The organism is Gluconobacter sp. P5H9_a, assembly GCF_018812085.1.
Taxonomy (GTDB): domain Bacteria; phylum Pseudomonadota; class Alphaproteobacteria; order Acetobacterales; family Acetobacteraceae; genus Gluconobacter.
In genome coordinates this window covers 173,015-230,685 of record NZ_JACRVW010000001.1, presented here as the reverse complement: position 1 = coordinate 230,685, position 57,671 = coordinate 173,015, and the positions used below count along the sequence as shown (strand labels likewise).

Here is a 57,671-nt window from a genome sequence, read left to right as displayed (position 1 = left end):
CCTGTGCCATGAAGCCTTCGATCACACGGTGGAACTTCACACCGTCGTAAAAACCTTCGCTCGCCAGAAGCTTCAGACGCTCCACAGCCAGCGGCGCCAGATCAGGGCGCAGCTCAATGACGACCTTGCCGTTCTTGAGTTCGAAAACCAGCTTGTTGCCGTCGGGTACTGCGGTCTCAGACATCTTGGAACCTTCCAGAAATCAATGAAGGTTCCTATGTCGCCCTTCGACCCAGTTTCGACAAGACGAGACTTGCAACATCTTCGCTGACAAAGGAGGAAATATCGCCATCAAGACGAGCAATTTCCTTCACAATCCGACTGGCCGTCGTGCGATGCCCTTCGGAAGACAGCAGAAAGACCGTCTCAATTTCCGGCGCCAAACGACGCAACGCCCCAGAGAGCTGACTCTCAAAGTCAAAATCCCCCGCAGAGCGAAGGCCGCGCACAACCGTCCCGGCGCCAGCCTTGCGTACGGCATCGACCAATAGAGTATCAAACCCCAGAACCCTGATCCGGTCAGCATGAGGCAATTTCGAAACCTCTTGCCGCATCATCTCCAGACGCTCTTCCAGCGTCAAAAGCGGCTGCTTCCCTTCATTGACCGCCACACCAACCAGCAGGCGGTCAAAAAGAGTGGACGCACGGTCGATAATATCGAGATGACCGAACGTTACCGGATCAAACGTGCCGGGATAAAACCCGACACGCGGATCAGTCTGCCACTCAGGCATCAGGGGCTGCGTCACCCACAGAAGCCTCACCGTCCGTCACAGTGCCATCAACAGGCGCTGTACCGTCCGGCGTTGCCACGACATCCCCTTCGATCAGGTCGCCCTCTTCCCCATCATCTTCCACAACCGGGAAGACACAGATCACGGTCTCACTGTCGTTCAAGCGGAACAGCGTCACACCACTGGCCTGACGTGCCATGACACGCACCTGAGACACCGGCAGACGGATCAGACGACCCGTATCCGTCACGAGCATGACATCTGTGCCATCCAGCGTTGGAAGCGTTCCAACCACTTCCTTGCCACGACGATTGGCCGAGAAGGTCATGTTCGTAATGCCCTGACCGCCACGGCCAGACACACGATAATCATAGGCAGAGGAACGACGGCCAAACCCGCCATCCGTCACGGTCAGAAGTATTTCTTCCTGCTGTTCCAGCTCCTCAAAGCGCTCCTGCGTCAGATCGCCAGCGATCTCCACAGTGTCTTCGTCACCGGACACCACCTCTTCTTCAGCACCTTCTGCCAACGCAGCATTCTCGGCACGACGTTTTGCATTGGCCATCCGCAGATAGGCTGCACGCTCTTCAACGCTGGCATCCACATGGTTGAGGATGCACAGTGAAATCACCGCATCCCCATCACCAAGGCGGATACCACGCACGCCCGAGCTGCCACGCCCTGCAAACACACGCAGCGTATCATCGGTGATCTGGAAGCGGACACAGCGCGCGTTCTTCGTTGCCAGGAACACGTCCTGACCTTCACGACACGTCGCCACACCAATGAGGGAATCACCCTCATCCAGCTTCATCGCAATCAGACCGGACGCCCGAATATTCCGGAAATCATTCAGGCGGTTACGACGAACATTGCCGCTGGCGGTCGCAAAGGTAAGGTGCAGATCTTCCCACAGTTCCTCGTCCTGCGGCAACGGAAGCACTGCTGTAATGGCATCCGAACCAAGCTCTGGAAGCAGGTTGACCAGCGCGCGCCCCTTGGACGTCGGAGACGCTTCTGGCAGATGCCAGACCTTGGTGCGATAAGCTTTGCCGCCCGAAGAGAAGAACAGTACCCACTGATGGGTATGAGCATTGAAGCTGCGAATAATGACGTCATCGCCACGACGGCCAGACGCCGTACGACCACGCCCACCGCGGTTCTGCGAGCGGAACATCTCCAGCGGCGTCCGCTTGATGAAACCGTCACGCGTGATGGTCACAACCATCTGCCCCGGCTCAATCAGGCTTTCGTCAGACTGATCACCCAGCGCATCGGAGATTTCCGACATCCGTGGGGTGGCAATTTCAGCCCGAGCCGCCAGCAATTCATTGCGCATGACATCCATGCGACGAGTGTGGCTGCCAATGATGTCGAGCAGGTCGGCAATCTTGGCCGCAACTTCGCTCAGCTCACCCTGGATCTTCTCACGTTCCAGACCGGTTAGACGCTGCAAACGCAGTTCGAGAATACCGCGAGCCTGCGCTTCTGTAAGGCGAACCTTGCCGTCATAAATGACATTGCCTTCGTCCTGGATCAGCTCCAGCAACGGCACAACTTCGCTCGCATCCCACTCGCGCGCCATGAGCAGCTCACGCGCTGTCGAAGCATCAGGGGCAGAACGGATCAGCGCGATCACTTCGTCGATGTTGGCAACAGCCAGCACAAGGCCGACCAGCAGATGCCCACGATCCCGAACCTTGTTCAGGTCGAAGCGTGCGCGACGCAGAATGACGTCTTCGCGGAAACGAATGAACGCCTGCAGAACGTCCATCAGCCCCATCGTGCGCGGCTTACCCTCATCGAGTGCCAGCATATTGACACTGAAGGACGTCTGAAGCTGCGTGAAGCGATAGAGCTGGTTCAGCACCACTTCCGGCGTCGCATCGCGCTTCAGCTCAATGACAACGCGCATTCCAGAACGATCACTTTCGTCCCGGATATCGGAGATGCCTTCGATTTCTTTCGCACGAACGAGATCGGCAATCTTCTCCTGAAGGGTTGCCTTGTTCACCTGATATGGAATCTCGGTGATGACGATCGCCTGACGATCCTTGCGGATCTCCTCGATCTCAGCACGAGCCCGGACCGGAACAGACCCACGCCCTGTCTCAAACGCCTTGCGGATACCGCTGCGGCCCATGATGATTCCGCCGGTCGGGAAATCCGGGCCGGGGATGATCTGCATCAGCTCATCCAGCTCAATCGCCGGATTGGCAATCATCGCCAGCGTGGCATCAATGACTTCGCCAGGATTATGCGTCGGGATGTTCGTGGCCATACCGACCGCGATACCCGAAGCGCCATTCACCAGAAGATTCGGGAACGTCGCTGGCAGAACCTTAGGCTCATGCTCGCTCTCGTCGTAGTTCGGCTGAAAATCAACCGTGTCCCGCTCAATATCATCCAGCAGGAACGACGCAGACTTGGCCAAACGAGCTTCGGTGTAACGCATGGCAGCCGGGCTATCGCCATCGACCGAACCGAAGTTACCCTGTCCATCAATCAGCTTGACGCGCATTGACCAATGCTGCGCCATACGAACCATGGCATCGTAAATCGAGCTGTCACCGTGCGGATGGTATTTACCCATCACGTCACCGACCGCACGCGCAGACTTGCGGTAAGGCTTATCAGACGTAAACCCACTCTCGCGCATCGCGTACAGGATGCGGCGATGGACGGGTTTTAGGCCGTCACGCACATCCGGCAAGGCACGCGAGACGATCACCGACATCGCATAGGCCAGATAGGAGGAGCGCATCTCCTCCTCGATCGTCACCGGAAGACGATCGGAAGGTACAATATCAGTCGGCTCGTTCAGCTCGGTCAAGACAGGTCCACCACGCTAAAATACAGTCCGCACAGCATAGCCCATGCGCGGCCTACATGCCACACCCACCCCATTATGGCCTGTGAGACTGAAAAACGGTCACGTCCAGCAGGAAACTGCCGTCTTCTTCCAACCCCAGTCTTTCACGGACAGCTACAGGCGCACCACGCTGCAACGACCGGATGCCCTCTACCCGCTCGGTCGGCGTCCGTGTTCGCGATACCCAGCTCTGAAATTCCATCCGCAAACGGCTGCGTCTCAGGCCACCCACAACAAAACCGGATCTTCCGAGAGCAGACACCCATTCTGTCGCGGCATAGTCCCTCACATGAGAGATATCCCGCATCAATTCCAGCGTCTGGAGCCAGCTATCGGACATAGCGTCTTCAGGAGCCGTAACATCGCCGAAAATAGCCAGACCTCCTGACCTCAGAACGCGATGCACTTCTCTCAGACCAGCCTCAAAGCCTTCCCAATGATGGGCACTAAACCTGCATAAAACAGCGTCAAACACACAATCATCAAATGGAAGCGCTTCTGCGGCGCCCTGTTCAACAACAATGTTGCCAAGGCCACGGTCTTGAGCGGACCTGCTTACCGCAGCCAACATTCCGGCCGTGACATCGCAGGCGACAACCTGCCCGACATGTGGCGCCACAGCATAGCTGACATGACCCCCGCCACAGCCAAGATCCAGCACACGTTCAAACCCGCGACCCTGAACAGCCCGAACCATCACGTCCAGATCACCGCCCTGACTATGCACCACGCTATCTGCGTAAGATGACACCCTGTCTTCATAATGCTTCGCAGCAAATTGTCCTGCCTGCCTAACCATCTGAGTTTTCTCCCTTAGAAATCATCATCAGGCAACAAACAGTTAGGTATAAGATCCTATTTTATCATGGTATAAATTGCACCATGCCTACGTCCAGCCGCAAAACTCTCGGTCTGTTTCTTCGCACGCACCGGGAAAGGCTCGCCCAGTCAGAAGCAGGCTTACTGACTCCATTACGTCGCAGACGCACCCCAGGGCTACGCCGCGAGGAAACAGCTCAACTCTGCGGGATCAGCACGACGTGGTACACGTGGCTGGAACAGGGACGCGACGTCTCATGCTCATCCGCCACACTGTCGCGCATTGCCGCGGCTTTGAAACTGTCCACGACGGAAAGACGCTACCTTTTCACTTTGGCAGAACTGCGAGACCCTCAGCGGGATCACACTGCGCCAACTGCACCAGCCACACTGCTCAGCCTCCCAGAACAGATCTCCAGCCCCGCTTATTTGCTCGATCCCTTGTGGAATGTTCTGAGCGCAAATTCCGCAGCCAAAATCCTTTTCGATGTCTGGCTGAACAGCTCAGAGACCAATCAGCTGCGCTATGTTTTTCTGAACCCCAATGCCCGAATTTTCCTTACGGACTAGCTAACCCGCGCCCAGCGGCTTCTGGCCGAATTTCGGGCCGATACAGTTTCGAGCGCCCGTACCGAACCTTTTCAGACACTTGTCTCAACCCTTCAAAGAGAAAGTCCGGAATTTAACCGTTTCTGGGAAGACCAAAGCGTCCTCCCCAGAGAAGGAGAGGGCAACGGAGCTTTCAGCATCCAACACAAAGCCTTCTCCACTACGACCAAACAACATTCATCCCGACAGCTCATGCGGGCTATAAACTCGTCATTTTATCCAGAAGCACGGCCACTCCGGATTCCACCCTATGAACCCGAACTACACTCTCCGCCCAGCCGATTTTTCCGAACAAGAAACACGCGACCTTTTGGCCCTTCACCTTGCCGGAATGCACGAAAACACCCCTGCTGGACACGTCTTCGCCTTGGATCTGGCTGCTCTCACCTCATCTGATATCGAGGTCTGGACTGTCCACCACCGGGGCCACGTTGCTGGCATTGGTGCGCTAAAACGATTGAGTGCTCAGGACGGTGAACCTTTCGCTGACTATCAGGCTTCTAAGTTCAACCAGTTCTTTCATCTGTCGCTCTAAAAACGGGCCTTTCGCGCATAAAAAACCGGACTGACACTGCCAGCCCGGTTCTCCGGAAAATCCCTTAGAACGGGATTTCATCATCCAGATCGTTATCTGGCGGAGCATCCCAGCCACCACCACGACTGCCCGACGCGCCGCCTGCGCTACCGCCGCTACTACGAGAGCCGCCGCCAAAGCCACCTTCACTGCCACCGCTCCGGCTTCCACCACCAAAGCCGCCGCCGTTGTTGCTTCCGCCACCGTAGGACGAACCACCACCGTCGAAGCCACCGCCTTCATCACCGCCACTGCGGTTACTGTCGAGGAGCACCAACTCACCGCGGAACCGATCAATCGTTACTTCCGTCGTGTAACGCTCTTGGCCGGACTGGTCGGTCCACTTACGGGTCCGCAGTTCACCTTCGAGGTAAACCTTGCGCCCCTTGCGCAGAAAACGCTCAGCCACATCGCCCAGGCGATCATTGAAAATGACGACGCGATGCCATTCCGTACGCTCGCGGCGCTCACCGGACTGACGGTCGTTCCATGTTTCAGACGTGGCGATCGTCAGATTGACAACCTTCCCGCCTGACTGCGTGTTCCGGACTTCCGGGTCCTTGCCCAGATTCCCGACCAGAATCACCTTATTGACGCTGCCTGCCATTCCGTACCAACCAATTTTCTCGAATTGTTCTTTTCATATGATCCTAAACGCCCATCTATAATTGATCCAGCGCCGTTCAGGCGCGTTCCGATTTTTAACAATCGCTTTTCTGCACATTCCGGGGTTTTCGTGAGCTTTCCAGACAATCATTCGATCCGTGTCCGTGGTGCCCGCGCCCACAATCTCAAGAATATCGATGTCACGATTCCCCGTGACTCCCTGACGATCATCACGGGTCTCTCCGGCTCCGGAAAGTCGTCTCTCGCCTTCGATACGATCTATGCCGAAGGTCAGCGCCGATATGTGGAAAGTCTTTCCGCTTACGCCCGCCAGTTCCTCGAACTGATGGGCAAGCCGGATGTGGACTCCATTGAGGGCCTCTCCCCGGCCATCTCGATCGAACAAAAAACGACCTCAAAGAACCCCCGCTCCACCGTCGGCACCATCACGGAAATCCATGACTACATGCGCCTTCTCTGGGCGCGCGTAGGTGTTCCCTATTCACCCGCAACCGGCCTCCCTATTGAAGCCCAGACGGTCAGCCAGATGGTAGATCGCGTCATGGCGCTTCCTGAAGGTACGCGTCTCATGCTGCTGGCGCCGGTCGTCCGGGACCGTAAAGGGGATTGCAAACGCGAACTGGCAGACCTGGCTCGCAAGGGCTTCACGCGCGTCAAAATTGACGGTGAACTTTACGAAATTGCCGAAGCCCCCGAACTCAATCGCAAGACCCGCCACAATGTCGAAGTCGTGGTGGACCGGATTGTCGTCAAACCTGATCTCGAATCCCGTCTGGCAGACAGCTTTGAGACAGCCCTCGAACTCTCCGACGGTCTCGCCTACGCGGAAGAAGTCAGGCGTGCGGGAGAAACAGCTGCCCCCGCCCACATCGTTTTCTCCTCACGTTTCGCCTGCCCTGTTTCAGGCTTTACGATTGAGGAGATCGAGCCCCGTCTGTTTTCCTTCAATGCCCCAATGGGCGCCTGTCCGACCTGTGATGGTATCGGTACGGAAACCCATTTTGACGAGAACCTGATTGTCAGTGACGACACACTGACACTTTCTGAAGGTGTGATTGCCCCTTGGAGTGGTGCCAGCACGGACTGGTATGACCAGACTCTTGCAGCTCTTGCTCGCCATTGTGGGGACACCATGAACACGCCATGGCGAGACCTGAAAGCCGAAACCCGGGATTTGATCCTGTATGGTTCCAAAGAGGCCATCGCCATTCCGTATCGTGATGGCAGCAAGGTCCATACCGTTACGAAGCCCTTTGAAGGCGTGCTCAAAAACCTGCGGCGGCGCATGGCGCAGACAGACAGCATGTGGGTCCGCGAGGAACTGTCGCGCTACCAGTCAGAAAAGCCCTGCCACACCTGCCATGGCGCGCGCCTGAAACCTGAAGCCCTCTGCGTGAAGGTCAATGACCTGAACATCGCCGAAGCGTCAGATATGCAGATCCGCAAGGCACTGGACTGGTTTTCCGGCGTTGAAGTTACCCTCACCCCACAACGTGCGGAAATCGCGCGCCGCATTCTTCGCGAAATCACGGATCGCCTGCACTTCCTCGATGATGTTGGCCTGGACTACCTCACACTTTCCCGCGGATCGGCCACACTTTCTGGCGGTGAAAGCCAGCGTATCCGGCTGGCGTCCCAGATTGGCTCGGGTCTGACCGGCGTTCTGTATGTGCTTGATGAACCGTCCATCGGCCTGCATCAGCGCGACAACGAGCGCCTTCTCGGTACACTGGAGCGCCTCAAACGCCTTGGAAACACCGTCATCGTCGTCGAACATGACGAAGATGCCATCCGTGCTGCTGATTACCTTATCGATATGGGGCCTGGTGCTGGCACGCGGGGCGGAAACGTCATCGCAATCGGCACACCTGCGGAAGTAGCCAAGAATAAAGAAAGCCTGACTGGTGCCTATCTTTCGGGTCGGAAGTTTATTCCAGTTCCGGAAAATCGACGCACCTCGGACAAAACACTCACATTGGTTGGAGCCAAGGGAAACAATCTCAAGGATCTGACCGTGGATTTCCCACTGGGGACCTTTATTGCGGTCACTGGTGTATCAGGCGGCGGCAAGTCCACCCTGGTCGTGGATACCCTTTACAAAGCACTGTCCCGGCAGCTCATGAAATCGAGCCAGTCTCCACTCCCTTATGACCGACTGGAAGGCGTAGAGAACCTCGATAAAATCATCGAAATCGATCAGTCTCCGATCGGCCGTACACCCCGTTCCAACCCCGCCACCTACACGGACCTGTTCGCCCCTATCCGGGACTGGTTTGCTGAACTCCCGGAATCCAAGGCACGCGGTTACAAACCAGGCCGCTTCTCCTTCAATGTAAAGGGCGGTCGCTGCGAAGCCTGTCAGGGCGATGGCGTCCTGAAAATCGAAATGCACTTCCTGCCTGACGTCTTTGTCACCTGTGACACCTGCAAAGGCGCGCGGTACAATCGTGAAACGCTGGAAGTGAAGTTCCGTGGCAATTCCATCGCTGATGTACTTGCCATGACTGTGGACGAGGCGTTGCCGTTCTTTCAGGCTGCGCCCAGAATTCGGGACCGCCTCGCCATTCTCCAGCAGGTTGGTCTTGGCTATGTCGCCCTGGGCCAACAGGCAACCACGCTTTCAGGCGGTGAAGCCCAGCGCGTCAAACTGTCCAAGGAACTCGCCAAACGGGCTACTGGTCGCACGCTCTACATTCTTGATGAGCCCACCACCGGCCTGCACACTGAAGACGTCCGTAAGCTGCTGGAAGTGCTGCATACGCTGGTCGATCAGGGGAACACCATTTTGGTGATCGAGCATAATCTGGAGGTCATCAAGACAGCAGACTGGCTGATCGATATCGGACCAGAAGGCGGTGATGGTGGCGGCAAGATCGTAGCCGCAGGAACACCGGAAGACATTGCTGCCTGCAAAGCAAGCCACACTGGCCGCTTCTTGGCCCCCCTTCTGGATGCGCCCGGTGTCAGGCAGCACCGTGAGCCCACAGGCAAAAGAATCACTCAGGCGATGATTGCCGCCAGCTTGCCCCAAAAGGCGGAGCGAGCCCCAGCCAAAACAACAAAAGTGCCTAAGGCAAAAATAGTGGCGGACAAGAAACCTCGTGGCCGCCCCTCAGGCTCCCGCAACAAAACCAAAGTCTGATTCCTGATCAAGTCCTGAAGAGCCCCGTTCTTCAGGACAACAAAGGACGCTACGCAAGCCAGGCTACAAAAAGGTGTCAAAGGCCGTCGTCACAATGCCTTCCAGATCAGAGTGATCGGGAGCCAGAAATTCAGCCCCCGACAGGCGACACCAGAACAGTAATCGCAAAAAACGCAGCCGTACCCTTTCCAAGCGGGTATGCTGGTGCAAACCCCACGGCAACAATCAACATACGAGACGGCAGCCGGATTAGAGCAATCATCAGCGCTCAGCGGTCCGGATCATCCTCCTAGAACAATCCATTTGCTCCCTTCTGAGAAGAATTACCGGCTGACTGGTCGGCAGTTATTTCTGCTGAGTACCGAGATGCTCTTTCCCGCGCTGGCGCGCCAGCTTCTCCTGTAGCTCACGGGCAGCATATCGCTGGCGCTGCTCTTCTGTCCGTTCGTTATGACAATGGGGGCAAGAGACGCCTTGTACAAACATCGGAGAAGCCTTGTCTTTCTCACTGACAGGGCGACGACAGGCGTGACAAACATCGTAGCTGCCAATTTCCAGACCATGCTTCACGGAAACACGCTGGTCAAAGACGAAACATTCCCCTTCCCAAAGGCTTTCTTCCTCTGGAACAGTCTCCAGATATTTCAGAATACCGCCTTTGAGATGGTAAACTTCGTCCAATCCCTCTGCCTTCACAAAAGACGTAGACTTCTCACAGCGAATTCCGCCTGTGCAGAACATGGCAATCTTTGGAACTCGGCCTGTTGCCTCAAGCTCCTTGCGCCGGTTCCGGAACCACTCCGGAAACTCCCGGAATGACCGTGTTTTGGGATCTTCAGCCCCCTTGAAAGTCCCGATCGCGACTTCGTAGTCATTCCGGGTATCAATCACGATCGTATCCGGATCAGAAATCAGAGCATTCCATTCATCTGGTGCCAGATACTGACCAACATCCTTGCGAGGATCGATATTAGGCTGTCCCATGGTGACGATCTCTTTTTTGAGACGCACCTTCATGCGGCGGAAGGGCATTTCCGGCGCACGAGATTCCTTAATCTCCAGTTCCTCACATCCGGGCATCGCCCGAATATGCTCCAGCACCCGTTCCATGCCTTCGTCTGAACCAGCGATCGTTCCGTTAATGCCCTCTGGCGCCAGAAGCAGAATGCCTTTGATGCCTGCGCGGTCGCAGACCTCCTGCAAAGGCCCGCGCAACGCAACGATGTCTTCAAACGGCGTGAAGTTGTAAAGCGCGACGATACGGATCGGCGGAAGAGCATCAGACACMGGGCAACCATCCAGCTCTGCGACCGCAGGCAGACCCACGATCAGGTGATAATGTGCCCCCGCCAATATCAGGCTCGCGCCTTCAATTCCAGAAAACTCCTGAACCTGAGCCTCAGGCGACTGAGGCGGTTGCTGCTTCTGCGAGAGGTAGTCCACGATCCTTGATCACGCGACGCACCGTCTGAATGACCTGCGCTCCAGTAATCAGACGCGTGCATTCAAACTGCCGCTCCGTCCCCTTGTGGCGGGGGCACCAGAAGAAATCCTTGTGATCGAACTGATGCCTTGGGTCGTTCCAGCACGAATTGCAGGTGTGCCAGTTGATGATGCGATAGGGCGTGAAAAATTCATTGTCCGGATGCGTGAAGCCGGAAATCATGACGACAGGTGTCCCAGCTGCATGCGCCAGCCAAGCCAGACCACTGGAGAGGCCAATGAAGAAACTGGCATGCTTCAGCCAACGCGCACGTTCTGACAACGGACGGCTGCCAGTCTCGTCTTCTGCACCATGGGGAATGTGATTGTAGACATATCCTGTTCCATGGAACGTTTTCTGATCAATGCAGATCACGCGATACCCAGCAGACTTCAGAAAGCCAATAACCTCCTGCCACCCAGCTGGATTATTCCAGTATTTGCACTGAGTACTCGCCTGCGTCGCAATCACGACATATGGCCCCTCAATAGGAGGCGTATCCCCATCCTGAATTGTAATGCCAGGCGGGTTATCGTTCCAGGGATCAACACCTAGAATATAAGCTGCGGTGCGGTGCAGACCCACATGCCGGAAGTCTGTTGGCTGATGTGTCAGCTCGGTATCCGTGAAAAACAGGCCTATATTATACGAGGCGTAGAATCCGGACGTGAACGTCTTGTTTGCCTGAGCTTCATCGTGACCAACCAGAGTAATATCCGGATTGGCTTCTTTCACCAGTGGCAGAATCACATCTGCAACCGAGCAGGACACTTTCGCTCCCGTTTGCTGGGCCAAGCGAATAGCAGCGGGCAGCCAGGCAATCGTGTCTCCCAGAGTTCCAACAGGAAGCTGCACCAGAACAGGTTTTCCATTCAGAGACAGTTCATGATGCAGAATATCCTCCCGTGTTCCGTCAGGCTTTTCCAGCCAGACATCAATCCGGAATGGAACAAAGTACTTCTTGGTGGATGAAACCATCCCGCCCTTGAGCCGGGCATCGAAAAGAATATTTCCCGTCGAATAATCTGAAAGCCTGACATGCCACTGCCCCAACTCCGGAGCGATATCCGGCACCATGACGCGGGCACCATCATTGAAGTCAAAGCGGACACCCTGTCCCCCTTCGACAACTGGAACAGCTGGAATGGCCAGATAGGGGCTCTTTTCGTCCTCCTTCTGCACAACACTTCCATCAACGGGTAAAGTACTCTCCTGCGGAAGGCCTGAGGCAGGTGTTACAGTTTCTGCAAGCTGGGAAGAAACAGAGGTCACATCAGACATAAGTAGAAGCGTCTCCAAACCGTCCCCGCAGGCCGTACAGAGACAGAGAACCGTCCCCACCGCACCCACAAAAGCAGGCTCAATACTGAAAGTTGAAAACCATTTTCAAATCTGCATCCATCTCTTGATAAAGAGACGCTGCCCACTCTGCCACAAAACAGTGCCAAGGTTAAAATAGACTAACGACCCTTGGACATTAAAAGAAACTTTCACCTATCCACCAGAGATCGTTCCCTGGTCGGAAATGCTGTGCGATACCGGAAAGATCATGACAGACCATACTGCCATCCGCGGCCCCTTCCTGACTTTCCACGCAGACCCGTTCACGGTCGATCCCATGGCTGCTGTAACGCATCAGCCGGATGGCCTGATTCTATGCAAAGATGGCATCATTACCGCCGCCGGAGCATGGGACGATCTGAAAGATCAGATCCCTGAAGGCACTGCCGTAGATCATTATCCAGACCAGCTGATTTCAGCAGGAATGATCGATACCCACGTCCATTATCCTCAGCTTCCGGTGATTGCCTCGTATGGGGAACAGCTTCTGGAATGGCTGGAGACCTATGTCTTCCCTGCTGAAGCCCGTTACGCAGATGTCACCTATGCACGCCAGATCGCCCGCAGTTTCCTGAAAGAACTTCTCCGCGTTGGTACAACAACGGCCGCCGTGTACTGCACGGTTCATCCGGAATCCGTAGACGCATTTTTTGAGGAATCAGAACGCCTCAATACCTGCATGATCGCAGGGAAGGTCCTGATGGACCGCAATGCGCCTGATAACCTGCGAGACACCGCCCAGACAGGCTACGATCAGTCTGCCGCACTGATCGAACGCTGGCATGGTCGCGGACGACAGCTTTACGCCGTCACGCCACGCTTTGCTCCTACCAGTACACCCGAACAACTGGATTTGGCTGGATCTCTCCTTGCTACCCGCTCCGACCTCTTCATGCAGACGCACCTGCTCGAGAACCGGTCTGAGATCGAATGGGTCAAGGAACTCTTTCCTAACCGTTCATCCTATCTGGACGTGTATGACAAGTCCGGCCTTCTGCGCCCTCGCGCCATTCTGGCTCACGCTGTGCACGCACAGGAAGAAGATTTCCAGCGCTGCCATGATACAGGCTGCTCCATCGCACACTGCCCTGGTTCAAACCAGTTCCTGGGTAGTGGATCGTTTCCCCTGTTCAACGCTTTGAAGCCTGAACGACGTGTTAAAATCGGCATCGGCAGCGATGTGGGCGCTGGGCCATCCCTCTCCCTGCTTCAGGTTCTGTCGGACGGATACAAGGTCGCTCAAGGCCTGGGTACAAAACTTCACCCAGCTCAAGGTCTCTGGTTAGCGACTGTAGGAGGAGCTCAGTCTTTAGGGCTTGAAGATCATATTGGCGCCATCAGACCCGGCCTTCATGCAGATCTCTGCGTGTTCGATCCTACTGCGACACCTCTCGGAAAAATTCGTACCCAGACGGCAGAGACCCTGTCTGACCTCCTGTTTGCCCTGACCATGCTGGGTGATGACCGTAGCATCGAGGCCACATATGTAGCCGGTCAGAAAGTCCACAGCCGGAATTGATATCTCGCCTGCAGGCCCTCAGCCGAACCGCCGCTGTGACCCTTCGACTATAGAGTCTTCAGCGTCTACAGACAGGCCCATCAGGATCCGTTCATCGGGCAGATCGGCCACGACGATGTCCGCTTCTGGATCAACTGCCAGTGTCCGACGGACATTGAACAGCAGATGCAGGAAAATGGCGGACAATGCCCCTAAGGTAATACCGCTTCCAAAGACAATCTGCGCCCACATCGGGAACGTATCCGAGATATGAGGCTGCGCCGTCGTCAGCATTCCAAGGCCGATGCTTGTTCCAACAATGATGACATTACTCTGCCGATTGAAGTCCACTCGCGTCAGCGTCTGAACACCGACAACAGCAACTGTGGCAAACATCGCCAGCGCGGCACCACCCAGAACGGGTAACGGAACCGCCGCCACAATCGCCCCGAGCTTTGGCAGACATCCGAGCATCATCATGATGATAGCCGCAGACGCCACCACCCAACGGCTTTTCACTCCAGTCATGCGCACAAGACCGACGTTTTCAGCAAAGCAGGTATAAGGGAAAGAATTAAAGACACCGCCGAGCAGCGTTGCAATGCCATCTGCCCGCAACGTGCGCGCAATGTCTTCCCGCGTGATGGTCTTCCCGACAATTTCCCCCGTCGCGTACACATTGCCGATTGTCTCGACCATGGTGATAATCATTACGATCACCATCGACAGGATCGGAACCACGTGGAAAGTGGGTGTCCCAAAGAAAAAGGGCTGCGTGAGTGACACAAGCGGCGCGGAAGCAACGCCATCAAAATGTGCATCGCCCAAAAGCCAGGCAGCCATCGTACCGACACACAGCCCCATCAGCACGGCGATGGTCGCAATAAACCCCCGAAACAGGCGCTGCACAACCAGGATACTTGCCAGCGTTCCCAGCCCGTAACACAGGCTTCGCAAAGGCACTTGATCCTGCACAAGTCCCGGTCCGTGTCCGGAAACAATGTCGTTAGCCGCAACAGGTAAGAGTGCCAGGCCAATCACAAGAATGATGGAGCCTGTCACGACAGGCGGGAAAAACCGCACAAGTTTCGCGAAATGCGGCGCCAGAAGCAGGGTCACAATCCCTGCGATAATGACTGATCCATAGATCGATAGCAGACCTGGCGTTCCGCCCCCTACCGCCGACCCGATAGCAATCATCGGACCTACCGCCGTAAACGTCACCCCTTGCAGAAGCGGCAAACGAACCCCTACCGGTCCAAAACCAACAGCCTGCAACAGGGACGCAATCCCGCAAGTGAACAGATCAGCATCAATCAAATGAATCAGCGTTTCCTGTGGGAGGTGCAAAGCCCCTGCCACAAGAATCGGGACAATCACCGCCGCTGAATAGAACGCCAAAATATGCTGGAAGCCATAAGCCCCCAGCCGCCAGAGCGGGAGCTTCTCATCAACCGGATGAACCACAGAAGTATCAGACGCCATCAGGTCTCAGCTTCCACGATATGTGGAATATCCATAAGGCGCCGCCAGCAGCGGAACATGCGCATGCATACCCTCACCCAGACCGAACACAATCGGCACAACATCCAGAAAGGGCGGATCAGACAGCACATGCCCCGCCGCCCGGAAATACGCACCAATCTCGAATTCCAGACGATAGGTTCCACGTTCCAGCGGGATCTCCCGCAAGGCAGGACAGCGCCCATCGTGGTCCGTCACGCCTTCGAAAAGAACAGCGTCTTCCTGAAAAAGCCGGAAAGACACCCCGGCCGCCGGACGGCCCGAGACCGTATCCAGAATATGCGTGGATAATGAGCTCATGATGTCACCAGATCTTTCAGTCTCAGCCCTGCAATTGCATCAATCTGCGAGAGGGCTTCCTTCAGCTCCGCCTCGGGCGTTCCGCCCAGACGACGTTCCATTTCATCCATAATGACCGTCTTGGCCACCTGCCCCGGCGTTGCGACCTTACGCACGCAGATCACAAACGGCATGGAAAAAGCCGTCCCATAGGCCGCATTCAGCGTCTTGAACCGCTCATATTCCGCAGGTGTCAGACGATCCAGCCCGGCAGACGCCTGCTCGGATGCGGACTCCGCCGTCAGATCCGGATCAATTCCCGCGCGATGCCCAAGCTCAGGATGCGCCCGAACCAGTGCCAACTGTGCCTCCTCGCCCGCATTCCGCACAACGTGAGAAAACGTCGCAAGCATGGCGTCCACATCCGCAAATGGCCGCGCTGCCAGAGCACCTTCAGCCACCCAGGGCGAATGCTCGTAAAGTCCGCCAAACGTCTGGACGAAAACATCCGGCGTCATGGCATTCACATCGGAAATCTTCATGCCGGATGCACACTCATCCAGTGCCGCGCAATTTCCAGCCGGGACGCGACCCAGACATCCTCATGGGACGCCACATGCTCCAGAAAACGCTGAAGGGCCAGCGCACGCGCAGGCTTGCCGGCCAGACGGCAATGAAGCCCGATAGACATCATCCGCCCCCCTTCCGCATACAGCATGTCGAACGTATCCCGCAGATATCGGAAGAACTGCTCGCCCTCGGTAAAGCCGTTGAGTGCCGCAAACTTCATGTCATTGGCATCAAGCGTGTAAGGCACGATTAACTGCGGTTTGCCATGGGTACGATCGTAATACGGAAGATCATCCGCATAAGAGTCGGCATCGTAAACAAAGCCGCCTTCTTCCACGACCAGACGGGCCGTGTTCGGGCTGGTGCGGCCCTGATACCACCCCAACGGGCGCTCCCCGACCACTTCCGTATGAAGCGCAATCGCCTCGCGGATATGCTCGCGCTCCACGTCTTCCGGGAAATCCTGATAATCAATCCAGCGCAGGCCGTGCGTGGCAATTTCCCAGCCACTTTCCTTCATGGCGGCCACCGCATCCGGATTGCGCGCCAAAGCCTTGGCTACACCAAAGACAGTCGTGGCCATCCCAGCCTTTTCAAACAGGCGATGCAAACGCCAGAACCCAGCACGACTCCCGTATTCGTAAAGGCTTTCCATCTGCGCACAACGCGCACCAACGATGGATTTCGTCCCGACCATTTCGGACAGAAAAGCCTCCGACCCCGCATCTCCATGCAGAACCGAGTTTTCCGCGCCTTCTTCATAGTTGATGACAAACTGGACCGCGATCCGTGCACCATTCGGCCATTTTGGATCAGGGGGCGTCCGGCCATAGCCGATCATATCACGGGGATAGGTGTTGGTGCTCATCTGTGCTGCTCCCCCTCAAACCGTTGGCGGATCAAGGCTGATCAGTTCTTCCGTGTCGTAAGACAGCAGGCTTTCCAGATGCTTCTCGCCATCCTCAACGAACAGATCACGCGCAATACCGCGCGTCAGTTTCTCAACGCCAAAACGCATGCCACTGATGGACGCCCCTGAAAGACCCATGCTGGGCATGGACGCAAACGTGAAATTGTAGATTGCCGCCAGCATCGGTGCCTTTGGATCGGACGGATCTTTCGGCAGAAACTGAAAGCGCTGCCCCAGATACGGATGGCTGGACAGAAGCATGCTCTCCTCCCCTTCTGGCGCCGTGAAATGGTCACTCCACAGCATGACGGAGTCCGCAAAATCCTGCGTTTCCGGACGGTGCTTCAGATCAATCGAGAAACCCGTACCAATAATCAGGAAGTCAAAGCGCATCTCGCCATTGGGCGTTTCGACCACAATCTCATCGCCATCCATACGCGCAGAATTCCACGGCGTACCAGGATGGAACGCAAAGTTCTCATGCTTGCGGCAACGCCAGAACGTATCCTGCGGCGGCGGCTGGTTCAGATTGTAGATGCAGCGCATGAAGCGCCAGCGGGTCAGGTCCGGCAGTTCTGAAAAATGTGCGAGAAAGCCCGCGTTTTCCATCCAGCGATACGGATTGATAGCCGGAATTTTTGTACGACGCAGACACAGATCTACACGTCCTACACCGGATTCCAGCGCAGTGGCAGCGTTATCAAAAGCAGATGCGCCCGCGCCCAGAACACCAATCCGCTTACCCTTCAGGGCTGCGAAATCAATATCTTCGTGCGTGTGGGCATAAACCGACTTCGGAAGGTTCTCCGAAATGAAAGGGGGAACGAACCAGGCTCCGCCACCATCAATTCCCGTAGCCAGAACCATCCGGCGCGCCCAGCGCTTTGTCTCGACACCAGCAGCATTTCGGAATGTCAGACGCAGAAGGCCGTCTTTCCATTCCACATGAACCAGTTCCTGGTCGTTGACGACCGGCAGTTCGAGCGTATCACGCACCCAATCCAGATAGGACTGCCAGTCATGCCGTGAGATCTTGTCGAGCGATTGCCAGGCTTCCTTGCCATACCGCGCTTCATACCAAGACTGCGGCGTCAGATTGGGAACACCCAGATCCGGCCCCGTCACATGCTTCGGCGTCCGCAACGTGATCATCCGGGCAAACGTGACCCACGGGCCTTCTCCACCCTTTGCAGCGCGCTCAAAAATTTGCGTGTTCGTTACGCCCTGACGGCGCAGTCCGAAACAGGCTGTCAGCCCACCTTGTCCGCCGCCAATAATGGCAACATCCAGAACATCTTCACCGTCTTTCTGAACCGGAATATTCCAGTTTCCGGTCGCGTACCTGATCTTCGCAAGATCCTCATGAACCTGCGCCGAAAGGGTGGCCAGGCCGTCAGTCGGGGAAGGGGAACGTGTCATGAGCATCTTATCCTAAAGAACAGGCACAGGATCGTGGTCTTTCATAAGAAATGACCAGAGTTTCTTCCTGTGTCAAAATGACAGGGTTCACCTGCCTCTCTGAAGTGTTTCATAGAGGGGCATTCTCGTATATCTCAGAAAAACGTCCCTGCCGTTCTCGAAAAAAGAGCGTATCCCATGCCGGTTTTCTCCCGCTTCCTTCGCTACTTCCTGTCCGTTGCCCAATATGGCTCGATCCGGAAAGCCTCCGAACATCTACGGATTGCGGCGTCTGCCATCGACCGCCAGATTCTGCATGGTGAGGAAGCTCTCGGCACTCCACTCTTTGAGCGCCTGCCCAGCGGCCTGCGTCTGACAGCCGCTGGCGAACTCCTTTATACCAAAGGCAAACAGTGGACGCGGGAAATGCAGGAAGTCCGCACCCAGCTTGAAGACATGCGCGGATTGAGACGGGGACAGGTGGACATAGCTCTGCCTGATGCCCTGACCACAGGATTTCTCCCCCGCATTCTGAAAGACCTGCGGAAAAGCCATCCCGGCATTACCATCTGCACCCATGTGCTGGACAACGCTGCCATTCAGCAGGCGCTCATCAGTGGAGATGTTGATTTTGCGCTCCTCCTGAATCCGACACAGGCCCGCGGCCTGCTCGTCCGCACTCATATCGATTACCCCTTGGGTTTCGTCTGCCTTCCCGACCATCCGATAGCCAAAAACAAGGATGCTCGTTTCAGCACCTGTGCCGAATACCCAATGGTCATGCCCCAACAACCTCTCGCACTACAGCGACAGATTGAAATTCTGGAAATTGACAGCAATGTCAGCGTCCAGCCTGCAGCATCCTCCGATAATATCCAGATGATAAAGTCACTCGTCCTGGAAGGTGTCGGGCTGGGAATCCTGAGTCGGCTTGATGCCATGAAGGAAATTCTCAGTGGTGAACTGGCTTTCGTCCCCATTTCAAACAGGGATGTTTCCCCGCTGACCCTGGCTCTATGCGTGGATCAGGCTCGGCAGCTTTCCGGAGCAGCAAGACTGGTGATTGCAGAAGTGGAGAAAACCTTCTTGCATCCAACAGAGACATAACTTCGGAAGCAGAGTGCTGAACGACAAACCCTACCCTGCGTTAGGAAGGGCAGGCATAAGCCAGAACATCTAAGGACAATCCAATGTCTTTTCTCAGGATATTTTCTGCCAGCGCCCTCATCTGCTGTCTGTCGGGAAGTGGCGCCCTCGCCCAGACGGCCACTGACATCCGTATTGTTCAGGGCGGAGAGAATGTTGCCTGGAAAGCCGCGCCGCCCATGTTCCCCAGTGGAACACGCATGTCCTTCCTGTACGGAGCCTCGGACAAGCCCGGTCCCTTCACTATGCGCGTCATGATGCCCGCAGGGTCAACCATTCCGCCCCATACGCACAATATGGATGAAATGCTCACGGTTCTGGCGGGCAGTGTGCATCATTACATCGGCGAGAGCATCACAGCGAACGATGAAAAAGTCCTGACAGCCGGAGGGTTTGTTCATCTTCCTCCTAATGTTCCGCACGCACTCAAAGCTGGGACACAAGGCGCCATTGTGCAGGTTTCGGGAACAGGCCCATTTACCATGACCTATGTGAACCCACAGGATGATCCCCAGCATACAAATCGTTAAGACTAGTCCGACAAAAAACCCCTGATTCACATGTGAATCAGGGGTTTTTTGTATCAAAATGAGCCGAGAACTTAGTGGCCAATAATTCCCAGAACCAGACCTGGCGTCAGTATCTGCGGTAATACAACTTCCGATCCATGCGCCGGATAATAAACATAGAGCGGGACGCCATCGCGCCCGTGGGCTTTCAGGTAAGCGGAAATTCCAGCGTCCCTGTTGGTCCAGTCGCCCTTGAGATAAGCGACATGCCGCGCACTGAACGCCTTACGGACAGAGTCCACATCGAGCGCCACCCGTTCATTCACCATGCAGGTGATACACCAGGACGCCGTCATATCGACAAAAACCGGCTCTCCCTTTGCACGAAGGTCTGCCAGCTTCTCACTTGAAAACGACTGAATTTGATTGTCAGCTGACGTGGCAGGAGACGTCGCTGTTGCAGATACCGGTTCGGCAAGACTACGGGACAAGCCTGCCCCACATACGACCATGCACAGAACGGCTACAACACGGCAGAAGAGAACCATACCCCGTCCACCTTCCCGCATCGCGCGATGCTGCCCGATACCGTAGATCCAGGCCGCAAAGCCCAGCAACACAAGACCGCCGCCTGCCACAACTACGAAATTCACACCGCGCTCAATTGTCGCCACCCACAGTAGCCACACACAGGTTGCCAGAAGTGGGAAGGCCAAGGCCTGCTTCAACACACCCATCCATGCTCCTGGCTTTGGCATCCGCGACGCCAGACCGGGAACACTTGCCACCAGCACATAGGGAGCTGCCAACCCAAGCCCCATGGAAAGAAAGACCAGCAACCCCATCACAGCAGGGCCACCCAGAGCTCCTGCAATGGCCACCCCCATAAACGGAGCCGTGCAAGGCGTCGCGACGATGACAGCTAATAGCCCCGTCATCATGTCGCCAGCATGGCCTGCACCGTGTGGATGCAACTGACCTAACCGCCCCGCACTGATTTCAAAGACGCCAAGCAAGTTCAGAGCCATGCCAAACAGCAGCCAGCACACACCAACCACAAATCCCGCTGATTGGAACTGGAAGCCCCATCCAGCTGAAGATCCGGCAAGGCGCAGTCCGATCATCAGAAGACCAAGAACTGCGAAGGCTCCTGTAACGCCCAGCGTGTAAAACAGTGCACTTTGCAACTGCACACGTCGCCCAACGCCGCCCATCTTCGCCAGTGACAAGGCTTTCATGGCCAGAACTGGAAAAACACAAGGCATAAGATTGAGGATCAGACCGCCGACAAAAGCGAACAGCATCACACGGAGCCAACCAGCACCCGTTGGTACGGCGTCTGCGGAAGCAGGTGCGGGCGCCGCTGCGGCATCTTCTACCTTGGTTGGACCCACCGTCTGTTCAGCAGAAATCTGGATAGGGCTTTCCTGACCAGCCTCATCCTTCAACACGACCAGCCCCTTAAGCGGCGCATCCCGATGAGCAGTTTTCAGAAACTTCAGGTGAAGAGAAAGCTCGTCTTTGCCAACGTTCAGCGGCTGCGGAGCAACCTGATCAATCAGGCCACCTTCTTCCGGCAAAAACCAGGCTTCCGAAACTGCTGTAGAGGACAGTCCCCTGCCTTCAAGCGTCAGGATACCATCAGCAGAAACATGCGCCTTGAAGGGAGACGAAATCGGCATTTTCGCATCCGCGGCCTGAAACAGGCCAGCCTGAGCGCCTTCAGGAGCGGGACCGGAAGACGCAGGCAGTGTGAGCGAAAAATCACCGCTTTCAGGAATGCAGACTTCGGCACAAACAAGCCATTCTGCATGTGCATGAAGTGTGGTCCCGCCAGTCCCTTTTAGGGTCAGACTGGCTGGAAGCAGCACGTCCCCGACATAGGCATAGGACATGAGACCGCCTTCACTCAGGCGAACTGGCATCGGCCAGTGGATGTCTGAAGTCTTGCCAGTTGCTCCGCCCTGCGCCGTTACATCCAGCGTCGGAGTGTCCCCGGCATCTCCAGGGTTGATCCAGTAAGTGTGCCAGCCCGGTTTGAGTTGCAGCCTCAACCCAACACGCAATGACTGGTCCGGACCGATGGAATCACGGTCAGTAACCAGAGTTGCCGCATCATTGGCTGAGACGACAGCAGGGCTTTCCGCAGCAATAGACGCCCCATTGACACCAAGACCACATATCCCCGCTGCAAGCAGGGCCAACAGACTTAACACACGACGCAAGGTAGTCTCATTCCCTCAGGACAAAACAGGACAGCCTGCATAACACTCTATGTCTGAGAAAACAGTGCTTTTCCACAAACAGGACTAAATAAATCCTGTTTTATGGTTTTTGTCTCAGGGAATCAGTTTCTCCGCTCTTAGGCGCTCAAACAAATCAAAGAACGAGTCTGGGGTATATTGCCACCCGTCAAACCCTGCGAGACGGCTCTTGGACATATCCGTCACACATTCGACAGGACGCCCCAGATCCGCGTCCGTATGCCACGCAGACGCCAGGTGATCGATCCGACTTTCGATCAGGCCATATTTCTCAGTAATCTGCGCCCACAAGCCTCCATCTTGCGACAGTATTTCTTGAAGAGCTGTCGCGTGGCCGGGATAAGGTGCAGCTTCCAAGCCGAACCATGCAGCAAGGCGCGGCCACAGCCACTTCCAGCGAAACACATCCCCATTCACCACGTTGAAGGCTTCATTCCATCCGCTTTCAGATGTTGAGGCCCAGAGAAGCTGCTTGGCCAACTGACGGGCGTCAGTCAGGTCGGTAAGGCTATCCCACTGTACAGGCGAGCCAGGGAAAACGAAGGGACGTCCTGTTTCGCGGCAGATCGTCGCGTAAACAGCCAAAGTGCTCCCCATATTCATCGCATTGCCAACTGCATATCCGATGATGGTGTGGGGACGATGTACGCTCCAGGAAAAGCCGTATTTTTCCGCGGCGGCAAACAGCACATCTTCCTGATCGTAATAGAAATTAGCCAAGGGCAGACGCGGCATGTCCTCCCGGAATGGCGTCTGGGGTGACTCATCTGAAGCATAAGCTTCAAATGGCCCAAGATAATGCTTCATACCCGTTGTAAGCGCAGCGTGCTCAAGCCTCTCTGGCGCAGGAAGTGCCTCAAACACATTGCGGACCATCGCGGAATTAACGCGACAATTTTCTTCTTCCGTGGGCTGACGAAGCCAGGAACAGAAAAAAACGTGTGTGGGCGTCAGATCCTTCAGAGCCAACTTAAGGTTGTTCAGATCCAACAGGTCTGCCGCAATCGGCAGAACGCCGGCCATGTCCTGTCGGGGCCGGCGTGCCAGGCCATGAACAGTCCAGCCTTCGGCAACGAGACGCGTCGCGAGCGTCTGGCCAACAATTCCAGTCGATCCAACAACAAGAGCAATACGGGACATCAGGGTCTCCCTTCCCGAAAAGTGGTTCGCCATCCATTTGAGCCCTTGGCGCCAACAGTTCCAGACGGCACCATATTGTGCCCTGGATACCAAAAGGTTCCCACAGAATGACAACCTCCCTTCCAGCCCGCTATCGCCAGGCCCCCTTTGACGAAGACTGTGCACCGCGCCGGGTTCTGAGGCTTTTCAGTGGAAAATGGACGACCATGATCCTCCATACGCTCCACCTTCTGGGAGGAAGTTCTCGCCCTGGCCGTCTTCAGCGAAGCATTCCTGGTCTTTCCAAAAAAATGATGACCCAGACATTAAGGGAGCTCGAAGACAAGGGACTCGTCTGTCGCGAGATCCATCAGATCATGCCCCCCAATGTGGAATACAGCCTGACGTCCCTCGGGAAAGTCTTCGTCGAGCCCATTGAACAGCTCTACTTATGGGGGATCGACCATGCAGATGCGCTGGAAGCGCTAGAGGCCAATGAAAGCCGTGCAGTAGCTTCAGACGCTCTGATGGAAGCTGCAGAATAACGCATCACTTTTTGGACAGGGGACCTCGTCCTGTGGCACTCCTGCTTGAAAAGGGCCTTCCCGGCCAAAACAGACCTCACCTTGCGCGGACATGCTCCAGTTTCAAGGCATATCAAGGACATTTCAGAACGATGTGTTCCCCTTCACGGCCCGTCCAGTCACGAACACCCCGTCAAAAGGAACGCCATTCCTTCATGGCCTTTCTGGTTTTCCTGACGGCCCTGCTGGCAACACCCTTCAGTTGGGCAGAGACAACACCTGCAAAAGCCGCCGCACCGGCAACATCCGGCCCAACATCGGCACCCTTGTCGGCTCAGGAAGCCCAGCAGCTTCTGAATGTCCTGAATGACCCCAAACAGCGTGACAGCTTCACGCACACGCTCTCGCTCATGGCGCGTGGTGTCAAACAGACGGACACGCCTGCAGCAAGCCCAGCGTCCAAGGCTGCGACTATGCCGGACGTGTCACCAGAGATTGATAACGGCCTGAAAAGCGTTCGTACGCAGTCATTGGGATATGTTCACAACTTCCTGAACCTCTTCAGTGATCTGGGGCTGGTCGGCCACTGGTTCAGGTCACAGATGCTGTCGGCAGAAACACGCGCGCCAATCCTGCATGCATTTGGCATTGCCGTGCTGGTCATTGCGTGCGGTCTGGGGCTCGAACGCACCATTGCGCTCATGCTGCGCAAACCGCTTCAGAACCTGACGCTTAAAGCACAGGCGCGGGAAGTCCGGAATATTCAGGTCCTGCCCGAAGCAGACCCGGTGCCCGCAACGGCGGCCACTGAAGCCACCAGCAATTCCAACCAGACCCGAGCAGAAGACCAGAGACGTCAGGTTGAGACGCTCCGTTTCCTGTCCCGCATTCCTTACGCCGCGGGTCACTTTCTGCTTAAAGCCCTGCCCGTTCTCGCCTTTCTGCTTCTGGCAGGCCTGTCGGTGCTGGTTCTGCCTCTGACAGAGCGCACCGTGAACGTTATCCTGACACTCGCATACTCTTATGCAGGGGCACGCACGCTCTACCTCCTGGTCGAGACTGGTCTTACCCCGCGGTCACCGACCATTCGGCTTCTGCCTGCCAGCACACCGACTGCCTTTATGGTGACGCGGTGGTGGAACGTGTTGGTTGCTGCGCCCGCTATTGTCATTTGTCTGTCCGAACTTGGCGCACAGTTCAATCTGGCACCACGCGGAACAGGAGCCATGATTCGTGCGGTTGTTCTGGTTGAACACGTGCTGATCGCTGCTTTCATCTGGCGTATCCGTCACATCGTCAGCAATGCGCTGCAGCCCAGCACCGCTGGTAAGAAAACGGGCATGTGGACGGTCATAGCCGCCATCACGCGCCTGTGGTGGGTACCTGCCATGTTCCTGGACATTTCGCTCTGGATTGTCTGGGCAGCCCATCTACAGGGTGGATACACATGGATCCTCAAGACCACAGGCGCCACAATCGGCGTTCTGGTAGCGTCCCGTCTTGGTGCTGTTCTGGCTTATGGGCTGCAGGACCGGTTCTTTCGGGTCAATCCACAGCTTGTGGAGCGCTTCCCAGAGCTTCAGAAGCGAGCTGATCGCTACTACCCGGTCGCCCGCATGATCCTGACGGGCGCCATCCTGTTCCTCACGCTCGTGGCCATCACAGAAGCATGGGGCCTGCCAACCTTCGGCTTCTTCATCAAGAATGCCCTGGGCCGTCGTCTGATGGATACCGCACTGACGATGCTGATTGCAGCGACTGTGGCTGCGGCAATCTGGGAAATGGTCAATATCATGCTGAACCGGCAGCTCTCGTCTTTCGAGACTTCTGGCCAGCGCTCCCGAGCGACCCGCCTGCGCACGGTCATGCCGATTATCCGCACCGTTCTTCTGGCTATCATCATCATCATCGTTGCCGTGACGACACTCTCGCAGATCGGCATCAACGTAACGCCACTTCTGACCGGTGCAGGCATCCTTGGCGCAGCTATCGCTTTCGGTTCCCAAAGCCTGGTGAAGGACTTCATCACGGGCTTCTTCATGCTCGTTGAAGACGCAATCCAGGTCGGTGACTGGGTGACGACAGGCGGCGTCTCGGGAACCGTGGAAAACCTGTCAATCCGGACTGTAAAGGTGCGCGACATTACAGGCGATCTGCACATCATCCCGTTCTCGTCCGTCTCCTCCATTGCCAACACGGCACGCGGTTACAACCAGATCGTCATCAAGCAGCAGCTTGATCTGTCGGAAGACCTGCCACGCGTCTCTGCCATCATGGAAAAAGCCGTCAAGGAAATGCGGGCTGATCCGGTTTTCGGGCCCATGATCCTGTCGGACTACACAGACCTGGGCGTGGACCAGAGCGACAGCGGCGGCGCCACTCTGATTGGCAGCATCCGGACAACCCCCATGATGAAATGGAAGGTCAAACGCGAATTCAACCGCATCGTGACCAACCGCTTTGCGGAAGAAGGCGTCAAATTCTACACGCCGACCGCCTACACCACGACGCCACCAGGCAACAGCATGCAGTTCAAGGTCGCCAATGACACAGGGCCACAGCCTGTTCAGCCATCACCTGAAAAAGCCTGATATCCAGAAGGGGAGCAAATAGGCTGCTCCCCTTCTCAGCAGGAAAGGCCGTTCAGAAACTTGGGAAGAGCGTGAAACTGACCAACGACAGGTAAAACATTACCGCCAAAAGAATATGACACATGTAAAGCGGGGCAATCACATACCCCCGCCGCCTTGCCCACCCCATAAGAAGACCAAAAGCGGCGACCGCCACAGCCAAAGCGACATTCAGCATAAGTCGACTGTCACCATTCACCAGCGCAACAATCATGAAGACTGCGCCCAAAAAAGCAAAGCCGACATGGACTGGAAGCAGAGCCTTCAACGGTCGCTTGCTGCGAAGAACGCAAAGGCCGAGCCAGACGCCTGCAATAACCGTCAAAGTGAAGCACAACATCGAAGCAATCAACATCTTCGAGCCACCTTTTCTCTCATGTGTTTCTGCACATTATCGAATCTGGGAGCAAAATGCTTGCAAGTATTCGTGCGCACATAATGAGCCTCACGTCATAGCGACCTACAAAATGACCCTCAGTGCCCTTCCGAGCCATCCTTAGACAGGATCGTAATTGCTCCTAGATCGCCTGCGCAGGCTGACTCATACACGGGATCAAAGAAGACAGCGGCTCTCTCAAAGGACGCCGATACCCGTAATAAAAAAGCCCGGCATTTCTGCCAGGCTTTCAAGAATAGAGACATCAACTGACGTCTCCATCATCACTCATCTCAGATCAGCGCAGAATGCCAGTGTGACCCACACTGTAACGGCCTGGCTGCGGCCAGACGGTCAGGCCATGCGGTTCTGCCCCAACAGGGATCTTGCGGACAGCACCCGTATCCGTGTCGATGGCATAAACCACATCGTCAAAACGACCTGATAGCCAGAGTAGCTTTCCGTCTGCACTGACATTGCCCATATCCGGGCTGCCGCCACCCGGAATTACCCAGGTCTTGATGACCTTGTCCGTCGCGAAATCGATGATGGACACTCCACCCGGGCCACCGCGCTTGCCGTGAATGCGATGGGAGCCGCGGTTCGCCACGTACATGACCTTGCCATCACGGCTCGGATACAGGCCATGCGTGCCGATACCCGTTGGGATGAAGCCGGTTTCCGTAAAAGAGTCACCATCCACGACGAACACACCGTCAGCCATCATGTCGGCGACATAGAACTTATGTCCGTCTGGAGCTGTCAGAATATCCTGCGGCATTCCACCCTTGGACAGCTTCAGCATACCGATCATCTTCAGGTTCACGGTATCGACCTTGGCAACATAACCGCCAAACTCGCAGGTGAAGATCGCGTACTTGCCGTCAATGGAGAAATCAGCGTGATTGACGCCTTTGCACTCCGGCGTCTCGACTGAGCCCTTTAGCTCCATCGTGTGCGGGTCGCGGAAATCAAGACGCTTGTGGGCTTCAGCCACCGTGATCGCGTACTTGCCATCTGGGGTGAAGTACATGTTGTAAGGATCGTCCACTGCGATATTTGCGCCGGGCTTTGCGGTCGCAGGGTCGATCGGCGTCAGGGAGCCATCCGGACGTCCCTCACTGTTGTTGGTCACCCAAAGCGTCCGCAGATCCCAGGATGGCACGACGTGCTGCGGGGAGCGACCAACGGGGTAGGTATCCACAACCTGAAAAGACACCGGATCAATAACGGAGACACTATTTCCACGCAGGTTCGGGACATAAACCCGCGCCGGATCATGAGCGATCGCCGGGGAAATATGGGACGGCGTGGTCTCGCTATAAATATTGTGCGGATCAATCACGGCTGGCATGCCCGGAATGGTCTGCACCGCATCTGAAGCAACCGGAGCGGCCACAGGAACAGATGCGACAGCAGGTGCTGGCGCTGAGACAGGCACCATAGCTGGCGGAGCTGCTGGAGCCGCCGGGGCCGGAGGCACAGGAATCGGTGCACTTGCATCCGCAGGAGCCGTGGTCTGGGCGTGCGCCGCAGAGGCTCCCAGCAGCGTCAGCGCCGCCAGAAGGGGGGTCTTGAAATTCATGGATGGCTCCTGTTGAAGGACTGAAGTGCCGTTACAGCGGTGCGTATCTGCATCTCTGTGCCGATACGTCCCAGTCCGGGCGTAGCCTGGCGCGGATCCCCGCCATAAACGCCATCGGTGACACTGGGTTTTGGAGCGGTGCGAAGCGCTTCCTGACGGACCAGGGACGGATCCACGGCCAGCATCAGGGACGTATCGCTCAGCTCCGCATGCATACCCACTTCTGCTGCATGACCCTGCGCTTTCAGGGCATCAGCATACTGATGGGGAATAACTTCATAATAATCGCGCAGGTCCAGAACTGCTGCCTGACCCTTCCATCGCGTGTTCAGCTCCTGAGCCACATGCGCCATGGACGCCTGATAGCCCCCATGATCTCCGAGAAAAACGATTTTCCGGAAACCCTGCACACGAAAGCTTTCAGCGGCACCTATCAGCATTCCCTCAAACACGGCAGGCGGTACGGAAATCGTTCCCGGAAAACGCATGTGAGAGGTTCGCGGGGAGGTTGAACCTTCCGGCACATAGGCAATGACGGGGGCCACAAACGTCTGCCCGGCCTGTCTGGCAATTTCGTCCGCCAGAACCTGCGCCCGCACATTATGCTTGCCGACAGCCATGTAAGGCCCGCTTTGCTCCGTACCACCGACAGGAATGATAATAGTATCCGTACCGCCATGAACGGAGCGGTCGATTTCCGTCCAGGTGTGGCAGGCGAATTCAACTTGTGCCGCTGTTCCCGAGCAATGCATCACGGCCTGCCCGAATGCCAGCGGAGCCATACCAATCCCCAGGCCAAGCATCGCACAGGCGGAGCGCAATAGACGGGGATAAATCGGCATAAGACAGGCATCTCTGAAAATGGTCGTCTTTCCCTACTCCATCCGGGGGTATGTTTTCCAGAGCACGCCATCTTTTCGCTCTCGGAAGATACAGTATAGAGAGCGGTATGCCTTTTCCTGTTTCTTATGACCCCGATGCGGTCGATAGTGCCGCCCATCTGATTCAAGTCGCGCTGACGCCGGTTTTCATGCTTTCGGGCATTGGAACACTCATCAACGTCTTCAACACACGCCTTGCTCGCGTGGCAGATCACCTCGAAGACGTACGAAAAAAACTGGCCGCTCCGCCTTCTGATACCGATACGCCAGACCCTTTCTATACACCGGCACGACTGGCCGCTCATGAGCTCAGACTCCATCGGCGAATCTTCGTTCTGGACGCAGCCATCATGCTCAACGCCATCGGCGGGGCCTCGACCTGCGGCGCGGCAATGGCTCTTTTTGTCGGCTCGCTGCGCGATGCAAGCACATCCACATGGCTGCTAGCCTTTTTCGGCATAGCTCTGGCCTGCACCGTTGGCGCTCTTTTCTTCTTTCTGGCGGACACACTTCTCAGTTGGCACGGGCTAAGACGCGACGGGCTTTCTCTTTCGTCTCCCATGAAAAATTGAGGCCTTGCGCAATTTTATTGCGCGAATGTGCCGGTTCCCAAATTTTGATGCCCTAAATTACAATGGAAGCGACAATAGAACACCCCTGAACTGAAACGTGAAATAATCGCTGTTTCAGCTCAGGAGACTGCTTTTCATGAATTGCAGCAAAGTTCTGGCAGGGATTTATGCGTTAAACGCAGGTCTGATCCCGCATCTTCATTTGTTGCTTTGACAGTGGTTTCTGGAGTTTCTCCCGTCCCACGCCATCAACGGCAAGTAAAACGGAGAAAACTTCCATGACGTCCATGACCCTGATCCACCTGATCGGCCTGCCAACCAATCTTCTCGCCCAGTTCTCAATGGTCGCATTCGTGCCTGTTATCGGCGCTCTGATGATCGCTACTGTTGCAGCTGACCGCGTTTCTTCCAAAGGCTGAATTTTAGCCTTTGGTTACGCCTTGGCTGTTCGCAGGCAGGGTTTCAGTGACGAACGGACAAGTAGGAATTCGGATCCAGACGACGACGCCACAAGTCGCTGATCCAACAGCCCATGATTCCGATCATCATGCCCACTGATGTGGACCCGATCCAGTGTGACGGTAGCAGCGCCATTAAAACGCCTGCACCTCCTGCGATGGTCCAGTTCAGTGTACCAATCAGGGCAGATGCTGCTCCTGCCTGATGCCCGTGATGCGTCAGGGCCAGAACACCAGCGTTTGGCCCGACAAATCCGAGCGACGACGTCGTACAGAAAATCAGGATACAGAGTATCCAGGGATTTTGTGGCCCAACCAGCCCCAGCGAACAGACCAGCACACTAAGCAGTGTAAAGGTCAGAACAGCTAGCATCCCGTATTCCATGACTCTGGTAAACAGAAAGCGCTGCGCCATCCGTGCGTTGATCTGTGACCCCAAGACAAAGCCTACAGCGTTCAGCCCGAAGAAGATGGCGAACAAGCGCGGCGAGAAATGCAGAATGCCCTCAAAAAGAGCTGGTGCATTGGAAAGATAGGCAAACATCGTAAAGGTGCCGAAGCTTGCGACCATGGCGGCAGAGCAGAACAGTGGCTCTGTAATCAAGCCCCAATACCGGGCGACCACGCCTGTAAAAGGGAGCGCAAACCGCTTCTCTGGCGGAAACGTGTCTGGCAGCAGGAACCACGTTCCAATGAACAGGAACACTCCAAAGCCTGCCCCAACCCAGAAAATCAGCCTCCACTCGCCCAGATCGAGCAAAAAGCTACCGATGGATGGCGCCAGAAGCGGCCCAAGACCAAAAATCAGCATCAACTGGGACATCAGCTTCACGCCAGCCGGTCCAGTGGCAACGTCACGCACCATAGCTCGTGGCGCTACGGACGTTGTCGCCCCTCCCATCGCAGCGATGAAACGTAGAATGCAGAATAGGTGAAAATTCGTGACCACCGCCAGAAGAGCGGAAGCGATAACATACACCACCAGCCCCAGCAAAAGCGGCAATTTACGGCCATAGCGGTCACAAAGAGGGCCAAGCGTAAACTGCCCAATTGCTAGCCCGGCGAGCCAGGCTGTCAGCGTTAACTGGGCTGAACCAGCTCCCTGCCCCAGATCATGTTCCAGCATGGGAAATGCTGGCAAATACATATCTGTCGAAACCGGTCCGAGAATGAAGATAAGACCGATCAAAATCCGAACGACCGGCGAAAGGGTCGTTACAGGGGCATCAGAGGCGGAGGAAGTGGACAAAAGTACACCACGTCAGACAGGGCGATAAACAGGAAAACGGGCCCCTCAGTGGAGAGAAGCCCGTTTCGGTACTCAACGCCTTTTTATGCGCTCTGACCATCCCCGAAAAAGCAGAAATGATCAGGAAAACAGGGACGACCGGAAGATTATTTCCCCCAGCCTGCCAGTACGCTGTCCTTCACGCTTTTGGGGAGGCCGACATAGTCAAGGCGGGCATTGTCCGCATCACCATTCTGAAATCCCCAGGCGAAGAAGTCACGAACAGCCTTGGCGACCTTTGCATCCTTCGGGTTGGTTGGAACCAGAACGAACGTTGCCGTCACAATCGGCCAAGCCCCTGCGCCTGCCGTATCGAGCAGGTTAACGGCATAATGGTCAGCATGGGTCCAGTCAGCCGCATTCGCAGCTTCAGCAAAACTCTGAAGCGTTGGAGAAATAAATGCGCCGGCATGGTTCTTCATCTGGGCAATATTCAGATGATTCTGTGCAGCATAGGAATACTCGACATAGCCGATGCCACCTTCCGTCTGCTTGACCATCGCTGCCACACCATCATTGCCGCGGGCGCCAGAACCGCCCGGCCATGCGATTGACGTGCCAGCGCCCAGCTTCTGCTTCCATTCCGGGGAGACCTGAGACAGATAGGACGTGAAGACAAAGCTTGTGCCCGAACCATCAGCACGATGAACCGGAGCGACATCTGTTTCCGGCAGCTTCAAACCCGGATTCAGAGCCTTGATGCGATCATCATCCCACTCCGTGATGTCGCCATCGTACAGAGCGGCAAGCGTCGGACCATCCAGATGCAGGCTGCCAGCCTCGATTCCCGGAACATTGGCAACGACGACAATGCCGCTCATCACGGTCGGGAACTGATACAGGTGTTCAGCAGCCAGACGATCCGCAGCCATCGGCTTGTCAGAAGCGCCGAAATCGACGGTCCGGGCAATAACCTGATCCTGGCCAGCGCTGGAGCCGACGCTCTGATAATTTACGTTCACCCCGATCTGAGTTTTGGCAGCGGCCCCCCACGCCCCGTAGATGGGGGCTGCGAAGCTGGAGCCTGCACCCGTAATCTCCTCAGCACGGGCAGAAGACAGCGAGACAGAACCAAGGGCCGTCATTGCGACAAAACCGAAAAGCGCGAGCTTGTTCTTAATCATGATGATCCCTAACCGGGCATTGGTAAACGGAGTTATGTACTAGCCCCACCCTTCCAAGGGAAACAGAGGGTGGCACATGATAGTTTCATGACAGGCTCAGAGTGCCTGATGCGTAAATAACACACCCATGGTCCATTCCCCTTAAAGCATTCAACAATGGGAAAATGCAGCCCGTTTCTAAAAGACACACATTTTCAAAGACATGACAGGGTTTGTCATAAATGAGTCTTTTTACCGTCATGAAACCTTCCCACTCTTCAAAAAACGAAATCAGATACCTCCGCTGTGGATCACCTGCCATTCATGCAAGGATGCACCACGGCAATGACTTTTTCTGTTCGAAGAGCAACAGCCCTTCTGGCGACTTCGACCCTGATGTCTTTTGGAACGTTCGTTGGTCATGCCCATGCGGCTGACCAGATGGAAATCATGGAACGCCAGATTCACGCGATGCAGGCGCAGTTGAATGCCCTGAAGAAAGAGCATAACGACGAGATCAAGCGAGCCAGAGCCGTCCTTGCCCGTCAGCGTGAAGAAGCGGAAAATAACCCTTACAATCAACGTAGCCGCTATATTGGCTCCCCACCACAACCCACTACCCCCCTAATCACTGTTCGCCAAGGGACTGGTAGTCCGGACAGTGGCCGTGCGGCTTCGGACCGTGCAGATGTCAGTTCATGGGCCGACTTCCAGCGCGCGACGTCTCAGGACGAGGAAGTCACGGTTGGTGGCGTGAAAATTGGCTTTCCCAAAGGCCGTCCAACCATTCAGTCTTCCGATGGCGCGTATGCTTTCTCCATTGGACTGGCCTTCCATGAAGACTTTGGCGGATTCTTCAATGCAGGCCCACGGGCAGGCGAAAGCCGTGGTGCTTTCAACAGCTTTACTTCCAATCTGCGACGCCTGCGTATCCCGTTCATGTTCCGCTACAAGAACTGGGTTGCAGCCGTTACGCCTGATTTTGGGGCGAACCATAATGATGGTTATGTCGGCCTGTACGAGGGCAACCTGAACTACACAGGTTTTCGCAACACAGTCCTGACTGCTGGTTACTTCCAGCCTCGCGTGACGGAGGAAGATTCCGAAAGCTCGAATGACTTCTTCACACTTGAACGTCCGAGCATCACTGACATGGTCCGCAACATTGCGGCTGGCGATGCGCGCTTCAGCGTGGGCGGCCTGCATTATGAAAAGCGCTGGTGGGTTGCAGGATACTTCACGGGGCAGGAATGGGGACACCGCAACGCCTCTGACAACGGCAGCACCTATTATGGCGGCGGCAACGCCAATACCGTTGATAGTCAGACAGGCGCCACACTCCGTGTCGCTGGCCGACCTGTGGTCACAAAGGACGTGGACGTCCATGTTGGAGCGTCTGCCATTTCAGCCTTCAAGGTTGCCTGCAACACAGGAGCAGATGCAAACCATTGTACACGGTCAACATCCTTCGGCCAGCGTCCTGAATTCGACATTGGAGAGGCTAATCTCGCGGCAACAGGAGGAATCACAAATGCTGCCCAGGTCTGGGCTGCTGGCCCCGAACTGGGCATCCGCTGGAAACGTCTGATTGTCAAAGGTGAGTACTATCACGTTGGCGTCGAGCGTTCTGGCCCCGGTCTGAAATCCGCAGGGTTTCAAGGCTGGTACGGGTCAGCAGCCTATACAATCTTCGGTGACCCTCGCATGTACAACATTAAGGAAGGTGCTTTTGGTGGTCCCGGCGTAAAGGCTAACGAGGAATTCAATCCGGCGCTCGATCAATGGGGGGCTCTTGAAGTCGTCGGCCACTACAGTGTCATTGACCTCAATAGTGGCCTGAATGATGCAAACGCCAAGAATGTCATTCGCGGTGGTCAGCAAACAGTCTGGACCGGCGGCCTGAACTGGTATCCCAATCGCCATTTCCGCCTCATGCTGGACTACAGCCACTTCATCGTGTCTCGCAGCATGCAGGCGACCAACCTGTACGGCCGCAGTGGCAACTCGATTGCAGCCCGAATTCAGGCTGGTTTCTAACACTTCACCATTTTTCAGGCGGGGCGGGTCATGGACCATGCCCCGCCTTTTTCATTGATGGAGCCTCAGACAAGAAACAGTGGCGTCTACCGTAGCCCTCTATTTGTCGCACAATGATACGCACCTCATTGTGATTTCTGTCTAAACAGAAAATCCTCGCTTGCAGTATGCCTGCGATCTTGGCCCCGACAGATGAGCTGCCTTTCCAGGACGCCCTTTCGCTTATGATTGTCTCTTTGACCCGCCTGAGTTTTCTAGCAACAGCAACGTTTTTACTGTCTCTTGCTTCCACTTTCCCCGTTTTCGCTGCCGACAGACTGGAAATCATGGAGCGCCAGATCAGGGCAATGCAGGCGGAGGTCCAGAAACTCCGGAAAGAGCGAAACGAAGAACTTAGACAGGCTCGGGCCGTTCTGGCACACCAGCGCGAAGAAACAGAAGCAAATCCCTACAGGCAGCGCGCAAGCTTTCTTCCGCCGCCTCCGCTTCTTCAGGTCATGCCTGCCATTGCTCCACTGACAATCCATCGGCCAGGCGTCCATCCGCAAGACACGCCGCCATCAGACCGAGGCATCGTGACCTCCTGGCAGGATTTCCAGGCCGCTACCGCTCAGGATGAGGAAGTCAGCGTCGGAGGAATCAAGATTGGCTTCCCGAACGGGCGTCCGACATTCAAGACAGCCGATGGCGCCTATTCTTTGTCCATTGGTTTAGCGTTTCAGGAAGATTTTGGCGGCTTCCCAAGCATTTCGCACAGAAATGGCGAAGAGCGAGGCAATTTCAACAGCTTTACATCCAACAGTAGACGCCTCCGGATTCCGTTTACCTTCCGCTATAAGGACTGGGTTGCAAACGTCACACCTGACTTCGGGCATGGCAACCATGATGGTCAGGTTGGCCTTTACGAAGCCAACATCAACTATGCAGGGCTGCATAACACCGTCCTGACCGTTGGGTATTTTCAACCCCGTGTGACGGAAGAAGATGCAGAGAGCTCGAACGACTTCATGTTTGTTGAGCGCCCTGCAATCATTGACCTTGTTCGCACGATTGCCGCCAACGATGCCAGATTCAGCGTGGGAGGTATGCACTATGCCGATCGCTGGTGGATTGGAGGGTACTTCACCGGGCAGGAATGGGGCAATCGCAACGAGCGCGGCTATTATGCCAGTGTCGGGGACGAGATCACGGATAGTCAGACAGGTGGAACCTTCCGTGTCGCAGGCCGCCCAGTTGTAACCAAAGACGTGGACATGCATGTCGGCATCTCCTCCATCGCATCTTTCAAGGTTGCCAAGAGCACGACAGGCCGCAGTTATACGTTTGCCCAACGCCCGGAAATCAATCTGGGCGAATCCATCCTTATGACGACGGGCGCCATCAATAATGTTGCTCAACTCTGGTCAGCAGGGCCGGAGTTCGCGCTGCGCTGGAAACGACTTCTGATAAAGGCTGAGTATTATCGCATCGGTGTTGAACGCACAGAGGGTTTACCCTCACTCGGATTCCAGGGGTGGTATGGTGCTGTTGGATACACGCTTTTTGGAAACCCACGGCGTTACAGCATCCAGGAAGGAGGTTTCCTTGCCCCCGGCGTCTCTCCGGATCAGGAATTTGATCCCCTGCATGATCGTTGGGGAGCTCTGGAAATTGCAGCCCGTTATAGCGTCGCTGATCTCAACAGCCGCATAGGAGATGCAGATGGCGTCCGTGGCGGACAGCAGACTGTCTGGGCAACGGGCCTAAGCTGGTATCCCAACCGCTATTTTAAATTCATGCTGGACTATAACCACTTCATCGTCAGTCGTTCTTCCGCCACCGTTAACCTCTATGGTCGCAACGGCGATGCGGTCGTCGGGCGCATTCAGTCAACATTCTGAACAGCATTCACCTGAAACCCAATGAAATGTTCTGGAAAATTATTTTTTCCAGACGAACTCTCCCACTCTAGAGATCTTCCAGTTATTATAGAATTTTATATTCGGTATTTGGAAAGACTTTCTCTTGTTGAAATGGCTTCTTGGAGCGTTCCTCGGCTTTCTTGTCGTTTGCAGTGCGATCATCGGAGGCGGCTGGCTCTGGATCGACCAGAAAGATTTCTCGGCACTTGCAACACAGAAGCTCGAAAAAGCCACGGGTCGAACGGTCAAAATCGGCTCATTACGCCTTAGCCCTGGCCAGTGGATCACGATAGACGCCAAGGACCTGCATCTGGCCAATATTCCCGGCGGCAGTCGACCAGATATGGTGAGTGTAGGTGCCCTGCATGCCCGAATACGGCTAACCTCGCTTCTGCATGGGCCACTTGAAACACGCGATGTCACGATTGACCATTTCTCAGGTCTCTTTGAAAGAACCCCAGACCGAACACCTAACTGGCGCTTCAAGTCCCATAAAACTTCCGATACCGCAGATACCCAACCGCCGCCTTCGGACAAGCCTGACCTGAGCTGGTTCCCAGGACTTCGCAACGCCACAATCAACGAGAGCGATGTTACTTATCGCTCCGCAAAGGGCGCCTCATACCCAGTCACCATGCAGCATGTGACTTTTCAGTCCGAAAATGATGCGTCTCCCCTAAGCATGGCTTTTCAGGGCGCATACAACGGCACACCCGTCACGCTCGATGCCACCATGCAGCCCCTCAAGGTCCTACGTCGCGCCCCAGAGCCATACGGGGCAAAAGCCCATGTTACGTCCGGGGATCTTGCTATCGACTTTGATGGCACCCTCACGGATGCTCTGAACTTTGAGGGCGTGAAAGGCAATATTACCCTTTCCACGCCGACCTCTGCGCCAATTTTTGCGCTGGCAGGGCTACCAGACACCCATCCCGTTATTCCCCTGACTCTTAATGGCACCTTTAGTCATGCCGGAGACAACTGGCATCTCACCAATGCCACGGGAAACTTCCAAAGCACCAAAATCAAAAGTGGGACCTTTGATCTGAACGAAGGTGGCAAAGGAAAGCCCGATATCATTTCAACAGACCTGAATCTGGGCCGGGTAGATCTTAATGATCTCAATAAAGCACTCTCATCCGGAAAATCCTCTGGGCCAACCGATATCCCCCTGATTGCCCCCGCAAAACCTGACCCGGTTCTGCACGTCAAACTCACTGCTGATGAGATCCTTTACAACACTCTGACGTTTGCCAAGTTGAAGCTGGACGCGTCTCAGACACCTGGCCGCATTGATGTCAGCACCCTCGCACTAGGCTATCTGGGAGCGGGACTTCAGGCCAACGGACACATGGAAGATCAAGGCGGCCGCTCCCGTGTTACGGCAAACATCGCTCTCTCCCATGGCGACATTGACCGCCTTCGCCGCACTGCGGGTCTAGCCCCAGTTCCGGTAAAAGGCAGCCTGTCGATCCGCATCATTGCTTCGGCGAATAATGTCCGCACCCTGAACGAGGCCACACGGAAAGCTGATCTGGTCGCAGCGGTCAGTATGGAAAAAGGAGAAATTGCCCGAGAGATCGTGGAAGCCGCGTCCATGGATCTTCGGCTGCTGTTCCGTCATGCAAAAGGGACCACACCGATCACCTGCATGCTGGGTGTTCTGGAGATGCATCAGGGGATCGGAAAAGTTGTTCCTCTCCGGCTGAAGACCAGCGCCGGTGTTCTGGCCGCGAAGGCAGATTTTGATTTAAACCGCCGATGGTTGGACCTTGTGTTTGCGAGCCGGCCGTTCTCCACAAGTTTCTTTGCACTCGATATCCCCGTACGTGTCAGTGGGCGGTTTGACAGTCCCGATCTGAGCATTGCGAAGTGGTCGAAGAAAGGGCGTGACCTTTTGGCGGACTCCAACGAGCTGACTGTTCTGCCTGCTGCCCTCCGATCCTTTGCATCTTCCAATGCCTGCGCCCGCCCCACGCAATGACACATCATCCTGGTTCATGGAGCGGCCTCAATTTGCTCCGTCAATGTACGCAGGTTATGCAGACCGCATAGCGCCTGGAGAGTTTCTGTTATGCGTATAGCAATGATCGGTGGTGGTTACGTCGGGCTGGTTTCCGGTGCATGCTTTGCCGAATTCGGTTCAGACGTAGCCGTTGTCGAGCGGGACCCCAAGAAACTGGCAGCCCTGCGTGAGGGCCGTATTCCCATTTATGAGCCCGGTTTGGACGCTATTGTCGCCAAGAATACCGAGACCGGCCGCCTTACATTTGGGGATGATCTGTCAACCGCTATCAATGGTGCAGACGCCGTCTTTATCGCCGTTGGCACCCCGACCCGGCGCGGCGACGGCCACGCAGACCTGACCTACGTCTATGCAGCAACGGAAGAAATCGCCAGCTCTGCCAAAGAGGGCCTGCTCGTCGTCACGAAATCTACGGTTCCGGTTGGAACAGGCCGTGAAGTTGCACGAATTCTAAGGGAAACGCGCCCTGAGCTCACGTTTGACGTCGCATCAAATCCTGAATTCCTCCGAGAAGGTAACGCTATCGGAGATTTCATGCGCCCGGATCGCGTGATCATCGGGATTGATACATCCGGTTCCGACGAAGGCGAACGTGCGACAAGGATCATGCGTGAAGTCTATCGCCCCCTGCATCTGATTGAAGCGCCTATCGTCATTACAGACCTCGAAACGGCGGAACTCACCAAATACGCCGCAAATGCCTTTCTCGCCATGAAAGTCACCTTCATCAACGAGATGGCTGATCTCTGCGAAAAAGTGGGAGGCAATGTCCATGATGTTGCGCGTGGCATGGGTCTGGATCAACGCATTGGCGGGCGTTTTCTGCATCCGGGCCCGGGTTATGGGGGGTCCTGTTTCCCGAAGGATACACGCGCTCTAACAGCCATCGCAAATGATGCAGGAGCCCCATCCAGTTTGGTCGAAGCCACCGTAGCCGTAAACGAAGACCGCAAAAGTCGGATGGCTGAACGCATCATTGCTCAGGCTGGCGGTACTGTCCAAGGCAAGACGGTGGGAGTTCTGGGTCTAACCTTCAAGCCAGATACCGACGATATGCGCGAGGCAGCTTCTTTGCCTATCCTTACCCATCTGCATGAAGCAGGAGCCCGGATTCAGGCCTTCGATCCTGAGGGAATGGAAGCTGCACGCTCGCTCCTGCCTGACGGGGTTGTCTATTGCGGAGACGCGCTGGAAGCAGCGACCAACGCTGACATTCTGGTCGTTCTCACGGAATGGAACGTATTCCGCGCCATTGACCCGGAACGCCTGAGCAAAGCCATGCGCGGAAAAGCCATTGCGGATTTGAGAAACATCTGGGACCCCGCAAGCATGCGGGCCGCCGGCTTTGATTACAGTTCAATCGGCCGACTCTAAACGTGCACAAAAAAAACCGACCTCTTTGAAAGGCCGGTTTTTCGCGTCAAAAGTAATACGTTCAGCTTTCAGGACTTGTGAACGGGAGCAAAAGTTCCATTCCGAAGGCTCTTTTCAAGCTGTTCCAAGGACTGGCCTTTGGTCTCCGGCACATAACGCAGCACGAACAGAAAGGCGCCTGCATTGACGAGAGCGAAAAGCCAGAACGTCATGTGTGCGCCCAAACCCTCAACAAGAGACAGGGTTGTCAGAGAGATCAGCAGATCTGCCCCCCAATGGCTGCCCGCAACAAGGCTCATGCCCTTGCCACGGCAGGACAGCGGATAAACCTCAGCGCCAACCAGCCAGACTGCAACTGACAGGCTACCCGTGTTGCAGATCGTGTAACCCATGATCGCCAGAACCGTGATCCATGCGCCAACACCGCCTTTCATGTGCAGCGCAAACATTGCTCCGAGCACGATCAGGGAAATAACTGCACCGGGCAGCAGGCGTAGAATCAGCGTCCGGCGGCCCCAGTTATCAACGGCCCAGCCACCGAAGATCGTAGCGCAGACCATCGCCAGGCCAACAGCAACTGACGTCAAAAGCGCAGATTCCTGACCAAACCCGGCATCTGCAAAAATGGTTGGGGCATAGTACAGAACCGCGTTGATACCCGTTAGCTGACACAGCAGAGCGATACCAACAGAAGCAATAAGAGCCGGACGAACCCAGGGCTTGGCGAGTTCAGACCAGGGAGCCTGCTCGTCATGGTTGTCTATGATGGCCTGAAGTTCATTCTGGGCCACTTCTTCTGAAGGCCGTACGCGACGCAGGACAGCCAGAGCTTCGTCCGTCCGCCCCTTAAGGGCTAACCACCGTGGGCTGTTTGGCAGAAATCCCATCCCGACAAAAAGGATCAGTGCAGGCAGCATGCCGATGCCGAACATGATCCGCCAGCTGCTGTCTCGCAGGAAATAGCCAGTCAGGAAGGAAATCGTAACGCCCGATACAATCGCAAGCTGGAAACCAACAACCAGTCGTCCGCGACGGTTCGGCGGCGAAATTTCTGCAATGTAGATCGGGACAATCTGGGACGCCGCGCCGATCGCAAGCCCTAGAATCAGACGTGAGACGATAAGTACTGTGACCCCTTGGGCCGCCGATGCCAATGCTGTTCCAACCAGAAACAAAGCGGCAGCAAGCATCACAGTCCGACGACGACCAAACCGGTCAGAAATGCCACCCGCACCAAGACAGCCAATCAACGCGCCGAGAATAATGGCAGAGGTCACAATCTCTGACCCGATCGTATCGAGATGAAACTGCTCACGTATCTGCAAAAGCGCCGAGGATATGATTCCCGTATCATATCCGAAAAGCAGACCACCCGTTGCAGAGATGGTTGCAATGAAATTGGTCAGCGCTTCTCCGCTGAGCCGTCGTGAAACATCAAGGGACTGCGTCATAGGGTCTTCTTCCGTCCGTGAGCAGGGTCATTCGGGAGGGGTGTCTTTAACGTTACAGCACCTAACGGAACATCGTAAAAGTGAGTATTTTCATATTTCGATGATATTAATGTTATTTCTGGCTTAGATGTGACATTCAATGATGTGCATTTGTCACATCTCGCCTCATCGGGGGTGGATGCACTCTTGCTTCCACACTCCTTGACGACGGTGTCTGTTTCTCGAAGAGCAGGTCAAGGCTGCCGCATTTGTGGTCGGGCACAACTGAATGATCATGATCAAGCACTTGAGCATAAGCCCTCTGTTGCTTTCGTCATGCTACCCCGGTTCAGGTATGAGACCACGATCACCATCAAGAGAGGACAGGCTTAGACCGGCCACCTCCCGGAATATTGAAAAAAGTTTTTACTGGATAAATCTCGCAAGCAAGGAAATTCCTGCTTCTTCGATTTATACGATAGACAGGAAATCTGTAGATCTCTTGTGACTAAGAATAGTCACAATATCATGCAATGAATTTTCAAGATTAGAAATATTATCGATACTCCCAAGAGAAATTCTAGCTCTTTGGGGCGCATCACCATCCACGGCAAAAACATTACTCGGGACCAGTGCAATACCACGATGGCGCGCATATGATACAAAATCCACGCTAGTCCACCACTCAGGCAACTTTAGCCACACATGCGGGCCATTCGGGTCCATCCCATGACCGTCTCCTAAAATTTTTCGGGCAATAGACTGTCTGAGGCGTAATTCCTGCTTAATCGATACTAATATCTCTTTCGACTGCCCTGTCTGCATCCATCGCAATGTCAGTGCACTCAATAGTCCCGCATTTGTCAGAGCAAATGCGCGGACTGCTATAGAAAAACGTCTGGTCATTTCAGCGTTTGGCAGTGCAACATAGGCTGTTCTCAAGCCTGGGCTCAGTACCTTTGCCAACGTCGACACATAGATCACTCGGCCATGATCAAGCGCAGCCAGTGCAGGAATGGGATTATCATACAACAAGCTGTAGGGATCATCTTCTACGACATACAAACGGTTGTCATGAGCGATCCTTAAGACCTGCTTACGGCGTTCCAATGACATCGTCACCGTCGTCGGATTTTGAATAGAAGGGATACAATATATGGCTTTTGGTCGATATTGTCGGCAGGCCGTTTCCAGCTGCTCAGGTAGAAACCCGTTTTCATCACCATCTACCCCGACCAGAATAAGACCGAGTTGATCTGCGACAGTGCGTATTCCAGAATAGGTAATACGGTCAGTTAATATTATATCTCCCGGACCTGCCAGAATACTCATCGCCGCCGCCAAAGCCGTCTGTGCACCAGGGACTACCAACACGTCATCTGAGCGCCTTGATCCCATAACGGGTTCAATCCATTTTACCGCTTGCTGGCGCTCTTCCAATGTTCCCCCTGTGACGCGGTAGGACATAAGGTTGGCGATATCCTGCTTTTTCAAAAGTGCAGCAAGATCACGCTGCATAATGCGCTGAAGTGGCGGATTCTGCGGTATTGGCGGCAGATTCATCGTCATATCAACAATTGCCGCTTTGGGAGAGCGCCAGTGACTGACTTCAGCTCCCATCCTTACAAAGGTTCCTCGCCCCACCGTTGCATTAATGAGCCCACGGCGATGCGCCTCTCTGAATGCTCGCGTCACAGTTGTAAGATTTGTCCCGAGCGCAGCAGCTATATCTCGCTGGGTAGGAAGTCTTTCAGAACCATGAATGATACCCTCCCGAATTGACGATGCCAGAGCTTCTACTATTGCAAGGTACATAGGCCCATTATATTGGGCCGTATATTCACTCCACCTATCCAATATTTTTTTATTCTGCATTTACGGAATTCTTAATTATTTTCTGGAAAAATTCATAAGAAACCCGAAAAATCGATCGAGCGCTGGCCCGATAAAATACCCAACAAATATGGATGCAAATGCCATAGGCCATGCAAGATATTCATATGGCGAGAACCAAGTTTGTCCCTGAACAATCGTTATGACGGTTATCGCCAATAAAACGAAACCCCATAGAGAGGATGACATGAAAGGAGAGAGATACTTTCCGTAAACTCCGTTTTCTCTTTCAGAAATCGCTTTTGAAATACCAATATGATACAAAAATATCATGGATGAAACAAAGCAACCGAACAAAGCCATCCAGCTTGTGTGGAAATGATTTTTGTCATCTATGTATGTGTAATAAAGTGCCAGAGCTACATATGCATGAGCTAGAAACAAACCTAAAACCATACCAAAAAGTCTATGCTTCAGGATCGTTTCAGCTTCGACGTTTTTATTATTGTAAATTTCATTCTTATTAAAATTTTCAATCATAATTCTGTTCCTTGTCCTGTTAGAACGTTCCAAGGCGTCGAAGTCAGTACACTTTCTATCGATTGGCCCCCACTCTTTGAGGCACATTGTTCGCCTTTTACCGCCGGTATGCAAATTACAAGAGACGAATGACGTGCTGAAAAATAGGTACAATTGAAGACAACAACAGGAAAATATAACCGCCCAATGCGTACAATTTTTTCAAAGATAGTGTTTGGAAGAACGCCTCCCTATAACCAATTGTTTTTAATGTGCTTTTTTTGTGGAGAGAATTTAATGTGAAAACATTATCTGCACTTCGCCACTTTAGAATTTTGATGACGACACTAACGAGGTTTAAAAATAAACACGCAAACCAGATGATACGGATGTGGCGGTTAGCAAAAAGAAGACCGTCTTATTTCACAGCCTCCTCCCGGAACTCCCAACTTGCATTACAGTCTCGCTTTTTTCAAAGAGCTATAAAAACAGCCGAGATCATAACCGACTGGTCCCATATCATTGCGGCCACCTTCTAGCCTGTGATGTCTCCATGACTGCGCAACACTAGAAACAAGCCGCTGCCATAAATGACACCTCATGATAATGATTGAAATATCATAACTACCCGTTACTGTAGCGATCCAAGCGCTTTATCGTTCTGTCCACCCTCAAGAACATGCGTCAGTTCATCCACGAGGCAGATACGCTCCTCACGAAATTCATAAAAAGCGATAACCTTAATCAGACTACACTCACCAGAGTGGCGTATAGCACGCGCCAAATGGACAGTAGCTGCCCTATCACCCTCACAGACGACATGCTTAATACTGATTTCCAGCCTACAAAGGCCGCTTCTTAGAGCATTCGCATGCCTTAGGAAGGCGTCCAGCGTCATCTCATTTCCATCAACACGCTGTCGATAATCTGGTGTCATAAAATCAGAGAGCGCGCTGATCTCTGAGTTAAAATCCGTAAACGTAGAGAACATTTGGCGGATCGTCCGCTCGTGATGTCTCAATGACATGAAAACTTCCTTTGGTCTTGTGGCATCCAACACAGAGACTTTAACGTAGGAAAATGTGGCGCACTCTCGGGAATGTGCCATAATACAACTGTTATACGCCAAAATTTCCTAGTCGGGCCTACATATGCACTCCGCCAATATCGCTTGTCCTTGGCTAACAACCAGGCATATCAGTCAGCCCCAACGTCGCGTGACCGACCTTCACATCCACAAAACCGGTCAAATTATTGGGGTAGAGCGCGGGGTTATGATCATAAAGACTGAAGAGTCGTACTGGCTGATCGGTCCAAGACAATTTCTCTGGGTTCCACCAAAAACCAATCATGAAGCGCGCTCCCATGGTGCGATTTCGGGCTGGAGCTTCTATCTCAGAGAAGACAGATGCATTTTTCTCCCCACCAAACCTTTTATTGCAGACAGCACACGTCTGATAACAGCTCAGGCGGAACGTCTGTCAGTAGCTATCATCAGCAGTACATGGGACGACCGTACCGCTCGATTGGCTGCAAGCTTCTGGGATGAACTTCTGTCTATTCCTCGTTGTCCGGTAGCACTACCAGCCCCCAAAGACGTCAGGTTGAAGCAAGTGACAGAAGCATTGAGCATTCATCCGGCCGATACACGAGAGCAGCAGGACTGGGCAAAGCTGGCCGGGATGTCACTCCGCTCTTTCGTGCGCCATTTTACCGCTGATACCGGCATGTCTTTTTCGACCTGGCGCCAGAGGTTGCGTATTCTGAGCGCTCAGGAAAAACTGGCGCGCGGCGAAAGCGTCACTTCTGTAGCTGCTGCTGTAGGTTATGAAAGTCTCGGTGCTTTTGCTGCGGCTTTCAGGAAAAACACCGGATACTCTCCAAGCGATTATACCAAACGACTGCTCAAAGGCGTTGTGTAAGTCCACGGCTCTGCGTGCTGGAGAACGCGTGGGTTCATCAAACTCCATTCGTCTTTCCGCAGCTTAGCCTACATACTCCCTTTGAGATCCGTCTACTGGTATCAGAAATCCACTTTAAGGCGACCACCAACCATGCGTGGCGTTCCTGGAACACCGAAAATACCATTCAAACCCGTGTCCCGTGTTACGTCGTAATGGCGGTTCAGCAGATTGTTTGCATAGGCCGAGACGGACCATTTTCCGCTCTTAGGTGCGAACGTCAGACCAGCGTCCAGCAGGAAATAAGCTGGCAGCCGGTAAAGGTTATTTCCAGGAATATTTAACTGGGATCCGCGGTAACTGTAATCGACATAGGGCGTAAGCCCCCATGCCTCACCGAGCTTCACCTTGTAGGACGCAGAGCCCTCAAGCGTCAGCTTCGGAATTCCCATATCGACGTTATTGAAATTCTTGTACTGCGCACTCAGCACGCCCGTCTTGATGTACGCAAGAGCGACAGCCGTTGAGTCGATAGCGTTGAAATCCTTATAATTCCCGCGCTCGTATCCAATATGTTGATGCAGGACTAACCCAGGAATCGGATTGGCATCAAGCTCCATCTCCACACCCCAGATACGGCTCTTGGGAATGTTAACGTACTGACCAACCACGCCATATCGCGGAATAACGGCTAGCCCAACCATCTGCTGATTATGATAATCGTACCAGAACGCATCGCCGTTAATACGCAGCTTATGATGCATATAGTCGGACTTAAAACCAATTTCGTAAGCCAGAAGGGATTCCGGCTTTGTTGGATTAAGCTGCGATTCAACAACCGTATTGTTGGCTGTGAACCCGCCCGGCTTAAATCCTTTCCGAATTGACCCATAAAACATCAGATTATTGAACGCCTGATATTCAATGCCGCCCATTCCGGAAAACTGATTGGTCAGAGCACCATGTTGGCCATACCGGTTGTCAAAAGGCGTTGGATACGCCGGAGTGTTATACCGCATAGTCCGCATATTATAGAGCGTACGGTCATCGGATTCATGCGTCAGGCCCGCCTGAAGATGCAGCCCTTTGGTAAGGGCAAAGCGCAAATGTCCATACTGACTGAACGCCTGCTGATCCTGATTATAGCTGGTCCGCTGCACATAAGGCCGGGACCCGGACTGGGAATAATCATTAAAAATGGAAGAACGCATTTGCGTGCGGTCATAATACATCCCCACCGTCCACTGAAGGCGTGACTGTGGGTTACGCGACGCTAACTTGACCTCCTGAGAGAACATATTGGCGTTCGTGTTGACGTCCACGTCATAGATTGCATAGCGCGTGCCATCCAGATCCATGAGATTATGAACGTACATCTGCTGGAATGCGCTGATAGTCGTCAGGTTCGCAAATCCCAGGTTCCGCGTGATATTAACGCCTGCCCCCCAGAAGGTGTTGTTATAAGATGGTTTTGTCTGTCCCTCATTACCTGACAACTTGAGAAATTCCGGGCGAAAGCCCCACGAAGTGTCCCGGTTATTGCTGTAAGCTGGCGTATTTCTCGATAGATCCTGAATATTATAGACGCCAGTAGCCTGGGAATTATCCTGCATCCAGTTCCCACTAAAAACGATGTTCGTCTTATCGTCAGGCTGCCAGGCAACCTTCGCGCGCAAACCGCCTTTGTTGGCATTTCCCAAAGTCTGGCCTGTGTTGATGTTCTTCTGAAAGCCTCCCCCCTGCTGAGTAAAACCAGCAATTCGGTATTGCACGTTGGAGGTGATGGGGCCGGATACGTAAAGATTGGTAATGCTGCGATTATAGGTCGCAATGTCTTCAGACGCACCATAGTGAAGCGCCTTCGTCGGGTCCGCCGTTTGAACGTTGATCTCACCTGCCGTCACGGTTTGTCCGTGCGTGTAACCCGATGGCCCGTTGCTGACATCCACACCCGCCATATCAAACATCGCAGCGCCTGCCATATATCCAATAGGCAAAGCTACGCCGTCCACATAGGTCATGACGGATGGTGTATTGTTAGAGGTAAAATCGTTTAGCCCCACACCACGCAATGTGAAATTGACACTGGAACTCGCACCTTGAGGCTGCACTGTGAGATTGGGCGCAAGGTTCATCAGGCCTTTAACATCCGTCACCTGATGCCTTGCAAGATCCGCAGCATCGATATGAGTGACTGAAATGCCCTGCTTCTGTCGCGCCGCCTGCCCAAACACATTTCTCGTCTGCCGCACCATAATCGTCTCAGGTTGCGAAGATTGCATGGCCTGTCGATTATGCTGAACGGGAGACAACACAGGCTTTTGTGCAGTTGCCCCAGCTTTGGGGTGAGACGCATGTTTGTGAACTGCGCCCTTTGTGATTGGGGCCGCGACAGATGTTTCCGTACAGACAGAAAGCGTCATGGCAAGAGCGGTGCCGCACAGAAGAAAATAATTGTTATATCGGAACATTTCAGGTCTCCCCGGAATATCTCCGGTTATGAAGGTGGCGTGTTTCATGCACTCGCATGAGCGTATTTGGTGAAGAGGGACGCGTGGAGGCAGACGTGACTTACACGCCGTAATCTCCAGTAATCGCCTCCAGAGAACGGTTTTTGGTGGACGGTCCGAACAGGAGGATACTGAGCGCGCCACCGAACAAAATGACGGCGGTCAGCCCAAACACTCCTGCAAAGCCTACTTTGGGATATGCGGCACCAATCAAGAGCGGGGCAGCAATCGCTCCTACTCGACCAAGTGCCGATGCTGTTCCCATGCCCGTCGCGCGGAGAGACGTTGGGAAAATCTCAGGAGTGTAGGCGTAAACCCCGGCATACGTTCCATTCATGAAGAAGGAGAGCAGAAGGCCGGATACAAGAACTGCGGTCGAAGAACTCGCCATCCCCAGACCAAGAGCGCTGACCATCGCGGCAGCTAGATAACCTACAATGGTCGCTTTTCGTCCCCACGCTTCGTTGAAATAAACAGCGCTGAAATACCCGGGGATTTGTGCCACGTAGATTGCGATTGAAAAGCCGAAACTATGCGCAATGGTAAAACCCCGAGCGATCAGAAGCGTAGGCAGCCAGGAAAAGAACGCATAATAGCTGAACGTAATGGACATCCAGAGAAGCCAGCTCATGACGGTGACCTTGCGCAGGCGTGCCGACAAAAGCTGCGTGAATTGCTTGGACATACGCGTGCATGATGATGATGGCGCGCTTTCTGCCTCATAAGCCACCGATGGGCGCCCTAGCTCTCTTTCGATGCAACTGAGAACAGCATGAGCTTCCTGTCCCCGCCCGACGATCTGAAGCCAGCGGGGAGATTCTGGCAGAGATCTGCGCCACCAAAGGAGCAAAATCACCGGACAGGCTGTCAGAGTCAGAGCCCAACGCCACCCGTCTGCTGATCCCGGGATCAGGGCGTATCCCAGCAGAGCCGCAGCAACGAAGCCAAACGAGAAAAAGCCGGCCAGAGCACCAGTAAAGGCTCCGCGATAACGGCGCGGCACAAATTCTGAAAGATATGGAGCGATAATGGCGGATTCAGCGCCAGTCCCAAGACCCGCGATCATCCGTGTCAGAATAAAGCTGTGCCAGTTTGTACAGAAGGCCGAAGCCAAAGATCCCAGACAATAGCAGGCCAAAGCCCACATCATGACAGATCGGCGCCCCCATCTGTCTGCAATCAAACCGGCACACAGCGCACCAATGAAATATCCCAAAAACGCGGAGCTGCCCAATAGCCCCAGCTGTGACAGGGACAGGCCCCATAAATGCTGAATAGCAGGCATAACGAATGCCAGAATGGCTCCATCAAGCCCGTCAAAGCAGTACCCTGCTCCTCCCACCAGAAGGAGCCTGTAATGAAAGCGGGAAAACGGAAGCTGCTCCAGCCGCTCTGAAATAGTCATCGATAGCGTTCCCGACACAAGGGAGAATGAAAAAACAAACTTCGTCAGGAAAAATCAGCGTGTGCCTCAGGCCTAACGAACGATGAGATTTTCTTTTTCATCGGGATATTTTGTCAGTATTTCGTATCCAGATTCAGTGATCAGAACCGTATCCGAATGCCGGTATCCACCCTGCCCTTTGATATAAATTCCTGGCTCAACACTGAAAATCATGCCCGGCTGAATGACGTTATCTTCACCCAAAGCAAGAAACGGAGCTTCATGACTGGTAACGCCGAAACTGTGGCCGGTTCGGTGCAGCGGCGTTTCATAACCCGCGCGATGCGCAATAGCTTGGCAGGCCGCATCAATTTCGGAACCAATCGCACCCGGCTTAAGCATGCCGTATGCCGTATGACGCATTTCCATCATGGTATCGAAGGGGCGTTTCGCGTCTTCGGGGATATGATCCAGAAAGAACGTTCGCTCGATTTCAGCGCCATATCCGTTAATGCGCCCCGCAATAAGCCCCATAAACGGACCTCCTGGTTCACAAGGTGCGGTCAAGCATGAAAAATTATGCGGATCGTCTGTATAAGCAGGCGGCTGGATGAGACCGGCGGCCTTGCTGGACATGACATTATAAGCTGGTGCTTCCGTCAGGCAGCGATGGTAAAAATAGGGTGTCACGTCTGAAATGGCCTGAGCCACCATCACACCTGGCTTGACCTTGCCCATCATCATGGCAAGAGCCTTGGTCATCACGTCACTTGTCCACGCGATACGTGAAATCTCATGGGCAGACTTAATCTGCCGGACGTCATCGACGATATTCAGGATCTGGCACCGAGGTCCGATCGCTGCCTGCAAATAAGCCGGACAGGCAGCCTCAATACCGATTGTACCCTGTACTGACAGAATGCTCGCCAGACGATCAGACCATTGTGCTCCAGCAGGCGCTGGGAACTCGGCATACTCCGCGAGTGTCAGGGCACCGACCTTGTGCCGCTCCACATGCGGGATCTCAAGCCTAGGAACAATGAACGTCGCGTCAGAAGCAGTCAGAACCAGTACAAATGGACGCTCATGAACGAAATTAGCGAAATTTGTCAGGTAATAGATGTTGTCGGGATCAAAAGAGACATACGCCGCATGGCCGGCTGCCTCCATTTTTTCCCGGACCTTCCTATGGCGTTCGGCCATTTCAGCGGGAGAAACCTGCAAAGCAGTAAGAGGCGGCATTGTCATGTCTGACCCTGTTGTGCTGGAGGGAGGTCTCTCAACGCTCCCATTCAAATTATTATAAAAGCAATACAACCTACTTGTTTGTTGTGCGTCAAGATAAATTATTTGCGTATCGGAATGATTCGACCCTGCACGTGCGGAACGTTCCCAGCCCTTTGAATCAGGGAGTTTTCAAAGCAATCCGAAGGAATTCTTCGCGGGCAAATCTGCGCCAGACTTCAAAGGAGCGATAGAGGTCCTCCAATGGAATGCCTCGTGCCGTTTCAACTGCTAACCCGCGCAAAAGCGCAGCATTCAGAAGTCGCAGATCAATAAACTCCTGACTGGGCGCCACACCCCGCTTTCCGGACAGCCACCGCGTCATGAACTGGTCAATGCGGGCGAGAACCGGAGCTGTCACTTCTTCCAGATCCGGATCGCTTCGCCTTGCCAGCTCTATTTCCACCGTCGCAATAAATTCCGGCCCGGCGGTCACGAGTGCCCACATCGTATCCAGCATGGCATCAACACGCTGCTCAGGTGTTTCCTTGTTGCTGATGGCCTGCCTGTAGAGGCGCGCGCGTTTAAGAGCATAATGACGCAGGACCGTGGCCATAATCAGTGATTTTGTGGGGAAGTGGTGCTGCAACGCCCCAAGACTGACACCCGCCGCTTTTGCGATGCGCTGTATTGTTGTCGCGGCATAGCCCTGCGTCTGAAGTAGATTGACGGCCGCTTGCACAACCTTGGCACGCGTCGAGGCGCTACGATCAGCCTGCGTACGCCGCCGCACGGGGACGGAAGAAACACTCATGAGATTACAGACAGGCCCCTGATGCCAAAATCAACGATAGGAAATTCTCTTACAGTGAAGCTTCCGCTTCCGGAAATGCCTCTTCAATTCCATTCGCCAGCACCCCTTCAAATCAACGGTCTCTCTTGAAGTCGATGTTCTAAACAAAGAGCCGGAGACGTGACGTTATCGAGATTATTAGTCTCTCCACATCTCAAATGGGACCCTCACGTCTGCCGGGAAAGAGGCAAAGCATAGGCGAGTTTCCAGAAACAGCTATGCTACCGCGGACCTTCCATCGATTTAAAAATATTAGAGCACTTTTCTGGCCACACTCCATCTGACGTTCGGAATTTAATATGAAAATTCCGATTAGCATGCCCCTTTAGAAAGCACTTTTTTTAAAAAATATTTCTCTTGAAAAAATCAGGACTTTTAAAAAATTCGGTAATTTCTTCTTGGTCTTTCGGCAGTGAAAAATCACGAAAATTAGTATTTCCATTTTACAAAACACACCCGAAATCATACCATTGGTTTGCTTAAAACAAACTATCTGCATTCAACGTCGACGAAGAAGCATAGGAATCACATGACAACGACAGTCAGTTCAGGAAGCTCCACGACCGTTAGCGGTACGACACAAAGCGGTTTCGTTGTCCGTGGTGGTGGCACACTGAATGTCTCAGGTGGTGGGAAAGCAAGCAGTATCGCTGTTTCTTCAGGCGGCGTTGTTAATGTCAAAAGTGGAAGCGCCTCGGGCATCGTACTGAGTTCTGGCGGCGCGAAATATGCTGCCAATGGCGCCCGGCTCTACACCTATTCCGGCGCGACGGTCACAGGCGTCACGGTTTTTTCCGGCGCTGAAATCAATAATCGAGGCGGTGTACTCAGCAACGTCACCGTTTCCTCTGGTGGCTTTGCCCAGGAGTTCGGCAACAGCTACGGTCCATCCAAGGACTATTATACGACCGTTGCCAATGGCGGAGAATTCTCCGTGCAGGCTGGCGCATCATCCATTAGCGCCACGGTGTCTTCCGGTGGAGTTTATACAGTTCATTCAGGCGCCATTATCAGCGGTCTGGACATTACCTCTGGCTCTCTGCTGACATTTGCAGACTTCAAGGCTGGTTCCAGCATGTCAGCCAGTGTCAGTGGCTCGACCTTGAATGTTTATTCAGCAGGTAAGCTTGTACAGTCCGTGGGCCTGGATACGACTGCCTATGATGGTCATAAGTTCGACGTCTCAGCGTCGTCGGGTCAGTACGATAGCGGCGGCATCCGGGTTACGGTCTGCTATCTGTCCAACACCATGATTTTAACGCCAGATGGTGAAAAGGCCGTTGAAACTTTGCAGATTGGCGATCTGGTCATGGTCAAACGGAATGGCAAACTTCAGCCAGAGCCAATCCGCTGGGTGGGCCGTCGTTTTGTGGACGTCAAAGCCAGTACAGACCCTGACAAATGGCCCGTCTGCATCAAGGCCAACGCACTCGCCGAAAACATCCCACATAAGGACCTTCGTATTACCTCGGAGCACTGCCTGCATCTGAATGATCAGATGGTTCCGGCGCGGATGCTGGTCAATGGTCGTTCCATCACGACAGATACGTCCGAGAGCTTTTTCGAAATCTTCCATGTGGAACTCGAAACACACGGCGTTCTCATTGCTGATGGAGCAGAAGCTGAAAGCTATCTGGACACGGGAAACCGCACTTCGTTCGAACAGACCGGAGATGTTGTTCGCCTGAACAATCAGACATGGGTGTCTGATGCTGCGGCGCCGCTAGGTGTAAACCGCGAGCAGGTCGAACCGCTTTATACGGCGCTTCTGGAACGTGCGATCAAGCTGGATATCGGCGAAACGTCGCGTCCCGCAGAACAAACAGATGACCATGATCTGCATTTGGTCACGACGGACAGCACCGTGATTTATCCATCACGGACAATGCAGGGATCGGTTCTGTTCCAGATCCAGCCGGGCGTCACATCGGTTCGTCTGGTTTCAAGAAGCAGCCGCCCAGCAGATGTTATTGGTCCATTTATTGATGACCGTCGCAATCTCGGCGTTCTGGTTGGGCAAATCAAACTCTGGGACAGCACGGTTTGCCATTCCATCACGTCCCATCTTTCTGCATCCGAGGATGCGGGCTGGTACGCTGAAACCAACGGTGACGCCCGTTGGACGAATGGTAATGCTCTGGTGTCTCTGGGAAACCGGAATGCTGATGCGATCGGGATGCTGGAAGTTCAGGTTCTGAACGCAGGGCCATATCTTCTGGAGAGCCAGGACGATTCAGCGCTCCAGCTTTCTTTCGGCTAAGCCGTTAAAAGGATCAGGAGCTTTTGGAGAGAAAGCTCCTGACCCTTCACTTTCGCCAGGTCAGGAGTTCTCAAGAAAAGGCCTTCCCTGACGCGTTTCTCTGAGAAAGCGCCCGTTTTTCCCTTACTCCCCCAGAGAAACTGTGCGTTTTTGCTCACCTTCAGGAAGCTGAGTCTGCATTTCCTTTCCCACCACACTGACACAAAGCGCGAGAGAAAGTGCCCCCGCATCAGGGTGACCCTTGCTTCTTTCACCATGGGTTCTGGCGCGCCCCATGCGAGGGAGAAGATCTTTCGTAGCCTCGGCGGCAGCTTGTGAGGCATTGGCGGCCTTAGACCATGCCACTGGCAGAGCCGCACCACCTGAAAGCTCCTGCTCAAGAATTTCTACAAATGGCACAAGAGCATCAATGAGGGTTTTGTCCCCGGGCTTGGCTTTCCCAAGAGACATGATGCGCTCCATCGCCTGCCTTGCTCCCTGAGCAAGCTGCGTTGAAGAGGGAAGCGCATTGTCGTCCAGCGCCAGACTGAACGCTCTCAGGCCCTCGCCCCACAAAGCGCCAGACGTTCCGCCGGCACGATCTGCCCAGGCGTCTGCCGCCGCTGAAAGCGTGGTTGCAGGCCCAGCTCCTGAAATCGTCGCTCTAGTGGCCGCAGCTTTGGCGGCAGCCGAACCACGGGCCATTCCCTGACCATGATCTCCATCTCCTGCCACCGCATCGATATGACCCAGTTCAGTTTCTGCCGCGGCAAGAGCCTCGGCCAAGGTGATCATAACTCCCGAGACGCACTGACCGCCTCGCCGCCCTTCTGCTGTGGACGATTTCATGTATGTCACGCTGGTTTCGGCTGGCGCGTCCTCGAAGGTTGTACCCACCTCTTCAATCAAGCCATGGCGCAACGCGGCCGTATCAACCGGAGCACACCAGAGGCGCTCCAGTTCTTCATCAAGCCAGGTCAAGGTCAGTGAACAGCCTGCCATATCAAGACTGGTGACATATTCTCCAACCAGAGGGGCCACAGCCGTCAGACCTGCTTTTTCCAACAGGGGCGCCAGTGCTTCCCACAGAACAAACAGTTCCTCCTGTTTCGTACTTCCCAACCCGTTGAGAGTCAGAGCCACACGCCGGGATGCCCCAGCAGGCAGTTCGCTTAGGACTTTTTCCAGCAGGATTTGTGCCAGGACCTGCGGTGTCGGAATACTCTCTTCCCCGATCCCCGGCTCCCCATGCACACCAAGCCCAAGCGCCATTCGGGCATTCGGAACGTGAAACAGCTTGTCTGCCTCGCCCGGCAGTGTGCAGCCATCGAAAGCAACACCGAATGTTCGTGTCTGACGGTTTACGCGGTGACCAATCTGTTCGACAGCGTCCAGATCCAGCCCTTCTTCCGCCGCAGCGCCCACAATCTTGAAAATTGTCAGATCACCCGCGATACCGCGCCGACGTTCCCTCTCATTTTCTGTCGCACTGGCCACGTCATCCATGGTTGCAAGAATGCGAACGTCATATCCCTCTGCCCGCAACCTGTCGGCAGCGATACCAAAGTTCAGAACATCTCCAGCATAATTGCCAAAGCCCAGAAGAATGCCTCCTCCGAGATCAGCCTGACGCACGACGCTTTGAATTGCCTGTGTTGACGGAGACGCGAAGATATCTCCAGCAATGGCCGCGTCTGCAAAACCAGTTCCCACATATCCGATGAATGCCGGATAGTGCCCTGATCCTCCCCCGACGACGACAGCCACCTTGCCTTTTGAACCCGGTTTGGCGCGCACAACACCACCTCGGACCATTTTGACAAGGTCTCGATGCACCATGCTGTATCCATGCAGGGCCGAGGCTGCGAATTCGGAAGCATCGCCACAGATCTTGGTCATGTGAGTCTCTCCTTTATCAGGATGAAAAGCTGCTGACGGTCAGGACGCGTCGCGGTTAAGGTAATGACGGGCTAGAGAGTCCAGAGAGATGGCGAGCACGACGATGCCGCCGCTCACAACGGACTGCCAGTACGGCGAGATGCCAAAGAGGACGATAATGTCTTCAATGATCCCGATGATCACGGCACCCAGCACAGCGCCAACCGGGCTTCCCAGACCACCCGTTGTTGCAACGCCGCCAATGACGGCTGCCGCAATCGGAGACAGAACCCATGTGTCACCGATGGATGGCTGTGCTGTTCCGAGACGCGCGACCATGAGAATGCCAGCCAGAGCAGACAGGAAACCAGCGAGAGCGAACGCGCCCATACGAATGGCATTAACGCGAATACCGAGCATTCTTGCGGCCTGCGGGTTGCTCCCGATGGCGTAAATGTAACGCCCGACAGGCGTACGCATCATGACGAATGCAACAGCCGTCAGACACACCAGCAAAACCAGAAATGGAACCGGGATGCCGAGAACAAGACCTCTACCAAGGAAACTGATTTCATGCGGCACTCCGGTAATGGCGACACCGCGTGTCGCCACCAGATTGGCACCGCCATAAACCCCCGCCATACCGATGGTCAGCACCAGAGAATGCAGACGAAGCTGAGTAATCAGCAGGCCATTTAACAAGCCACATCCCGCTCCCATCAACAGGCACAGAGCGAGCGAGAGCCAGGGATTCAAACCCACCTGCACCATCAGCATTCCGCCAACGACGCCAGCGAGGCCACCAATCGCACCAACGGACAGGTCAAGCTCGCCAAGAATCATCAAGACGGCCTGCCCAATGGTGACCAGACCGATAAACGCGAGCGCACGCGCAATGATGATCATGTTGAATGACGTCAGGAAGTGCGGCGACAACAGACACGAAATCCCGAAAATCAGGATCATCGCACCAATGACGCCACCCAGCGGATTGGCGACCATTCTGGCTATAAGCGCACGAATGGAAGACGCCTTTGGCGGCGTGGGAGTTGCTCCAGGGAGCGTGGTTTCAAGCGACATGACGGGTCTCCGTGGCGCCGATGATCGCGCCCACAAGCGTATTGACGTCAGTGGTAGCCTGGTCGAACGACCCGGTGGTCCGACCGCCGTACATGGTGATGATTCGCGTTGCGCAGCGCTGCAATTCAGTCATTTCAGAAGAGACGAGGATGATGCCGACGCCCTCTTCCGCGAGCTGTTGCATGATGCGGTAGATCTGGAATTTCGTGCCGATATCGATACCCTTTGTGGGCTCATCGAAAATCAAAATGCGAGGACGACGCGCCATGGCACGGCCGATAATGGCTTTCTGCTGGTTTCCACCGGACAGGAAGACAATTTTCTTGCCGACGGAAGATGTGCGCACATCAAATTTCTGAATCGTTTCAGAAACGATTGATTTCTCCTTTCCGGACGAAATAATGCCGCCGCGCTTCATCTTTTCCAGAACGGAAAGGCTGATGTTTTCGCGCACGCTCAGAAGCGGAAAAATACCGTGATGTTTCCGTTCTTCGGAAAGATAGACCATGCCCATAGCCACAGCCCGATCTGTTCGGCCACGAGGTATTTCTTTACCGTTAAACATGCACCGTCCGGATTCTGCGGAATGATACCCGAACATGGTCTGCATCACTTCCGAACGACCAGCCCCCACCAGCCCCGCAAAA

Annotated in this window: 47 protein-coding genes (2 of these 47 running past the window's edge); 16 read left to right on the top strand and 31 right to left on the bottom strand. The window is 54.5% G+C overall.

Annotation, left to right across the window (positions count from 1 at the left end; genetic code table 11):
- From KP708_RS00985 to KP708_RS00970, 4 genes are all read right to left on the bottom strand, one after another.
- Nucleotides 1-184: the start of a peptidylprolyl isomerase gene (locus KP708_RS00985; RefSeq protein ID WP_086634607.1), read on the bottom strand. It extends 302 nt beyond the left edge of the window; the window shows 184 of its 486 coding nt (coding positions 1-184); its start codon is at nucleotides 182-184; the stop codon falls past the left edge of the window.
- 31 nt (nucleotides 185-215) lie between these two features.
- Nucleotides 216-734, bottom strand: a complete 519-nt coding sequence (gene coaD, locus KP708_RS00980) for a pantetheine-phosphate adenylyltransferase (RefSeq protein ID WP_046900542.1) — start codon at nucleotides 732-734, stop codon at nucleotides 216-218.
- Nucleotides 727-3,567 (bottom strand): DNA gyrase subunit A, encoded by a 2,841-nt coding sequence (gene gyrA, locus KP708_RS00975; protein WP_211515730.1) that lies wholly within the window; start codon nucleotides 3,565-3,567, stop codon nucleotides 727-729. The genes coaD and gyrA overlap by 8 nt, the downstream gene beginning before the upstream one ends.
- 73 nt (nucleotides 3,568-3,640) lie before the next feature.
- The gene (locus KP708_RS00970; RefSeq protein ID WP_215749842.1) at nucleotides 3,641-4,405 is read right to left on the bottom strand and encodes a class I SAM-dependent methyltransferase; all 765 of its coding nucleotides are present in this window, start codon (nucleotides 4,403-4,405) and stop codon (nucleotides 3,641-3,643) included.
- Between the two features lie 83 nt (nucleotides 4,406-4,488).
- Here KP708_RS00970 and KP708_RS15645 point away from each other — a divergent pair, with 83 nt between their 5' ends.
- Nucleotides 4,489-4,995, top strand: coding sequence for a helix-turn-helix domain-containing protein (locus tag KP708_RS15645; protein WP_252347329.1), 507 nt, complete (start codon nucleotides 4,489-4,491; stop codon nucleotides 4,993-4,995).
- A gap of 289 nt (nucleotides 4,996-5,284) precedes the next feature.
- Nucleotides 5,285-5,569 (top strand): hypothetical protein, encoded by a 285-nt coding sequence (locus tag KP708_RS00960; RefSeq protein ID WP_215749840.1) that lies wholly within the window; start codon nucleotides 5,285-5,287, stop codon nucleotides 5,567-5,569.
- A gap of 64 nt (nucleotides 5,570-5,633) precedes the next feature.
- Here KP708_RS00960 and ssb read toward each other — a convergent pair whose 3' ends face one another.
- The gene (gene ssb / locus KP708_RS00955; RefSeq protein WP_202206991.1) at nucleotides 5,634-6,215 is read right to left on the bottom strand and encodes a single-stranded DNA-binding protein; all 582 of its coding nucleotides are present in this window, start codon (nucleotides 6,213-6,215) and stop codon (nucleotides 5,634-5,636) included.
- 129 nt (nucleotides 6,216-6,344) lie between these two features.
- On the opposite strand from ssb, the gene uvrA reads away from it, so the two are divergent.
- Nucleotides 6,345-9,377, top strand: coding sequence for an excinuclease ABC subunit UvrA (gene uvrA, locus KP708_RS00950; protein ID WP_215749838.1), 3,033 nt, complete (start codon nucleotides 6,345-6,347; stop codon nucleotides 9,375-9,377).
- A 130-nt stretch (nucleotides 9,378-9,507) separates the two neighbouring features.
- Here uvrA and KP708_RS15915 read toward each other — a convergent pair whose 3' ends face one another.
- The 3 genes from KP708_RS15915 to KP708_RS00940 all read right to left on the bottom strand — a co-directional run bounded on the left by KP708_RS15915 (nucleotide 9,508) and on the right by KP708_RS00940 (nucleotide 12,141).
- Nucleotides 9,508-9,639 carry a hypothetical protein gene (locus tag KP708_RS15915; RefSeq protein WP_256445244.1) on the bottom strand — a complete coding sequence of 44 codons (132 nt, stop codon included), beginning with the start codon at nucleotides 9,637-9,639 and terminating at the stop codon, nucleotides 9,508-9,510.
- A gap of 83 nt (nucleotides 9,640-9,722) precedes the next feature.
- Nucleotides 9,723-10,664: a rhodanese-related sulfurtransferase gene (locus tag KP708_RS00945; protein ID WP_202207253.1), complete on the bottom strand. Its 942-nt coding sequence runs from the start codon at nucleotides 10,662-10,664 to the stop codon at nucleotides 9,723-9,725.
- A 112-nt stretch (nucleotides 10,665-10,776) separates the two neighbouring features.
- The gene (locus KP708_RS00940) at nucleotides 10,777-12,141 is read right to left on the bottom strand and encodes an autotransporter strand-loop-strand O-heptosyltransferase (RefSeq protein WP_215749836.1); all 1,365 of its coding nucleotides are present in this window, start codon (nucleotides 12,139-12,141) and stop codon (nucleotides 10,777-10,779) included.
- A gap of 268 nt (nucleotides 12,142-12,409) precedes the next feature.
- Here KP708_RS00940 and guaD point away from each other — a divergent pair, with 268 nt between their 5' ends.
- The gene (gene guaD, locus KP708_RS00935; RefSeq protein WP_215749834.1) at nucleotides 12,410-13,720 is read left to right on the top strand and encodes a guanine deaminase; all 1,311 of its coding nucleotides are present in this window, start codon (nucleotides 12,410-12,412) and stop codon (nucleotides 13,718-13,720) included.
- Between the two features lie 18 nt (nucleotides 13,721-13,738).
- Here guaD and KP708_RS00930 read toward each other — a convergent pair whose 3' ends face one another.
- From KP708_RS00930 to KP708_RS00910, 5 genes are read right to left on the bottom strand one after another with little or no spacing between them, the layout of a single operon-like run.
- Complete coding sequence (locus KP708_RS00930) at nucleotides 13,739-15,184, bottom strand: nucleobase:cation symporter-2 family protein (RefSeq protein WP_215749832.1); 1,446 nt, start codon at nucleotides 15,182-15,184, stop codon at nucleotides 13,739-13,741.
- A gap of 6 nt (nucleotides 15,185-15,190) precedes the next feature.
- Nucleotides 15,191-15,523, bottom strand: a complete 333-nt coding sequence (gene uraH, locus KP708_RS00925) for a hydroxyisourate hydrolase (RefSeq protein WP_211515722.1) — start codon at nucleotides 15,521-15,523, stop codon at nucleotides 15,191-15,193.
- Nucleotides 15,520-16,044 carry a 2-oxo-4-hydroxy-4-carboxy-5-ureidoimidazoline decarboxylase gene (gene uraD / locus KP708_RS00920; RefSeq protein ID WP_215749830.1) on the bottom strand — a complete coding sequence of 175 codons (525 nt, stop codon included), beginning with the start codon at nucleotides 16,042-16,044 and terminating at the stop codon, nucleotides 15,520-15,522. The genes uraH and uraD overlap by 4 nt, the downstream gene beginning before the upstream one ends.
- Nucleotides 16,041-16,940 (bottom strand): allantoinase PuuE, encoded by a 900-nt coding sequence (gene puuE / locus KP708_RS00915; RefSeq protein ID WP_215749828.1) that lies wholly within the window; start codon nucleotides 16,938-16,940, stop codon nucleotides 16,041-16,043. The genes uraD and puuE overlap by 4 nt, the downstream gene beginning before the upstream one ends.
- A gap of 15 nt (nucleotides 16,941-16,955) precedes the next feature.
- Nucleotides 16,956-18,407 carry a SidA/IucD/PvdA family monooxygenase gene (locus KP708_RS00910; protein ID WP_215749826.1) on the bottom strand — a complete coding sequence of 484 codons (1,452 nt, stop codon included), beginning with the start codon at nucleotides 18,405-18,407 and terminating at the stop codon, nucleotides 16,956-16,958.
- 171 nt (nucleotides 18,408-18,578) lie between these two features.
- Between KP708_RS00910 and KP708_RS00905 the strand changes: the two genes are divergently transcribed.
- Together KP708_RS00905 and KP708_RS00900 are read left to right on the top strand one after the other, a co-directional pair.
- The gene (locus KP708_RS00905; RefSeq protein ID WP_215749824.1) at nucleotides 18,579-19,487 is read left to right on the top strand and encodes a LysR family transcriptional regulator; all 909 of its coding nucleotides are present in this window, start codon (nucleotides 18,579-18,581) and stop codon (nucleotides 19,485-19,487) included.
- A gap of 83 nt (nucleotides 19,488-19,570) precedes the next feature.
- A complete protein-coding gene (locus KP708_RS00900) occupies nucleotides 19,571-20,056 on the top strand; it encodes a cupin domain-containing protein (RefSeq protein ID WP_215749822.1) in 486 nt (161 codons plus the stop codon).
- A gap of 71 nt (nucleotides 20,057-20,127) precedes the next feature.
- Here the strand turns inward: KP708_RS00900 and KP708_RS00895 are convergent, their stop codons facing one another.
- Nucleotides 20,128-22,251, bottom strand: coding sequence for a protein-disulfide reductase DsbD family protein (locus KP708_RS00895; RefSeq protein ID WP_371822705.1), 2,124 nt, complete (start codon nucleotides 22,249-22,251; stop codon nucleotides 20,128-20,130).
- Between the two features lie 123 nt (nucleotides 22,252-22,374).
- Entirely contained in the window at nucleotides 22,375-23,439 is a 1,065-nt protein-coding gene (locus tag KP708_RS00890; protein WP_215749820.1) for an SDR family oxidoreductase, read from the bottom strand.
- A gap of 107 nt (nucleotides 23,440-23,546) precedes the next feature.
- On the opposite strand from KP708_RS00890, the gene KP708_RS00885 reads away from it, so the two are divergent.
- Entirely contained in the window at nucleotides 23,547-23,963 is a 417-nt protein-coding gene (locus KP708_RS00885) for a helix-turn-helix domain-containing protein (RefSeq protein ID WP_215749818.1), read from the top strand.
- A gap of 194 nt (nucleotides 23,964-24,157) precedes the next feature.
- Entirely contained in the window at nucleotides 24,158-26,533 is a 2,376-nt protein-coding gene (locus KP708_RS00880; protein WP_252347327.1) for a mechanosensitive ion channel family protein, read from the top strand.
- Nucleotides 26,534-26,585: 52 nt separating this feature from the next.
- Here the strand turns inward: KP708_RS00880 and KP708_RS00875 are convergent, their stop codons facing one another.
- The 3 genes from KP708_RS00875 to KP708_RS00865 form a co-directional block, all read right to left on the bottom strand.
- A complete protein-coding gene (locus KP708_RS00875) occupies nucleotides 26,586-26,927 on the bottom strand; it encodes a hypothetical protein (RefSeq protein WP_215749814.1) in 342 nt (113 codons plus the stop codon).
- A 319-nt stretch (nucleotides 26,928-27,246) separates the two neighbouring features.
- Nucleotides 27,247-28,533: a YncE family protein gene (locus KP708_RS00870; RefSeq protein WP_215749812.1), complete on the bottom strand. Its 1,287-nt coding sequence runs from the start codon at nucleotides 28,531-28,533 to the stop codon at nucleotides 27,247-27,249.
- Nucleotides 28,530-29,375 (bottom strand): creatininase family protein, encoded by an 846-nt coding sequence (locus tag KP708_RS00865; protein WP_215749810.1) that lies wholly within the window; start codon nucleotides 29,373-29,375, stop codon nucleotides 28,530-28,532. Before KP708_RS00865 ends, KP708_RS00870 begins: the two co-directional genes overlap by 4 nt.
- 107 nt (nucleotides 29,376-29,482) lie before the next feature.
- Between KP708_RS00865 and KP708_RS00860 the strand changes: the two genes are divergently transcribed.
- Nucleotides 29,483-29,986 carry a DUF2721 domain-containing protein gene (locus tag KP708_RS00860; RefSeq protein WP_215749808.1) on the top strand — a complete coding sequence of 168 codons (504 nt, stop codon included), beginning with the start codon at nucleotides 29,483-29,485 and terminating at the stop codon, nucleotides 29,984-29,986.
- Nucleotides 29,987-30,264: 278 nt separating this feature from the next.
- Nucleotides 30,265-30,405, top strand: a complete 141-nt coding sequence (locus tag KP708_RS00855; RefSeq protein WP_157091237.1) for a hypothetical protein — start codon at nucleotides 30,265-30,267, stop codon at nucleotides 30,403-30,405.
- Between the two features lie 43 nt (nucleotides 30,406-30,448).
- Here the strand turns inward: KP708_RS00855 and KP708_RS00850 are convergent, their stop codons facing one another.
- Together KP708_RS00850 and pstS are read right to left on the bottom strand one after the other, a co-directional pair.
- Nucleotides 30,449-31,693, bottom strand: a complete 1,245-nt coding sequence (locus KP708_RS00850) for a multidrug effflux MFS transporter (protein WP_215749806.1) — start codon at nucleotides 31,691-31,693, stop codon at nucleotides 30,449-30,451.
- Between the two features lie 146 nt (nucleotides 31,694-31,839).
- Complete coding sequence (gene pstS / locus KP708_RS00845) at nucleotides 31,840-32,856, bottom strand: phosphate ABC transporter substrate-binding protein PstS (RefSeq protein WP_202206972.1); 1,017 nt, start codon at nucleotides 32,854-32,856, stop codon at nucleotides 31,840-31,842.
- Nucleotides 32,857-33,180: 324 nt separating this feature from the next.
- Between pstS and KP708_RS00840 the strand changes: the two genes are divergently transcribed.
- The 4 genes from KP708_RS00840 (at nucleotide 33,181) to KP708_RS00825 (ending at nucleotide 40,173) form a co-directional block, all read left to right on the top strand.
- Nucleotides 33,181-34,872, top strand: coding sequence for an OprO/OprP family phosphate-selective porin (locus tag KP708_RS00840; protein WP_215749804.1), 1,692 nt, complete (start codon nucleotides 33,181-33,183; stop codon nucleotides 34,870-34,872).
- Nucleotides 34,873-35,096: 224 nt separating this feature from the next.
- On the top strand, nucleotides 35,097-36,752 hold the full coding sequence (locus KP708_RS00835; protein ID WP_215749802.1) for a porin: 1,656 nt from the start codon (nucleotides 35,097-35,099) through the stop codon (nucleotides 36,750-36,752).
- A 127-nt stretch (nucleotides 36,753-36,879) separates the two neighbouring features.
- The gene (locus KP708_RS00830) at nucleotides 36,880-38,757 is read left to right on the top strand and encodes an AsmA-like C-terminal region-containing protein (protein ID WP_252347326.1); all 1,878 of its coding nucleotides are present in this window, start codon (nucleotides 36,880-36,882) and stop codon (nucleotides 38,755-38,757) included.
- A gap of 102 nt (nucleotides 38,758-38,859) precedes the next feature.
- The gene (locus KP708_RS00825) at nucleotides 38,860-40,173 is read left to right on the top strand and encodes a UDP-glucose/GDP-mannose dehydrogenase family protein (protein WP_305798406.1); all 1,314 of its coding nucleotides are present in this window, start codon (nucleotides 38,860-38,862) and stop codon (nucleotides 40,171-40,173) included.
- 68 nt (nucleotides 40,174-40,241) lie between these two features.
- Here the strand turns inward: KP708_RS00825 and KP708_RS00820 are convergent, their stop codons facing one another.
- The 4 genes from KP708_RS00820 to KP708_RS00805 all read right to left on the bottom strand — a co-directional run bounded on the left by KP708_RS00820 (nucleotide 40,242) and on the right by KP708_RS00805 (nucleotide 44,982).
- Nucleotides 40,242-41,624: a sugar porter family MFS transporter gene (locus KP708_RS00820; protein WP_215749796.1), complete on the bottom strand. Its 1,383-nt coding sequence runs from the start codon at nucleotides 41,622-41,624 to the stop codon at nucleotides 40,242-40,244.
- 450 nt (nucleotides 41,625-42,074) lie between these two features.
- Complete coding sequence (locus KP708_RS00815; protein ID WP_215749794.1) at nucleotides 42,075-43,478, bottom strand: PLP-dependent aminotransferase family protein; 1,404 nt, start codon at nucleotides 43,476-43,478, stop codon at nucleotides 42,075-42,077.
- 15 nt (nucleotides 43,479-43,493) lie between these two features.
- Nucleotides 43,494-43,976 carry a hypothetical protein gene (locus KP708_RS00810; protein ID WP_215749792.1) on the bottom strand — a complete coding sequence of 161 codons (483 nt, stop codon included), beginning with the start codon at nucleotides 43,974-43,976 and terminating at the stop codon, nucleotides 43,494-43,496.
- A gap of 610 nt (nucleotides 43,977-44,586) precedes the next feature.
- Complete coding sequence (locus tag KP708_RS00805; RefSeq protein WP_215749790.1) at nucleotides 44,587-44,982, bottom strand: nuclear transport factor 2 family protein; 396 nt, start codon at nucleotides 44,980-44,982, stop codon at nucleotides 44,587-44,589.
- Between the two features lie 124 nt (nucleotides 44,983-45,106).
- On the opposite strand from KP708_RS00805, the gene KP708_RS00800 reads away from it, so the two are divergent.
- Nucleotides 45,107-45,877, top strand: coding sequence for an AraC family transcriptional regulator (locus tag KP708_RS00800; protein WP_215749788.1), 771 nt, complete (start codon nucleotides 45,107-45,109; stop codon nucleotides 45,875-45,877).
- Between the two features lie 101 nt (nucleotides 45,878-45,978).
- On the opposite strand, the gene KP708_RS00795 is transcribed toward KP708_RS00800, so the two are convergent.
- The 4 genes from KP708_RS00795 to KP708_RS00780 all read right to left on the bottom strand — a co-directional run bounded on the left by KP708_RS00795 (nucleotide 45,979) and on the right by KP708_RS00780 (nucleotide 51,788).
- Nucleotides 45,979-48,327 carry a TonB-dependent receptor gene (locus tag KP708_RS00795; RefSeq protein WP_215749786.1) on the bottom strand — a complete coding sequence of 783 codons (2,349 nt, stop codon included), beginning with the start codon at nucleotides 48,325-48,327 and terminating at the stop codon, nucleotides 45,979-45,981.
- A 100-nt stretch (nucleotides 48,328-48,427) separates the two neighbouring features.
- On the bottom strand, nucleotides 48,428-49,771 hold the full coding sequence (locus KP708_RS00790; RefSeq protein WP_215749784.1) for an MFS transporter: 1,344 nt from the start codon (nucleotides 49,769-49,771) through the stop codon (nucleotides 48,428-48,430).
- Nucleotides 49,772-49,843: 72 nt separating this feature from the next.
- A complete protein-coding gene (locus KP708_RS00785; RefSeq protein WP_215749782.1) occupies nucleotides 49,844-50,998 on the bottom strand; it encodes a Xaa-Pro peptidase family protein in 1,155 nt (384 codons plus the stop codon).
- Between the two features lie 157 nt (nucleotides 50,999-51,155).
- Complete coding sequence (locus KP708_RS00780) at nucleotides 51,156-51,788, bottom strand: TetR/AcrR family transcriptional regulator (RefSeq protein ID WP_046900504.1); 633 nt, start codon at nucleotides 51,786-51,788, stop codon at nucleotides 51,156-51,158.
- A 568-nt stretch (nucleotides 51,789-52,356) separates the two neighbouring features.
- Between KP708_RS00780 and KP708_RS00775 the strand changes: the two genes are divergently transcribed.
- Nucleotides 52,357-54,087, top strand: a complete 1,731-nt coding sequence (locus tag KP708_RS00775) for a Hint domain-containing protein (protein WP_215749781.1) — start codon at nucleotides 52,357-52,359, stop codon at nucleotides 54,085-54,087.
- A gap of 123 nt (nucleotides 54,088-54,210) precedes the next feature.
- Here the strand turns inward: KP708_RS00775 and KP708_RS00770 are convergent, their stop codons facing one another.
- The 3 genes in view from KP708_RS00770 to KP708_RS00760 are tightly spaced (at most 39 nt apart) and all read right to left on the bottom strand, a layout consistent with a single transcriptional unit that may run on beyond the window.
- Nucleotides 54,211-55,965: a dihydroxyacetone kinase family protein gene (locus KP708_RS00770; protein WP_215749779.1), complete on the bottom strand. Its 1,755-nt coding sequence runs from the start codon at nucleotides 55,963-55,965 to the stop codon at nucleotides 54,211-54,213.
- Nucleotides 55,966-56,004: 39 nt separating this feature from the next.
- A complete protein-coding gene (locus KP708_RS00765) occupies nucleotides 56,005-57,024 on the bottom strand; it encodes an ABC transporter permease (protein ID WP_215749777.1) in 1,020 nt (339 codons plus the stop codon).
- A protein-coding gene (locus KP708_RS00760) for a sugar ABC transporter ATP-binding protein (protein WP_215749775.1) crosses the window boundary here: on the bottom strand, nucleotides 57,014-57,671 show its final stretch. It continues 848 nt past the right edge of the window; 658 of the gene's 1,506 nt are visible here — the last part of the coding sequence; its start codon lies beyond the right edge, outside the window; the stop codon is at nucleotides 57,014-57,016. Before KP708_RS00760 ends, KP708_RS00765 begins: the two co-directional genes overlap by 11 nt.

Excerpts from the sequence above, each read along its gene's own strand:
- coaD (WP_046900542.1), bottom strand. The coding sequence starts at position 734 with ATGCCTGAGTGGCAGACTGATCCGCGTGTCGGGTTTTATCCCGGCACG.
- KP708_RS00970 (WP_215749842.1), bottom strand. The coding sequence starts at position 4,405 with ATGGTTAGGCAGGCAGGACAATTTGCTGCGAAGCATTATGAAGACAGG.
- KP708_RS15645 (WP_252347329.1), top strand. The coding sequence starts at position 4,489 with ATGCCTACGTCCAGCCGCAAAACTCTCGGTCTGTTTCTTCGCACGCAC.
- KP708_RS00960 (WP_215749840.1), top strand. The coding sequence starts at position 5,285 with ATGAACCCGAACTACACTCTCCGCCCAGCCGATTTTTCCGAACAAGAA.
- ssb (WP_202206991.1), bottom strand. The coding sequence starts at position 6,215 with ATGGCAGGCAGCGTCAATAAGGTGATTCTGGTCGGGAATCTGGGCAAG.
- KP708_RS15915 (WP_256445244.1), bottom strand. The coding sequence starts at position 9,639 with ATGATTGCTCTAATCCGGCTGCCGTCTCGTATGTTGATTGTTGCCGTG.
- KP708_RS00940 (WP_215749836.1), bottom strand. The coding sequence starts at position 12,141 with ATGTCTGATGTGACCTCTGTTTCTTCCCAGCTTGCAGAAACTGTAACA.
- guaD (WP_215749834.1), top strand. The coding sequence starts at position 12,410 with ATGACAGACCATACTGCCATCCGCGGCCCCTTCCTGACTTTCCACGCA.
- KP708_RS00930 (WP_215749832.1), bottom strand. The coding sequence starts at position 15,184 with ATGGCGTCTGATACTTCTGTGGTTCATCCGGTTGATGAGAAGCTCCCG.
- uraH (WP_211515722.1), bottom strand. The coding sequence starts at position 15,523 with ATGAGCTCATTATCCACGCATATTCTGGATACGGTCTCGGGCCGTCCG.
- uraD (WP_215749830.1), bottom strand. The coding sequence starts at position 16,044 with ATGAAGATTTCCGATGTGAATGCCATGACGCCGGATGTTTTCGTCCAG.
- puuE (WP_215749828.1), bottom strand. The coding sequence starts at position 16,940 with ATGAGCACCAACACCTATCCCCGTGATATGATCGGCTATGGCCGGACG.
- KP708_RS00910 (WP_215749826.1), bottom strand. The coding sequence starts at position 18,407 with ATGCTCATGACACGTTCCCCTTCCCCGACTGACGGCCTGGCCACCCTT.
- KP708_RS00905 (WP_215749824.1), top strand. The coding sequence starts at position 18,579 with ATGCCGGTTTTCTCCCGCTTCCTTCGCTACTTCCTGTCCGTTGCCCAA.
- KP708_RS00900 (WP_215749822.1), top strand. The coding sequence starts at position 19,571 with ATGTCTTTTCTCAGGATATTTTCTGCCAGCGCCCTCATCTGCTGTCTG.
- KP708_RS00890 (WP_215749820.1), bottom strand. The coding sequence starts at position 23,439 with ATGTCCCGTATTGCTCTTGTTGTTGGATCGACTGGAATTGTTGGCCAG.
- KP708_RS00885 (WP_215749818.1), top strand. The coding sequence starts at position 23,547 with ATGACAACCTCCCTTCCAGCCCGCTATCGCCAGGCCCCCTTTGACGAA.
- KP708_RS00880 (WP_252347327.1), top strand. The coding sequence starts at position 24,158 with ATGGCCTTTCTGGTTTTCCTGACGGCCCTGCTGGCAACACCCTTCAGT.
- KP708_RS00875 (WP_215749814.1), bottom strand. The coding sequence starts at position 26,927 with ATGTTGATTGCTTCGATGTTGTGCTTCACTTTGACGGTTATTGCAGGC.
- KP708_RS00870 (WP_215749812.1), bottom strand. The coding sequence starts at position 28,533 with ATGAATTTCAAGACCCCCCTTCTGGCGGCGCTGACGCTGCTGGGAGCC.
- KP708_RS00865 (WP_215749810.1), bottom strand. The coding sequence starts at position 29,375 with ATGCCGATTTATCCCCGTCTATTGCGCTCCGCCTGTGCGATGCTTGGC.
- KP708_RS00860 (WP_215749808.1), top strand. The coding sequence starts at position 29,483 with ATGCCTTTTCCTGTTTCTTATGACCCCGATGCGGTCGATAGTGCCGCC.
- KP708_RS00855 (WP_157091237.1), top strand. The coding sequence starts at position 30,265 with ATGACGTCCATGACCCTGATCCACCTGATCGGCCTGCCAACCAATCTT.
- pstS (WP_202206972.1), bottom strand. The coding sequence starts at position 32,856 with ATGATTAAGAACAAGCTCGCGCTTTTCGGTTTTGTCGCAATGACGGCC.
- KP708_RS00840 (WP_215749804.1), top strand. The coding sequence starts at position 33,181 with ATGACTTTTTCTGTTCGAAGAGCAACAGCCCTTCTGGCGACTTCGACC.
- KP708_RS00835 (WP_215749802.1), top strand. The coding sequence starts at position 35,097 with ATGATTGTCTCTTTGACCCGCCTGAGTTTTCTAGCAACAGCAACGTTT.
- KP708_RS00825 (WP_305798406.1), top strand. The coding sequence starts at position 38,860 with ATGATCGGTGGTGGTTACGTCGGGCTGGTTTCCGGTGCATGCTTTGCC.
- KP708_RS00820 (WP_215749796.1), bottom strand. The coding sequence starts at position 41,624 with ATGACGCAGTCCCTTGATGTTTCACGACGGCTCAGCGGAGAAGCGCTG.
- KP708_RS00815 (WP_215749794.1), bottom strand. The coding sequence starts at position 43,478 with ATGCAGAATAAAAAAATATTGGATAGGTGGAGTGAATATACGGCCCAA.
- KP708_RS00810 (WP_215749792.1), bottom strand. The coding sequence starts at position 43,976 with ATGATTGAAAATTTTAATAAGAATGAAATTTACAATAATAAAAACGTC.
- KP708_RS00805 (WP_215749790.1), bottom strand. The coding sequence starts at position 44,982 with ATGTCATTGAGACATCACGAGCGGACGATCCGCCAAATGTTCTCTACG.
- KP708_RS00800 (WP_215749788.1), top strand. The coding sequence starts at position 45,107 with ATGCACTCCGCCAATATCGCTTGTCCTTGGCTAACAACCAGGCATATC.
- KP708_RS00795 (WP_215749786.1), bottom strand. The coding sequence starts at position 48,327 with ATGTTCCGATATAACAATTATTTTCTTCTGTGCGGCACCGCTCTTGCC.
- KP708_RS00790 (WP_215749784.1), bottom strand. The coding sequence starts at position 49,771 with ATGACTATTTCAGAGCGGCTGGAGCAGCTTCCGTTTTCCCGCTTTCAT.
- KP708_RS00785 (WP_215749782.1), bottom strand. The coding sequence starts at position 50,998 with ATGACAATGCCGCCTCTTACTGCTTTGCAGGTTTCTCCCGCTGAAATG.
- KP708_RS00780 (WP_046900504.1), bottom strand. The coding sequence starts at position 51,788 with ATGAGTGTTTCTTCCGTCCCCGTGCGGCGGCGTACGCAGGCTGATCGT.
- KP708_RS00775 (WP_215749781.1), top strand. The coding sequence starts at position 52,357 with ATGACAACGACAGTCAGTTCAGGAAGCTCCACGACCGTTAGCGGTACG.
- KP708_RS00770 (WP_215749779.1), bottom strand. The coding sequence starts at position 55,965 with ATGACCAAGATCTGTGGCGATGCTTCCGAATTCGCAGCCTCGGCCCTG.
- KP708_RS00765 (WP_215749777.1), bottom strand. The coding sequence starts at position 57,024 with ATGTCGCTTGAAACCACGCTCCCTGGAGCAACTCCCACGCCGCCAAAG.